The sequence below is a fragment of the Paraclostridium dentum genome, from assembly GCF_012922555.1.
In the GTDB taxonomy this organism is placed as follows: Bacteria; Bacillota; Clostridia; order Peptostreptococcales; family Peptostreptococcaceae; genus Paraclostridium; species Paraclostridium dentum.
Map to the genome: position 1 here is coordinate 288,358 of NZ_WIPK01000002.1, position 50,776 is coordinate 339,133.

A 50,776-nucleotide genomic window follows, 5' to 3' on the forward strand; every position below is an offset into this window, starting at 1 on the left:
ATAGTAAATTAATTCTATCCTTAGTGTCAGTAATAATTTTAGTTGTAATTGCTATAGCTATATCTATAAATAGTATCTTTGAGAAAAAGTTTGAAGAATATATAATTAAAAACAATGAAAGTGAAGTTTCCAAGTTAATAGATTCAATTGAGTCAGAATATGTTGATGGTAGATGGAATTTATATAGTATAGAAAAAATAGGAGAAAATGCAATAGATCAGGGGATTTTTATAGACTTATACGATACAAATGGAAATTTAATTTGGGGAGCTACAACATATAATCAAGATAGGTGTAGTGCAATGATGGGAAGTATAGAGAGTAATATGAAACATATGATGGGTAATTGGCATGGAAAATACACTGAGAAAACATTCGATTTAGAAAGTCCGACTAATGAAGTTATTGGAAATATAAAAATTGGAACATATGGATCCCTTTATTATATGGACAATGATGTTGATTTTTTAAAGGAAATAAATAAAGTAATTTCAGCTATTGGTATCTTAATGACATTAATAACAATATTTATAGCTATATTAATTGCAAATAACATATCTAAACCAATAGAGGTTGTGTCCAATATGGCAAACTTAATGGGAGACGGTGGATATGATAGTAAGATTGAGTATCAAAGCAATATATATGAAATTGATACTCTTATAAAATCTATAAATAACTTATCATCTAAATTAGAGGAACAAGAAAATCTAAGAAAAAGATTAACTACTGATATATCTCACGAACTTAGAACTCCACTTACAAATGTACAAACACATTTAGAAGCAATGATAGATGGAATCTGGGAACCGAATACAGAAAGATTAAATAGTGTAAATGAAGAGGTAATAAGGCTTACTAACCTAGTTAACCAATTAAAAAACTTAGCAAAGTTTGATAGTGAAAAAAATAAACTTAATTTAAGTGAAGTTAATATAGGGGAACTTATTAAAAATATAGTTTATAACAATCAAGGATGTGCATTAGAAAAAAATATAAATATAGTATTTAATTTAGAAAGCATAAATACCTATGTGGATAAAGATAAAATATCTCAAGTTATAGTAAATTTACTTTCTAACGCTATAAGATATACAAATAATGGTGGAAATATATATATAAATGCACATAAAGAAAAAAGCAATATAAAAATTCATTTTAAAGATGATGGTGTTGGTATTCCGAAAGATAGTTTAAATTATATATTTGAAAGATTTTATAGGGTTGATGAGTCTAGAAGTAAAGAAACTGGAGGAATTGGAGTTGGACTTACCATTGTTAAGTCAATAGTTGATTTACACAAAGGAAAAATAGAGGTTAAAAGTAAGGTAAATGAAGGTAGTGAATTTATAATTACATTACCGATTATAAAGAAGTGATATAAATTAAAGTAAGTTTTATGCTAAATTCATAATTTATTCATATTTTTAACTTATTATAAATATTAAGAGATTCTCCTCTTTAATAAATCTTTTAATTATAGTTTGAATTAAAAAAACAAACTAAGTGCTAGCTATTGGAATGATTAATTATAAGTATTTAGGTAAAACTAACACAAACTTATAATATAAAAATAATAGGAGAATAAAGATGAATAAAAAATCAATATTTTATATTACAGTACTTTTAGTTTGTGTGTTTGCAAGTTTAGGATTTAGCAAAAAAAACAGTATTGTCTACAAAGGTGATAATATTAAAAATTATTTAAGTGAACAAAAATCAGAAATGAATACAATGATGGAAGATATGAAAAATATAAAACACACAGGAGATCCAGCAATAGATTTCTTGTATGGTATGATTCCACATCACAAAGCAGCAATTGAAATGTCTGAAAGTTTACTTAAGTATGGTGGGGAAAAGGCAGAAATAAAAAAAATAGCTGAAAGTATTATAACAAATCAAAGTAAAGAAATAGAACAAATGAAAGATATGATTAAACGCATTGAATTAAATCCAAAGGTAGATGAAAAAAAAGAACAAGATTACTTCAAAAAATACAATAATTTGCTTAATAAGCATAAAAATAATGATATGAGCAATGTAAATAGTGTAGATAAAGCTTTTGCTATGGAAATGATAAAACACCATGAAATGGCTGTTTCTATGTCTGAAATTGTTTTAAAGTATACAGATAATAAAGATGTAGTTGATTTAGCTCAAAATATCATTGAGTCGCAAAAAGCTGAAATAAAACAAATGAGAGAAATTATAAATACTATGGAAAAATAAATGGAAATTACTATAAAAAGTAGCTACAAATAAGTTAAATATTATAATTACTAATGCTAAAATATTAATTATATATAAAACAAAAAAGTATATCTTATAAATCTTAATGATTTAATATAGATATACTTTTTTATTTCTTATTATTCAGTTCATATATATTATTACTCAATGAATTTATGCTAGTACTCAAATTTTCAAGCTTACCTTCTATTCTAATTAATAAATACATAGTAACAATAGCAGGAAAACCTAAGTTAGATACTAAAGCCATTAAATCTAACTCCATATAGAATATACCTCCAACTTTATAAATTATTAAAGATAGAAGTTTTAGCGACCTTTAAAGTATTTTTCAGCTTTGGAAGCAAAACTCACACTTTTCAAAATAAAATATAAAAAGATATAAGTTTTAGTGACTTTTAAAACATTTTTTCAGTTTTAGGAGCAAAACTTATATCTTTTTACTTACCCTATATAACTAAGTCATATCCAGTAATTGCAGTTTGAACTACTTTTGCTTCTAATGGAGCTTCTAACTCTTCACCAAATCTAGGAGCAAATATGTTCTTTTCAACTATTTGTTCCATAGCAGCTTTTATTTCTTCCTCAGTTAAATCTTCTATAGGATCTGAAACAAATAAGCTTACTTTTCTTCCAAGAGTTGTAGAGAAAACCATTAATAATCTAGTTTCTATATTTCTCATTTTCTAATCCCCTTTCTTTTTTTTTGAGCAACGGACAACGTCGTTGGCGACATAAAGTGGTTCGCAGACGTAGTCGCTTAAGCGAAGCGAATTTTAATTTGCTGGTGCTAATTCTGTATTGTCTATTCTTACTACAGATAGCACATCATGTTTTTGTAGAGCGTTTAATATTTCACCTACATTGTAAACATCAATAGCTTTTGCTTCAGGATTAACATTTGAAAAACTTCTAGTTTTAACTATAGTTCTTCCATTTTCACCCAAACCACAGTCATATTTAATTCTTAATGCTGACATTTGAGCAACTTCTGAAGTATTTGGAGCTAAATTCATATCTGCCATTTTGATTCCTCCTTTTAACATTTAATTTAACTTAAGTATAGTAGGATGTTATTAAAGCAATCAAAGAAAGTAATTGAAGAAAATATTTGAAAGAGATATTAAAACTGATAAATCTTTATAGTAGTTTGAAATATTTTACTAGAATAAACCTATTAAAAAAGTTATAGTTAAGCTACAGGATTTTAAAGAAAGAAAAGAAATTAATTCGTAATCATATTAAACTACGACACAAAAACTATTTATTAGGAGGAGAAATGATAAAAAAATATAAATTGCCAATTTTGATGTTTTTGGTATTTGAAATAGTTGCAATTACATTATGGTTGGTATTGGATAATTGTTTTTACTTTTTTAATTTTTCATATATTGGAATTTGTATTGCGATAGGCTTATTTCTTCATATTAAAAAGTTTAAATATGCTCGACTTGTAGTGCAATTTAGTGTTGGTTTATACATGTTAGTGTATTTAGGATTAATTTGTCAAGAAAATATGTTGATTGAGGGGTTTTGGTATTATCTGTGTTTAGGAGTATTTCAAGCAGCAGTAATACATTATGTTATTGCAAAGATATGCGGTCCTTTTATATTTGGACGGGGTTGGTGTGGATATGCATGTTGGACGGCAATGATACTTGATTTTCTTCCATACAAAATACCACAAGCCCCACGCAAGAAAAAAATTGGCTTTGCAAAATACATTTTGTTTGTATTTTCATTTGCGTTTGTAGGAACTTTGTTTATTTTGCAGATACCAAATTTAGAGAAAATTATGTTTATTAGTTTTATTATCGGTAATATATTATATTATATTGTTGGAATAGCTATTGCATTTTTGTTTAAAGACAATCGAGCATTTTGCAAATATATTTGTCCAGTAACCATTTTTTTAAAACCAGCAAGTTATTTTTCTATATTAAGAGTAAAGTGCGACAAAGAAAAATGTATCAATTGTGGAAAGTGTAAAAAAGTATGTCCTATGAATGTAGATGTTATTAATAATAATCGAAATAGAGAAAATGGAACAGAATGTATTTTATGTACTGATTGCATAAATCAATGTTCTCAAAAAGCATTACACTTTTAAACATACATTACGAGTATAATCTTTAGTTATTTAAAAAAATAAAGAAATAAAAGGACCACTAATTCATCGGTCCTTTTTAAATATATTATTTTCAATAATATTTATATAGAATTAAGTAGTTATATAAGTATCTTTAAAACCTTTAGAAATAACTTCATTTCTGAGTTTTACGGCATTATCTCTAATATTAAATGCACCTATACATACTCTGTAAAAAGGGTCTTCACTTTCTATTTTCTTATTTACAAATCCAAGCAAAGTAGAAGCTATAGTATTAGCTGCATTTCTTATATACATTTCATTAGAACAAGAAGCTTCAACAGAATTATTTGATATAAAATCAATTTCTATAATTACAGCAGGCATTTTACTATGTTTTAAAACTGAGAATTTTTTAGATACCTTAACACCACGATTTGGAGTATTAAGTTTATTAGAAAGATTTGAAGATAAATTAGTAGCTAATTTACATATTTTATTATTAGTATCATATATCCAAGTTTCAGTTCCTTTTGCAGATTTGTTTGCAGAAGAGTTCATATGAATATTTACAAAGTAATCACAGTTTTCATTATTAGCTTTAGTAGTACGATAAGATAAAGAATAAAACTTATCTTCTTCTTTTTTACCATTAGAGCCAACAGATCCAGAGTCTTTACCTCCATGACCAAAATCTAAATACCATTTCATATATGTACCTCCTAAATTTATTATCTAGGTAAGATTAGCACAGGCAGTTTTAAGTAGGAAAATAAAGTACTTGAAGAATAGAGTTGAAAGGATTCATTAAATAGGAAAAAATTTATAAGATTACTTAAGAATAAAAAATTAACTAATAGTTAAAAAAATTAAACTATCCTTTAACTATGGATCCATTGTTTAGAAATTTACATGAAGGTATAATTAAATCACTAGATAAAAAAGATAAATTAAAAGGAGAATAGTAATGGAATTACATATTGGGGAAGTTATATATAAATTAAGAAAAGAAAAAGGGATTAAACAAGAGGTACTCGCAGATGCAGTGGGGGTATCTGTAGCAGCTGTATCAAAATGGGAAAGTAAGAAGTCTTATCCAGATATAACTTTACTACCTTCTATTGCTAGATTTTTTAATACTACTACAGATAGACTTTTAAGTTATGAAATAGAAATTTCTAATGATGAAGTTATGAATCTTATGAAAAAATGTGCAGCTATATTTGAGAAAGAAAGCATTGAAAATGGAATAAGAGCTTGTGAAGGTTACATAAGACAACATCCAAATAACATGTTCTTAAAATTTAGAGCAGGTTCTTTATATATGATGTCTTTAGCTAGTGCGACAAGTGAAGACGAAGCCAAAATTATGATTAACAAGGCTATAAAATTATTAGAGATATCTTCTAATAGTGATATACAGGAAATAAGCGAATCTTCAAAATACATATTAAGTAGTTTATATACTATGAATGAACAAGAAGATAAGGCCGAAGAGGTTTTACTAAGTTTGCCTAAGGTTAATATGAATAGAGAAGATATGTTGGTTGGACTATATATTAATCAAGGTAAATATGATAAAGCAAAAAAGAGTTTAAGAGATTTAACATATAAAAAATTGAGTAATATAATAATTTCATTAGATGGATATGTTAGTTTATTTTTCAAGGAAGATGATATGATAAAAGCTAAAGAAGTTTTATATATCAAAGATAAACTTTTAGAGATATTTGACTTAGAAAATATATATTACAATAGTAGAAATTTAATGTTTTCAGATATATATGTAAAAGAGAAAGATATAGATAGAGCTTTAGATTGCATAGAAAATATTATAGATAACATAGATAAGGATTATAACTTTAAAAATCACTTGCTATTTGAAGGAATAGAATTATTTGAAGGAGTTCACTCTAAACAATATCAAATAATAAATTTAAAAAAATTATTAATGACTGACGATAGATATGAGTTTTTAAAGAATAATGCAAGATATAAAAATATAGTTAAGCAGTTAGAAAATATATAATATATCGTGCTGATTATATTTAAATAAGCTAAATAGAATTAAATGAGAGCATGAAATTAAGAAAAATAGTTTTAACATTAGTAGTATATATGACGCTAAATTAATTTTTAAGATTGCGAAGTTAAATAAGAATGCAAATAGTAGTTTATTTTTAATATATTTGTAGTATAATATAAGTATTAACATGTAAAAAAAGAAACTATAGTCTAGTGGAATAGAGTGTGGTTTCTATGTATTAAATAGAATAACTAATTCTTTCTATTGTGATCACATTTATCACAATAGCTACCACTCTTTCTATTGCCAGTAGAAGAGTGGTTTTTTAATGTATCGTATAAGTAACAAGTCAGTATACCAATTATTATGGTATCTGAATTGTGTAATAACAATTTAAAAATTTCCATACCATTCACCTCCTTTCATTAGAAAGTAGGTATTTATCTGTATAGAAATCCACCACTCTTAAACTATAGTTTCTCAGAACCTAATTATATCATATTTTAAAACTGTATTATATAAAAACATAGTATATAAATCACGATAAGAGTTAATAATCCTTATATAAGAAATAATAAGGAGTGGTAGTATGAGTTCATTTGAAGGTTTATATACATTTGCAGATGTAGCTAGTATGTATAATATAGATCAATCAACATTAAGACATAACGTTGGGAGTAGATTTGTTGATGGAGAAGATGTTAAGAAGTTAGGTAAAACTTGGATAGTTAGAGAAGAAGCTTTAGTAAGAGAATTTGGGTTTATTCCAGAAAATAATGAAGAAGCTCCTAATGTAAGAAAAAAGCCAGGAAGAAAAAGTGCATTTGATAAGTGTAAAGAAGCTTACTTAAACGGTGAGATTAAATAATAATGTTAGATATCATCTCTTGCAGACATGATATCTTTAGATTTATATAAAAAGTAAGGAACAAGGCAAGAATGCAAAGAACGCATACTTGCCTTGTTCTTTTGTAAACTAAACTGAATTTAAAATAAACCTGATATAAGGATAAAGGTTATAGATAAAGAACTGTATAATATATGTATAGAGTTAAATATAAGTTTAGATTTATGGAGGTGTATTTAATGTTAGAAGAATTGACTTTAGAGGATATACCAAAAACACATAAGGATATTGCTGAATATATAGGAATAGATGCTTTTAAGAAGCTGGTTGAGTTACTAGGAGGGAGTTCTTTATATATACCTAAAGAAGCCTCTTTGACTAGACCAATTAGAAATAGAGTTATTAGAGAAAAGTTTAATGGAGATTATAGAGTGTTGGCTAGAAAGTATGATATAAGTGAAGCTCAAGTTAGAAATATATTAGGGGAAATGCATTAAAAAATATTTATAATTCAAAAGTTAAAACAATCGATAATGTGATTTATCTTAGATGTAAAGAAAGTTAATATAATAAATTTTATTAGGGGTGAGATCTATAAATAGTTTAGTTATCGACGGAGATTATAAACATTCGTTTATTTCAACATCTAAAGAATCAGGAAGTTTAAGGATAGAGGGAAAACAATCTAGTATTGAACTTTCTAAAAGTAATATTGATAAATATGACATAGTATATATAGAGTACAAAAAAAGTATTATTGATATAGTATCAAGGGTTTTTATATGTTGCTATTTCATAGGTATATTGGGGATATTAGCTGGATTTACGGCTAATAATGCATACGAATCATATAAAATAATTGATGTTGAATTTAAAGATGGAAAGAAAAGTAGGATTAAAATTAATAAGAAACAATTCAAGCAATTGCTTGGAATAATCTAACTTTTATGCAATTAGCCAGATTATATAAATTTGATATGATAATATACAATTGTTAATATGTAATTATAAAATATAATAGTTAATAACATTGGAATCAATTTTATAACTATGGAATGAAATTCATTAACTTACATTTATTAGGGATTAGATGGATAGGAAATATGCACCAATATAAAAATAAAAAATAATAAGGGGTTAAAATATGAAGAATGAAGATAAATCAGTAAAGAATATGTGGGAGAGCTATCTAAACTCCATGGGGGAGTGTAGTAAGAGTAGTAATAAAGTTTATGATTCATGGCATTTTTGTGATAATGAAAAAAGTGCTAATAAGCTAGCAGATTTAGTATTAGATGGAGTAAAAAAAGGAACTACATCACTTTATGATTTATATAAGGTAGACAATGAACCAATACCAAAAAAAGATGAATATAGTGTTGTTACAGATTGGAATGGTATTGCAAAATGTGTTATAAGAACAAAAGAGATTTTTGTATTACCATTTACAGATGTAGATGAAAGACTTGCGAGTATAGAGGGAGAGGGAGATAAATCTTTAAGATACTGGAGAGAAGCACACATAGATTTCTTTAAAAGAGAACTAGAAGCATTAAATATGGAATTTATAGAGGATATGTTAGTTGTATTTGAGGAATTTGAAGTAGTATACAAATAAAAATCGATATGTCAAAAAGTATGATGAAAAAATAAGATATTATTAAAGAGTGCTAATAGTTTTCCTCTTTAATAATACTTTTTAGTACGAAATATATTAAGATTATAATATATTAAAAAAACAAAAGCTTACATATCGTCATCAATATATTCTAGAATATCACCAGGCTGACATTCTAGTACTTTACAAAGTTCATTTAAAGTTGAAAACCTAATTGCTTTGGCTTTGTTATTTTTTAATATAGATAAGTTCGCATTTGTAATATCAATTTTTTTTGCTAAATCTTTAAGTGTAATTTTTCTTTTAGCCATTACTATATCTAAGTTAACTATTATACCCATTGTATTTCTCTTATACAGTTAAATCATTTTCATTTTTTATTGTTGTTGCTTCATTAATAGTATCTCCAATAACAAAGCATAAAAGAGCTAATATAAAATATATAGCCATTTGTGGTGTAATAAAAATTCCTGGGAATAAATCTATTATTCTCATTCCTGTTACACCATTACATAACATACAGATATAATTTAGTGCTAAGTTTATAAATAGTAAATACCCTAATTTTCTAAATCGTTTTGTATTTTCTGTTATAAAAATGTTTGTTCCAGAGCTATCTACTATTTTTAATAATATAATAAACATAATAAAATAAGATACTCCTACTAAAAATATACTTATTGCAGATACTAACTTATTTGCATTTCCGAAGCTTCCTAAAATATATGGAATTCCCCCAAATATACTAAGTATAAGCATTATCCCCCACATAAAAATTGATACTGTTAATGCATAATATAGCGTATTCTTTGTTTTTCTTGAATTATTTAACATGAAAAATGCCCCCTTTTATTTTATTATACCACTACTATTATTCCTTAACAATAACATATTATTGTTTATCAATAAAAATATTGGGGCTAAATTTGGTAATAAGATATATACTGTCTTGCAAATTGGAGGTACCTATTCTTATTTCTTTCTATATTTTCCTTCAATTTTTATTGTATAGACAGTCATTAATATAATAACTTCTAAAATAGTACCTATCAATGTAATTATTATAAATGGAGAGTTTTGCTCTCCTAATAATGGTATTCCTAATAATATAAAGAAAAAACCATATATACACCATAGCTTTCCTAAGGATTTGTTATACGCTTTTATATTTTTCACTTCTATTGAAGGTGTTTTTCCATTTGTCCAAAAACCAATAGCGATTTCTTTTTTAGATTTAATACAGTAAATTCCTTCCCCAATAAAAAACATTCCCGACAGTGTCCATATTATAAACCCCATTGCTTTACCCCCTTTTATTTATTAGATTTATACAATATCAAAAATCTCTTTGTTTCATATTATATGTCAATCGTGTACTTGCTTTCATTATAGTTCTATCTTAATTTATTTATTACATTTAATCTTACGATACCAGAAATTGATAAATGATAGAATCATATCTTACAGACAAGATTCTTAAATTATATAAAAAATATAAGGGCAAGAATACACACGATAAAGAATGTGCGTATACTTGCCTTTGTTTATTTAAGAGTAGATTTAAAATTGAAAGTCCACGTAAGGGCATAAAAGCATTGCTTCGCTATGCCCTTACATTCATATCAAAAGACCAGTTGGAAATTGATAAAAATTTGTGGGCCTTGAATAAGTTATATATTAAATGAGAGTTAGTAGGTATTCGCCCTTAAGCTTATAAGGGGGAAGTTGTACATTAGGATATTAGTTTTTATACCCCAGGATATTTTTGGTCCTGGGGATTTTATTTTATGCAAGTACAGATCTTTTTTCAATGCTTTCCTGGAGTGTTTTTGATAGTATGTTTTTAACTTTTGACTCATTCATACCATTTATTATGTATTTAACTTTTCCTTCTGGATGCTTGGTATCTTCTAAAACTCTCGTTACTAAAGTTCCTTCTTTTCTTATTATTTTTAAAGATTTATCAATTTCTGAATATAGTTCCTTTGCTTGTTCTCTTTTTGTTATTATAACGCAAGCTTCTTTATTTATTTTTTCTACTCTCATTTTGGACCTCCATAGCTCTACTTTGTATATAGTTAGTTTCCCCTATATAGTGTTTTTTATGTATGAAATTTATATATATTTTTCACTGTATATTACATATTGCAACTGATACAGGGAAAAATAAGTGTAAGGAAATTATATGGAGGAATTAAAAATGGTTAAGGTATTTGATAGAGAAGAATTTGTATAGGAAGTATTTGAAATGGAAGCTGAATACTTGGAGCGGTTTGGATTGAAAGATATTTGTTAGGATATAGAAGATATTAAATTAGATATAGGGTTTGGCTCTGTTATATAATTTAGTAATAATTATAGGATAAAAATAACCAAATATTAGTATTCGTAATATCTTGAATGCTAATATTTGGTTATTTATGTAATGTACTATGAAATTGTTCGTAATATATTAATATTGATCACTTAATCAGATTTACAAATTAGAAGTTGTATTTAATTAGATTTGCACAATATTAACTTTATTTCCATGTTCTTTTATAATATTAATTAAATCTTCTGTTTTTAACCACACTGTTGCTGTATTATCATTTGGATGAATTCCAATAAGACCTGGTGATTCGATAAAATCTTCGTCAATGAATACCTCTACTTTTATTTCTTTATCATTTAATATACCTAACGGTGTTACTGAACCTGGTATCAAATTCATTACTCTCATTAAATCATTTTCTGATGCAAAACTCAACGAGCGAGTATTGTTCTTTTGTCTAAATTCTTTTAAATTTACTCTTTTATATCCTTTTACCGTTATAATATAGTAATTTCTTTTTTTATCATCACGAAGAAAAAGATTTTTTGCATCACCTTCTGGATAAGGAATATCAATTTGAGAAAGTTCTTTCATATTATAAACAGCTTCGTGTTCTGTAATTTCATGCCAAATATTTTTTTCTTTTAAATAATCATAAATTTCTTGCTTATTCATAATTTCATCTCACTTTCAAATTTCTATATCATTAATTCACAATATTTAAGCCATTTGTCCAATGTCAATTTAGTATTTGAGAAAGGTGAAGAAGTGAACTCCTCGAATTTGCAAAGACATCTCTTTCATAGGTATCTTCGTCTACCATTAGATTTGCCATTTTTATTAATATCCTTGCACTGGCATTTATATTTACATTAGGCCTAATATTAGGTATCCTTTCTACAATATCGTAACGTATAGTTATTATCTATATTATAATCTACTTTTAGTATTATTAATAACGAAATTGTATAAGATACCCTAGGGGTTAAAGATTTTAATAGTAATGAACAGAGAGAGAATTCTATGGAAAATAAAGAAATTCATTTTTAAAGGAATAAATCAGTTGGAGGTATTTGAAACTCATATAGTGATTTATACAATTAAGTCTTAAGCATAATCTATTTAATAAAAATATGGTAAAATAAGGATACAAAAACTTTGCGGAGGTAATGAAAATGAAATCATATATGTTTCCATGTAATTTAGAGAAATACGATATTTTAGGAAGCTTTTTAAAAAATGGATTCGTTGATTATGGTACTAATTTAAACTTAGAGATAGGAGATATTGTTTATTTATACAATGGAGCTCCGTATAGTGCAATATTTCTAAAATGCCAAGTGAGATCAATCTTAGACAGAAAAGATACGATTGATGATGATGAGTTCAGCAAAAGTGAAGTTAAGGCAAAATCCAAGTATGTTAGACTTATGCCTATAAAAAATTATTTAAGTAAAAAAGATTTAGTTTCTAGTGATGAACTATCTAAACGTGGAGTTAAGGGGTATAATATACAAATTCAATTAAAAGATGAAACTGTTGGATACATTGAAAGTATTTAATTAAGTTTATTATAGAAACAATATTAAAAAAGCTTATAGCTTAGAGTTAGCTATGAGCTTTTCATTGCTCAAAAACATATATTTAAGTAAAAAAATTGATTAAGAGAAAAAGATAGATATACATTTATAGCCTAATTAAAAAAGAGAATAGTATACATACTATGAGGATTATTTAAAATTGAAGTAGTAAAAAAGAATAATAAAACTTTATTATGTATTAAGCAAATAATTTGGAATTAGGTAGAACATTAGATTTAATATCTGATGCTTATTATAGAAAAAATCGGAAGAGGTTACTAATACAAATTATAAGAAGGTAAATTTTCTAAATTAGCATGTACTGAATTTATAAAATAATTTTAAATTAAGTGTAAATAGATATATAATACAACTAGAAGAAAAATCAAAGGTACACAGGCCATTAAAAGAAGAAATAAAGAAATTATAAAAAAGCTAAAGAATATACAAATAGAAATAAATAATTACATTTAAAGTATACGAGATAATTTTAGGCAAAGATAATAATTTATTTATACATTTTAAATATAGATGTGTACGTAAATTCAAATATTAATATATATAGGAGAAACAGCAAATGAGTGAATTTAGCACAAATGTAAACATAACTGAACAAGTTAATTTTATATGGAAAATAGCAAATAAATTAAGAGGACCATATAAACCAGAAAAATATAAAGATGTAATAATACCAATGTGTATAATAAGAAGATTTGAATGCGTTCTGGAAGATACTAAAGAATCAGTATTAGAACAGGCTAAAAAAATTGATATAGAAGCAGTTTTAAACTCAAAATCAGGGTATAAATTCCACAACAAAAGTGAATTTAATTTAAATAAATTATTAGATGATCCAGACTCCATAAAACTGAACTTTAAATCATACTTACAAGGATTTTCATCAGAAGTAAGAGATATAATAGAAAAATTACACTTTGATAAAGAAATAGACTATATGGATGAAAAAGATCGTCTATACAACGTAATAAAAGAATTTTCACAAATAGATTTACATCCACAAACTGTATCAAACTCAGAAATGGGATATATATTCGAAGAACTTATAAGAAAGTTTTCAGAAAATGCAGAAGCTGGGGATCACTATACACCAAGAGAAGTTATAAAGCTTATGGTAAATATACTTCTTAATGAAGATAGCCAAGATTTATCACAAGATGGAAAAATAGTAACTGTATATGATGGAACAACTGGAACAGGTGGGATGTTAGCTGTTGCAAGTGAATATATAAAATCTTTAAATAGTGATACAAAAATAGAAGTATTTGGACAAGAAATAAATGATGAATCTTATGCAATATGTAAAGCAGATATGCTTATAAAAGGACAAGATTCTAAAAATATAGTGCTTGGAAATACACTTACAGATGATGGACTAAAAGGAATAAAAGTAAAATATGCTCTTATGAATCCACCTTTTGGAGTTACTTGGAATGACGACTTTACTAAAATAAATGAAGAACATAAAACACTTGGATTTAGTGGAAGGTTTGGAGCAGGACTTCCAGGTAAAAGTGACGGAGCATTACTATTTACACAACATATGATATCAAAATTAGAAGACGATGGAAGAGGAGCTATAATACACAATGGTTCACCATTATTTAGTGGAAAAGCAGAAAGTGGAGAAAGTAACATACGTAAATGGTTATTAGAAGAAGATTTACTAGAAGCAATAGTAGCACTACCTACTCAAATGTTTTACAACACAGGAATAGCAACATATATATTTATAATTGCTAAAGAAAAAGAACAAAAAAGAAAAGGAAAAGTTCAATTAATAGATGCAACAAACTTTGGGAAAAGACTAAGAAAGGGTCTAGGAGATAAGAGAAATGAAATAACTCCTGAAGACATAGTAACATTAACAGAAATTTATGATGAGTTTAAAGATAGTGATGTATGTAAGATACTAGATAATGAAGATTTCTTATACAGACAAATAACTATTGATAGACCATTTGCTCGTAACTTTGCTATAAATGAATCAAGAATTGAGAACATGACTGCTCAGAGTGCATTTAGCAAGCTTTATGATGAAGACACTTATAATGAATTAACAGAAAAATTGAAAAAAACTGCAAAAGATAAAAAGACTATAGAAGAATTTGAAAAAGGAAAAGTTCTTCAAGATACTATTTTAAGTATTTTAAAGGAAAATATAAGTGATGAAGTTTATAAAAATAGAGATGAGTTTGTAGAGGTAATCAAAGATTTATTTAAAGAAGTACCAGAGGTTAAGGTAGGGCTTTTAAAAGCTATATGGATGGGACTTTCTGAAAAAGATGAAACTGCTGATAAATATTACAATAAAAAAGGCGAAGTAGAAGTAGATTCAGAGCTTAGAGACACTGAAATAGTACCTTTTAAAGAAGATATTTATGAGTATTTTGAAAGAGAAGTAAATCCACATGTGCCAGATGCAATAATTGATGAGAGTAAGACAAAGATAGGAGCAGAGATTCCTTTTACTAGATTATTTTATAAGTATGAAGATGAAGGAAGCTATGAAGAGTATATAAATAAGGCTAAAGAGCTTGAGGCTGAGATAGCTAAAATGCTTGAGGAGGTCTTTGAGTAGGATGAAAGGATATAAAGAGTATAAAGATAGTGGAGTTGAATGGATTGGGAAGATACCAAGTCATTGGGAAAAGATAGAACTAAAACATATAATAAAGGAAAAAATAACAGATGGACCTCATGAAACACCAGAGTTTATAGACGAGGGAGTTCCTTTTTTATCAGTTGATGGAATTGTAGATGGAGATTTAGTATTTGATGGATGTAGATATATATCAACTAAATCTCACAATGAATATATAAAGAAATGTAAGCCAGAATATAATGATATATTATTTGGTAAATCTGCATCAGTAGGAAAAGTTGCTCGAGTTAAGGAAAATATAGAGTTTTCTGTATGGTCACCACTTGCACTGATAAAACCAGATGAAAATATAGTTAACCCAGTATTTTTAGAGTATTATTTAAAATCAAATGTAGTCAAATATGAAATTGACATGGCATCAACATTTAATACGCAACAAAATGTAAGTATGGATAGGATAAAGAGAATTAAAGTTATATTACCAAGATTAGAAGAACAGTATACAATTGCCAGATATTTAGATAAAAAAACTGTACAAATAGATACCCTTATAAGTAAAAAGGAAGAGCTTATAGAAAATCTTAAAGCTTCTAGAACTAAGATTATATCAGAAACTGTTACTAAAGGGCTTGATAAAGATGTTCCTATGAAAGATAGTGGAGTTGAGTGGATTGGGGAGATACCAAAACATTGGAGTATATGTAAGATAAAACACATGCTTGAAGAAGGAAAAGATGGGATAAGAATGGGACCATTTGGGAGTAATTTAAAACTTGATGAGATGAATCTAGAATATGAATATAAAGTATATGGTCAAGAAAATCTTATATATCAAGATTTTGAATTAGGTGATAGATTTATAAATTATCAAAAATTTAGTACAATGAAGCAGTATGAAGTATTTGATGGAGATATTCTTATATCAACAATGGGAACAGTTGGAAAAATAGATATATTTAATGATAAATATAAAAAGGGAATTATAGATTCACATTTAATTAGAGTTAGGGTGAATTCAAAGCTTATATCTCCGGAGTATATTAAATTATTAATAAATGAAAGTAAATATATTAAAGATAACTTAAATATGCAGTCAAAGGGGAGTATAATGGAAGGATTAAACTCAACGATAATTAAAAATATTGTAGTAGCAAGACCTCCTGTTTCAGAACAGATAAGCATTACAGAATATATAACTAATAATGTATCTAAAATAGATAAATTGATATCCAAAACAGAAGAACAAATAGAGCTTCTTAAAAAAGCTAAACAAAAGCTAATAACAGAAGTAGTAACAGGAAAAATAGACGTAACAAACTTATAAGGGGGAAATATCTTGATAAGATTAGATGACTTAAGGGAGAGAAATTATCAAAATATAATAAAAGAATATTTAATAAAAGAAAATGGATATGTAGAGGGTTTTAACAAGAACTATAATAAAACTCATGCATTAGATACAAAGATGTTATTTGAGTTTTTATACGATACTCAAAGTGTCCAAATGAACAAGTTAAAAGAAACATACAAAGATAAACTTGAAGAAAAAATAATTGAACGATTAAACAAAGAAATTAGTGATTATGGAATTCTTGAAGTTCTAAAAAAAGGATTTAAAGATAGAGGCCAAACTTTATATTTAATGTTTAGAAAGCCTGCTACAACTTACAATAAAGAAGCATTAGAATTATATAACAAAAATATATTCTCAGTAACAGAAGAGCTAGTATATAACGAAAATGATTATGAGTCAGATGTTAAGAAGAAAAAAGGTAGAGTTGATTTAGTACTATTCTTAAATGGTATTCCAATAATCACTTTTGAGCTTAAAAATAATTTATCTGGTCAAAGTGTTAAAAATGCTAAGACTCAATATATGAACGATAGAAATCCAAAGGAAAAGTTATTTACATTCAATGAAAGATGTATAGTACATTTTGCAATGGATACAGAAGAAATATATATGACTACAAAGTTAAATAAGCAAAACACTTTCTTCTTACCATTTAACAAAGGAAACAACGGTGGTAAAGGAAACCCAGATGCAGGTGATAAGATAAGAGTACACTATATGTGGGAGGATATTTTAACTAAGGATACGTTACTTTATTTAATAGATAAGTTTGTATATCTTCAAATAAAAGAAGAAAAAGATGAAAATGGTAAAAAGAAAAAGCCAAAGAAAAATATAATATTCCCTAGATATCACCAAATAGATGTTGTTAGAAATTTACTACAAGATGTTTATGTAAATAAGACAAGTTCTAATTACCTTATACAACACAGTGCAGGTAGTGGAAAGACTAATAGTATAGCTTGGCTTAGCCATAGACTTATGAGTATACATGATGAGTGTAATAACAATATATTTGATGTTGTAATAGTTATGACTGATAGAAAAGTAGTTGATAAACAGTTAAGAGATGCGGTACTTGGTCTTGATCATAAGAATGGAACTATAAGGATTATGGATAAAGATAGCGATCAGTTAGCAGATGCTTTAACTGATGGTACAAAGATACTTGTAACTACTATTCAAAAGTTTAGATATATACTTGATAAGATAGAGGCAATAAAGAATAAAAACTTTGCAATTATAATAGACGAAGCCCATTCTTCAACTTCGGGTAAGAATATGGAAGCAGTAACAAAGGCGCTTACAAGTGATGAAGCTTTAGAAGCAGAAAATGAAGATAAACTAGATGATATTATAGTAGATGAGATAAAAAGAAATGGTAAACAAGCTAATATATCAATGTTTGCATTTACTGCTACACCAAAGCCATCTACTTTAGATATGTTTGGACACCATGTACCTGGTACAGATAGAAAAGAGCCATTTCATTTATACTCTATGAGACAAGCTATTGAAGAAGGTTTTATATTAGATGTATTAAGAAACTATGTTACTTATAAAACTTACTTTGAGGTTAGACAATTAGTTGAAAAAGATGAAAATGTTCCAAAGTCTAAGACTAAAAGAAAAATAGCTAAGAGTAGGGATCTTCATCCAACTAATATATCTCAAAAGGTAGCAATTATTATAGAGCATTTCAAAGATAATGTAATGCACAAAATAGGAGGCCGTGCTAAGGCTATGGTTATTACATCATCAAGAGAAAGTGCTGTAAAGTATAAGTTAGCTTTTGAAAAGTATGTAAAAGAAAATGGATATGAAAACATTAATGCACTTGTAGCATTTTCAGGTAAGGTTAATTTAGATGAATTCGATGAAGATATTACAGAAGAGAAAATGAATGGATTTAAGGAAGAAGAATTACCAGATAGATTCGCAGGTGATGATTATCAAGTGTTACTAGTTGCAGATAAGTATCAAACTGGATTTGACCAACCTTTACTTCATACTATGTATATAGATAAAAAACTAAGAGGAGTTAAGGCAGTTCAGACTTTGAGTAGATTAAATAGAACTTGTGCAGGTAAAGATGATACCTTTATATTAGATTTTAAGAATGATTTACAAGATATTAAAAAGGCATTTTCAACATTCTATGAGTGTACTGAATTAGTTGAAACTCTAGACCCTAACTTAGTTTATGATTTAGAAAGAAAGATAGAAAATTATAATATTATAAATAGAGATGAAGTTGATAAATTCATTAAAAAGGCTTATAAGGATAAGAAAACAAGCAAGGATAGACAACAGCAGATAAGCTATGTTTCAAAAGCTCTTGAAAGAGTAAACAGATACAATAATGAGGATATTCTTGAAATAAGAGCAGTTTTAAGAAAATTTACTAATTTCTATTCTCTTATGATACAAATTGCAGATTTCGAGGATGTAGAACTTCATAAGTTATACATATTTTCTAAGTTTTTAGTTAAAGCGATAGAGGTTGAAAGTGAAGATGAGATTGATATAAGTGATAAGGTTAGCTTAGAAAACTTTAGGCAAATTAAAGTTGGAGAAGAAAAGCAAACTACACTGGAGTCAGCTGGAGAAGTTAAGCATAATTCAAGTATTACAGTTGGTGGAGTTCAAGATGAGTTTGATGCATTATCTAAGATTATAAAAGAGATAAATGAATTGTTTAATTTTGAATTTGGGGAGACTGAAATACTTGCAGCTATGCAGATCGAAAAAATATTAAAGCAAAATGAAGATTTACTAAGAAGAGCTCAAAATAATGATTTTGATAAATTCAAGTATCCATTTAATGATGCTTTTAAAAATTCTATAATTGATGGATTAGAGAAAAATCAATCTTTCTTTGAAACTTTATTAACTAATGAAAAGTTAAGTGGATTATTAATGGAGTTTATGGCATTTAGGGTTTATTCTGAACTTAGAAAAAGTGCCAATGCAACAATCTAAAATAGACTTAATACGTATATCAAAGCGATTGATAAAATATGTATATTGAGAAGTTAGATAATAGTATGTAAACAATTGAGATGTTTTATAAAAAAAGAGTATAAATAAGACTGTTCTAAATTGAAACTATCTTATTTATACTCTAAATATTAAAGTTCTATTTAACTAACTTAAGCTTTGAAATTGAACGTATAAAATCAGGGGTTGCATTTTTACCATAGATTACATTAGCTATATGAGACACACTAAAACCAGTCATATTAGAAATATCTTTCAAAGTTAAATTATTATTCTTTTTAAACTTAACAATAAACTCACCAATAGAATCACTCTCTAAATACTCTTCAAATAAAAAATCCTCAGAATATAATATTACCGTCTTATACAAAGGAACATAGGGTGGAAACAACCTTTCTTTAGCTTCTTTATAAGTTGCAATACTAACAACCGAGGTCATGCAAAATTAATGGCACCATTTTACCCACTTGAAAAATTAAGAAAAATTCCAGGATTTGAAGGAGCTATAATAGTAGATCCATACTCAGGCGGAAAGGGAAACTCAGTAAGATATTTTTCAGTTGCTCCAATAGATAACTATATGAGAGTAACAGGACTTGAAAACCTATTTGTAGGTGGAGAAAAAAGTGGATTCTTTGTAGGTCATACAGAAGCTATATGCACGGGATCTTTAGCTGGGCATAATGCAGCTAGAAATGCTATAGGCATGTATTTACTTCAACTACCAACTAGTATTGCAATTGGAGACTTTATATCTTATGCTAACCAAGAATTAAAAGAAGAACATGCGGATAGATTAAAATTTACTTTTGCGGGAAGTATTTACTTTAATAGAATGAAGGATTTAGGTTTTTATACAATAGATAAAAAAGAAATAGAAACTAGAGTTAAAAAGGCAGGATTAGAAGGTATTTTCAATAAAAAAATAATGAAACAAATAAAAGGAGATAACTTTTGTTATCTCCTTTTACTTGTGATAAAGGTTGAGGTTTAAAGCATAGAAAAAATATATGATATATAAATAGTAAAACTCGCTACTGTATTAAATAAATCATAAAAATGTATTGAACTATAAAACTTATAACTATGTATTACATCATATAAATTAATTCATCCAATAATTAATAAACCTATAATACTTAAAATAATAATATTAGTAAATATATAAATAAAAATTAAAGCAATAATTGATAACATAGAAGATAAAGAAAAATGTTTTGATAAACTACTAGTACTTGTTGTACTTTTCAATATAAATCACATTTATATACTTATATGAAAATATATAAGATTTAAAACTAAGTAATATATTAAAAATGACAAAAATTAGATTTAAGAAACAAAAAATAAGACGACATAAAAGTCAGTATTTTACTAAAATTTACGTCATCTTATTTTCAATTATTAAATCTCGAAATCTAAAGAAAAAATTTATGAAAAGAAAATTAATGAGAAACCTATAAGCAAGCTCATAACAGCAAAAATTGTAGATAAGAAGTTTAAGGTATTAAAAGTTTTATAGTGGATATATGAATCATAGGAATTTATCAATCCTGCAATAAAAATACCTAGACCACCTGAAATGGAAGAACTATGTATTACAGAGAAATAAATAAACACAAAAAATAATACATATAAGAAACTTCTTAATGGATTTAATTTAGTAGTAGTATTCAAATAATCACCTCCTTATGGATTTCAAGTTAATACTAGCTAAGTTTACTTTAAATAGCAATGAAATAAGTATATACAAACAAAGTAGTATTTAAACATAAAAAAGGCATTGGGCGGAAAGAATTTTCTTATGAAATAGTGAAGTAGTGAATAAATTCATAGATGAAATGTTAAGGATCAAGTTCTTTAGGGGTTTACAGTGAAGAATTAAAAATAATAAATCAGTGGGTTATAAATTAAAAAGGGTGCCAGAACTTAAAAGTTATGACACCTTTTTGTATGTACATAAAAATATTAATCTAATTTAGATTTCAATTTAATATGTACTATATAATTTTTAAAATTCTACCAACAATCTAGCTGGAAGAGCATCTAGTCCTTCTATCTTTATAGGAAGGCAGTATACTTTAAAATTTTCTTCTGGTATGCTATTTAGATTAGCTAAATTTTCTATACCATAAATTTTATTTTTAGCTAAGTATTCATCTATAGTACCATGATTTCTTCTTAATCCTAGACCTAAAGTATCTATACCTATCATATTAACTTTTTTACCTACTAGATACTCTATTACCTCCATAGAAATTTCAGGATGGGTACTATATTTTTCATCATCATTTAAATACTTATCCCAGTTGGTCTGAAATAATACATAGACTCCTTCTTTAATACGAGAAAGTTCTAAATCATCTAATTCAATAGCTCTATCTGTTATATTAGAAACATCAAACTTCACTCCCTCTGATATTAATCTATCGTTTTCTATTATTACATCCGTGCTCATTACATCTATGTGCGTACCCATGTTATGAACATCGCAAGAAAAACAAGTTGTCGTATATTCGCTTCCACTTCTAGAATAACGTTTTACACTTTTTACCTCTAATGGTTTTGAACCAGCTCTATATACTCGTCCAAGTTGAGTTGTTTGTGTTATGTCTACTAGCATATAATTTCTACCTTTCTAATATAGATTAATTACAAAAACTGTTGATTTATTATAACATAATACATGACTTAATAAAATAATGAGGCATTAATATTCAGTATTGACACCTTTTTAATACTTATCCTTACAAAGACATTAAAAGGTATCATATCTTGGTTCCAAAAGTTAACTAGACACATGGGCATAAATCTTCTAATTAACTTGAAAATGTTTATTGATATCAACACTAGAATAAGGAGTGATTTGTATTAGTAAAAATAAATTAATAGCATATAGTTGAATAAAGGATAATAGTTTAATCCACCATTAATAAGCTTCAAATATAAAAAAGATATAATTGATTAAGGTAGATGTTAAATAAAATTAGGAATATCGAAAATAAAAAAATAATCAAATAAATATAAAGGAGATAACTTTTATTATCGCCTTTTTTATAATAAACTCTAAATTTTAAAACATAGAGAAAACATCCGATATAGCAATAATAAAGCCAATGAAAGCAAATATCCAATATAAATAATCTATTGACCTATCAAGCTTGTAACTATTAATTGCGTCATATAAATTAATGAAACCTATAATAAAGAAACCTAAAGCACTTAAAATAGGAACATTAGTAAAAAAATCAATTAAAATTAAGATTAAAGCAACAATTGATAAAATCGAAGATAAATATTTAGATACACTAGAAGTATTTGTTGAATCCTTCAATATAAATCACCTCCTTATACTTTGCAAGTTAATTCTAGCTAAGTTTATTTAAAATAACAACGAAAGCACATTATGGAGTTTAGGTGTCAGACTACAAATAGCAACTATGATATAATATGAAATATATTTACTACGTAATTGTTAAACAATACGAAAGCAAATATATTTTATATATAAGATACATATAAATATAAGTTTGGGGGAGGAGCTTCGTATGAACACATCAACATTTTTAGAAATATTATCAGTAGCAGAAAAATTAAAATGCAACACTAGGCATTCATGGACATCAAGTGGACGCCATGAGAGTGTGGCGGAACATAGTTGGCGTATTGCATTAATGGCATTATTAATGAGAGATGAATTTCCAAATATTGATATGGATAAGGTAATTCGTATGTGCTTAATTCATGATTTAGGGGAAGCCTTTACTGGAGATATACCTGCTTTTGATAAGAAGGAAGAAGATAGTAAAAAAGAGGATGAAATCTTTTTGCAATGGATTGAAACTTTCCCTGCTCATTATAAAGAGGAATTTATAGAACTTTTAGCTGAAATGAATGAACGTAAAACAGAGGAAGCAAAGCTTTACAAAGCCTTAGATAACTTAGAAGCAGTGATTCAACATAACGAGGCTGATATCAGTACGTGGATTCCGTTAGAATACGATTTACAGTTCACTTACGGTTCGGACAAGGTGGAATTCTCACCTTACTTAAAAGAATTAAAGAAAGAAATAGACAAAAGAACGACAGAAAAAATAGCTCAAAATAGTGAAGAGCTTACAAATAAGTAAAGGATCATTAATAATTAATGATCCTTTACTTATTTGTAACATTAAAGGTCGATTAATTATTAATGATTAAATTTAGTAAATTTTACTAGCTCATAGATAAGGTAAGTTTGTTGATTTCAAAAAACTTGCAGTGTAATATATGAAAAGCTGAAAATTATAAAATAAATTTAAAATAGGTTTTATGATAAAGGTTTTTGAAAAACAACTTAAATGGGTAAAAACGTAAGAAATTAGTTAAAAAATGGTATAAAATGGGAGATGACACAAAAAATTAACTGGAATTTATATAAAAAAAAGAATATAATGACAAAGTGTGACATTTGATTACAATATTGTTATTGAATATATTTAGGCAAAGTACTAATATATTTATAGATTATGAACATTTTAGAGGAGAGTAAGTATGAAAAAATTAATTTATTTCATTATACCATTAGTAGTGGGCGGTATATTTTTATTCGGACTAAATAAATTCCTTGATTCTAAAATTGACTACATGCTTGAAGAAAAAGATTTAAAACCAATAATGAACAATTCTTTAAGTAATATAAAAGATAAAGGCGTTATTGCTAATAACTATTTTTTACAGAAAAAAGATATAATGATGCTAGGATCATCAGAGTTAGGGCATTCAACAAAGCAACACCCTACTTATTATTTTAATACTAATAGAAGTAAAAATGAAGTTATTACGATCGGGAGAGCATATACTCAGAGCTTACAAGACACTACTATTCTAGGTAGTTTTGATCCAAGTATAAAGGATAAAAAGGTTGTTTTATTAGTTTCAATGCAGTGGTTTATGGATAAAGAAGGGGTTACTTATCATCATTATCAGACGAGATTTTCGCCAACTCAATTTTATGCATTTTTAAACAACCCAGATATTTCTAAGGAAAATAAGGTTAAATTTGCAAATAGAGCAAGTAAATTATTAATTGGATCAGAAGAATACAAGTCTGAGGCTGTATATGCTAAGTTATATAGTTCTGATACATTTGTGTCAAAAGTTGAAAAAGTGCTGTTAGCACCTTATTTCGAGTTTAGAGAAGATACAGTGAAACTTAAAGAAAAAGGTATGTTATATGAGAGATTAGTGAATTTACCTGATAAAAAAGCCTTAGCACCTGGAAATCCTATTAATTGGGACAAAGAAATGGACCAAGCTATAGTAGATGCTAGAAAGAGAGTAGGTAAAAATAATCTATGTATAGATAAAATATACTATAAAAAGAATTTTGGAAAGAACTTAGATAAAGTAAGAGGTAAATATAAGGATGTGAACCTTGTAGAGTCAAAAGAGTTTGATGATTACCAACTTACTCTAGACGTGTGCAACGATTTAGGGATAAAGCCTGTAATTGTACTTATACCTGGAATGGATAAGTTTTACAATGTAACGGGTATATCAAAAGATGAAAGATATGAATTTTATGATAAAGCAGGGAATCTTGCAAAACAACATGGTTTCGATGTTATTGATTTAAGATCAAAAGAAAATGAAAAGTATTATTTGCGTGATGTAATGCATCTTGGAACGAAAGGTTGGGTAGATGTTTGTGAAAAGTTATTTAAAGAATTTAACCAGCAATAAGTACTTAATGATGAGTATTTGTTTTACGATAATAATAATTGCAGCAATATTAATATTAACATTTACTCCATTTAAAGAATTGCCATTCATATACAATGAGTTTTAATGAGGAGGATTAGACATGAAAATTATTGAAGGTATAAAAAAGTATTCAAATACAGATAGAATAGCATTAAAATGCAATGACGAAAATCTTTCATACAAAGATTTAGATAAGTACTCAGAAGCTATTGCTTTATACTTAAAAGACATTTATGGAGATGAGGATACTCCTATAGTTATATATGGAAATAAAGAAAATAAGATAATGGCATGTATGATAGGGGCTTTAAAATCAGGAAGAGCTTATGTACCGTTAGACATAAGCTTCCCAATAGATAGAGTATTTGAAGTAACAAAAGAAGTTAAACCAAAGGTAGTTTTCAATTTTAGTGAAGAAACTAACTTTGGAGATTTAAATATTGTAAATGAAGAAAAACTTAATGAGATAATAAAAACTTATGAAGGTAAGTCAATATCTAAAGAAAACTGGGTAAAAGATGATGAAAATGCATACATTTTATTTACATCAGGAAGTACAGGAAAGCCAAAAGGGGTACAAATAAGTTCAAATAACTTAGACAGCTTTGTTGATTGGATAAGTCCATACTTAAAAATTGATGGAAGTGAGAAAGTTATAATGAACCAAGCTGCATACTCATTTGATCTTTCAGTAACATCTATATATCCAGGATTAGTTCATGGTGCTACATTATTTTCTTTATCAAAGAAAGTTTTAGCAGATTATAAAGAATTATTTAATCAATTTGGTAAGTCAGATATGGCTATTTGGGTTTCTACCCCATCATTTGCAGGTGTTTGTGTAACAGAAAATAGTTTTAATAGTGAAATGTTACCAAAATTAGAGTCTATGATATTCATAGGTGAAGCTCTTCCAAAACCTTTAACTAAAGAGTTATTAGAGAGATTCCCAAATACTAGAGTTATAAATGGATATGGACCAACAGAAGCAACAGTAGGTGTCAGTGTAAATGATATGTCAGAAGAACTTATAAATGATGAAAAAAGTTTACCAGTTGGGTATCCTATGGAAAACTGTAAAATAAAAATATTAGATGAAAATGGAAATGAAGTTAAAGAAGGCGAAAAAGGTGAAATTATAATAATTGGACCTTCTGTTTCAAAAGGTTATTTTAATAATAAGGAAAAAACTGATGAAGTATTCTTCTATGATGAAATCGATGGAGTTAAATATAGAGCTTACAGAACAGGGGACATGGGATACCTATTAGATGGAAATATTTACTACTGTGGAAGAAGAGATTTCCAAATAAAATTAAATGGATTTAGAATAGAAATTGAAGATATAGAGAGCAACTTAAGAAAAGTTGAAAATGTTAAAAATGCAATAGTTTTACCAGTTTATAAAAATGAAAAAATTGCTTACTTAAAGGGAATTGTAGAATTAAAAGAAAGTAATTCATTAAGTGATATAAAAAATGGAGTGGTAATAAAAAAAGAATTAGGTAAATATATCCCTTCATATATGATACCTAGAACTATAAAAATTATAGATGAGTTCCCTACAAATATTAATGGGAAAATAGATAGAAAGAAACTTATGGAGGAAAATTAATGACTTTTTCACAATATGGAGATTATTTTTATCTTTATATATTACTATTAACAGCAATACCAGCAGTGATTTTAGGTTTAAGAGAAAAAAATATAAAGTATTATGGTATGATAGCAACTGCATTCATGATACTTTTAATAGTTGGTGTAAATGTTAGACTTTCATTTTTAATAGCATTTATGGTGCTAGAAATAATAGTAGTTAAAGGATATGAATATGTAAGAAAAAAAACGGATAGCAAATTGGTTTATAGACTATTTTTGCTAGCTTCTATGTCTCCTATTATAATAAATAAAATTTCACCGCTTACATCATTTGGAGCAATAGGGTTTATAGGTATATCATACCTAAACTTTAGAACTATACAAATGGTAATTGAAATTTATGATGGAGCAATTAAAGAAGTTAAAATTTCAACAATGCTTTATTTTGTATTGTTTTTCCCAACATTAAGTTCTGGGCCGATCGATAGATCAAGAAGATTTGAAAAAGACTTAGAAAAGAAGATACCTAAAGAGGAATATATAGATGATTATTTAATACCAGGTATTAAAAAGATATTCATGGGTGTTGGATATAAATTTGTAATAGCATTTTTAGTAAACACATATTGGATGTCAAAAATACCTTCAGAAATAAACTTTGTAAATGCTATGAGTTATATGTATGCATATAGCTTATATTTATTCTTTGACTTTGGAGGATATAGTTTATTTGCTGTAGGAACAAGTTATATATTTGGTATAAAAGCACCAGATAACTTCGATAAGCCATTCTTAAGTAAGGATATGAAAGAATTCTGGACAAGATGGCATATAAGTCTTTCAAGATGGTTTGGAGATTATATTTTCTCTAGATTTGTAATTGCATCTATGAGAAAGAAAAGATTTAAGAAAAGAGCTACAGCATCGCATGTTGCACAAATGATTACAATGATAACTATGGGATTTTGGCATGGCTTAACATGGTTTTACATTGTGTACGGGATATACCAAGGGGTAGTGCTTGTACTTACAGATATGTATCAAAAGAAATCAAAGTTTTACAAACAACATAAAAAAGATAAGTGGTTTGAGATTGTACAAATTGTTATAACATTCCATATAGCATGTTTTGGATTGTTAATTTTCTCAGGTTACTTTGCTTAATTTAAGGAGGATATAAAATGCAAGAGACAGTTATAGGAATTTTTGAAGATGTTTTAGGATGTGACGAAATAAGAGAGGATTTAAATTTAAATTTATTTGAAGCAGAACTTTTAGATTCATTAGCTATAATAGAAGTTTTACTTGAAATTGAAGAAAGATTAGGAATAACACTTCAACCAACAGACTTAGAAAGAAGTGACATGGCAACAGTAAATAACTTAGTTAAGTTCTTAGAAGGTAGAAAATAATAAAATTTAATAATAAATAAAATTAAGGAGGAAATTTATTTCCTCCTTGGTTTATTTATAAAACATCGATATAATCCATATATTCAACTATATCATTATAAATTTCAAATACAGGACTGATATTTTTCATAGTATTATCAAAGTATAATTTTATAACATCGTCAGTTTTATAAAGAACTAAATCTTTATTATCTTGATTTGTAAAAGATATAGTTTTTTCACTGTTATACTCATCAACATCAATAGTTTTTACAACACAATTATGTTTGCTTATTTTTGTAGCAATGTTGAAAAGTAAGTCATCAGTGCAGTTTTCTAGTCTTAAAACTAGACAATGATATGTAGTTTTAAAATTCATGGGAACCTCCTTGAATAAAGTCAAAATTTGGCATATTATAATGCCATATAAAAATTTTAACACATTTATATAAAAAAACAAATTTGCAAAATATAAAAATAAATATATAATATATAAAATAGACTAGTTAAGGAAATAATTAAATTAAACTTAAGATTCAGAGGAGACGAAGTTTTATGTCAAAAGTAGCAAAAGCAGCTGTCGGGTTAATGGCTGCAACATTAATAGCCAAGATACTAGGATTTGGTCGTGAACTAGCACTAGCATCAGCGTATGGAGCATCAGGTACTAGTGATGCATTCTTAGTAGCTATGAATATACCTGCAGTTATATTCTCGGCAATAGGAACATCTTTAGGAACTGCATTTATACCTCTATACTGTGACTTAGAGGCTAAACAAGGAAAAAAAGCTTCCCTTAGATTTTCGAATAACGTACTTAATATAGTTGTTTTGTTATGTTTAATAACTTCTTTAGTAGGAGTTGTTTTTACAGAACCAATTGTTAAGTTGTTTGCGGTTGGATTTAAAGGAGAAACATTAACTCAAGCTATATATTTTACAAGAGTACTAATTCTTGGAATGGCATTTTTAGGAATGAGTTACATAATGATGGCATTTTTACAAGTTAAAGAAAACTTTGTAATACCAGGGCTTATGTCTGTACCATATAATATGCTTATTATAATTTCTATATTTTTAAGTGTAACAATTAATCCAAACTTATTACCTTGGGGTACTTTAATTGGATTATCTTTACAATTTATATTCCAATATCCATTTGCTCGTAAAAAAGGATTTAAGTACAGACCATATATAAATTTAAAAGATGAATACTTAAAGAGAATGTTATGGCTAATAGGACCTGTTTTAATAGGTGTAGCGGTAACTCAAGTTAATAGTATAGTAGATAGAACAATAGCTTCTACATTGGTAGAAGGAAGTATTTCTGCGCTTAATTATGCAACAAAATTAAATCAGTTTGTAATGGGTATGTTTATAGTTTCTATATCTTCGGTTATATACCCAATGCTTTCTAAATTATCTACAGAGAATAATAAGAAGAAATTTAAAGAATCAATAGTAACAGCTATAAACGTAGTTACATTAATAATAATACCTATTTCTGTAGGGGCTATAATACTTGCTGAGCCTATAGTTAAATTATTATTCCAAAGAGGAGAGTTTGATGCTAGAGCTACGCAAATGACAGCTATAGCACTTATATTCTATTCAATTGGTATGTTAGGATTTGGACTAAGAGATATTTTAGGAAAAATATTCTATTCATTACAAGATACTAAAACACCAATGATAAATGGTATTATTGCAATGGTATTAAATATTGTATTAAACTTAGCTTTTGTAAAATATACTAATATGGGATTAGGTGGACTTGCATTTGCTACAAGTATTTCTTCTTTAGTAACTATAGCATTATTATCTGTAAGTCTAAGAAGAAAAATAGGTGCTTTCGGTGGTAAGAAAATTATCTCAGTTCTTATAAAGTCGATAATAGCTGCACTTTTAATGGCACTTGTAACTAAATTTACGTATAATGCTATAGATGCATTTTTAAGTGCTGGATTTATACAAGATGCAATTAAGTTAGCTATATCTGTAGGCTTAGGTGCTATAGTATATGCAGTTTCAATAATTGTATTAAGAGTAGATGAAGTTAAATTAATATTTAAAATGATAAATAAAAAAGTAAAACGTAAATAAATAAGTAAGTAAAATATAGAGAAAAAAAGCTACAGATTAATCTGTAGCTTTTTTGTTTTAAAATTATTAATATATATAATAATTAGAAAATAAAGTTTATTTAACAATAAAAAGGAAATATATGTTAACTTGTAGAAATATAATATTAAAGTAAGAAAAAATAAAATAAATAGGTGATGTAATGAGCAATAAATTAAATGAAGGTAATTATGAGCTTGTTTTAAAACATACAATAAAAAACTTTCAACAATCCAATATTGATCAAATATTACAAATGTCAAATTCTACATACAATCATGATGAAAAATACTTCAAAATTAAATTCCTAAACACATTTTTAAAAGCACAATATCCATCTGGAAAAATCTTAACAGAATCTAATGAAATTATAACTGACATAGCTACAAATATATTGATATTAAGGTTTTTAACTAATGCAAAGGGAATAAAAGAAACTAAAAAATACTTAACTTACAAAGAAATTGAAGGTGGATATGTTTATTATCCAAATTTTAAATCAAGAACTATTAAGAAATTAATTGATAGTTATGGTAAGGAAATAGAAAAATTTAAATTACATATGGAAAACATAGGGGCTGAAAAATTAGAAATAGGGGATATTTCATATAAGGTAAGATTTATAAATGATACTTATGTAGTGTTTGTGTTATGGGAAGGTGATGAGGAGTTAGATCCATCTGGAAATATACTATTTGACTCTAATATAAGCTATTATTTTAATGCTGAGGATTTAGCGGTTGTTCCAGAGATAATATTACTAAATTTAAAATAAATATTGAATTAGAATGTCATAAATTGTTAATTATCATAATATATACTATTAATAGATTAGAGGGGGTACCTAATTATGAATATATCTGGAAGTATAAGAAGTGTGAAGAAAAAACAAAGTAAATTATACACATTGCTTGCAATAGCTGATGTATTAGTACTAGCTGCTTCATTTGGAATTATAATGATAAATTATTAGAATTAAAAGGCTGTTTCATTTGAGACAGCCTTTTTACGCTTAAATAAATTATGATTGCTAAAAATCTTCAAATAACCCATTAAACTTATGTATATCAAAATTATATGTTTTGAGCGTAAAAAAGCCTTTGAGCAACGGACGAAGTCGTTGGCGAAATGAGTGGAGCGAATTTTTTTCATTTATATTATAATGGTATATATAATAAAAACTTGGGAGGATACGATGGAATATATAGAGCAAATAAAAAACTATAAACCTATAAATGAACAGGAAAAAAATGATAGAGAATTAATATTAGAGTGTATAGAAAAGTACGACGATATATTAACTAGAGATAATAAGATTTGTCATATAACGAGTTCAGGGTTTATTGTTAATAAAAATAGAGATAAAGTACTTATGATACATCACAATATATACAACTCATGGGGATGGACAGGTGGTCATGCAGATGGGGATAGTGATTTATTAAATGTAGCTATAAAAGAAGCCAAAGAAGAAACTGGAATTAAAAGTGTTAAACCGATAACTGATGAAATTTGTTCGATAGAAATTTTAACAGTTAATTCTCATATAAAGAGAGGAAATTTTGTATCAGCACATTTGCATTTATCCGTAGCTTATATTTTAGAAGCTGATGAAAATGAAGAGCTTTTTATTAAGGAAGATGAAAATAGTGGAGTAAGATGGATACCAATAGATGAAATTGAGGACAATGTAAATGAGGAGCATATGATAAGTATTTACAATAAACTTATACAAAAAGCTAAAAATATTTAAAAAATTAAGCTATGCTAGAACGTAGCTATTTGAATATAAGTTCTAGCATAGCTTTTTTATCTTAAGACTTAAGACGTAAGTCTATAGTTATTTTTACATGATTCTAACATTTTTTCTAATTTAATTTTTGGATCTTTATTATTATGACGAGGATTTGAAGCTTGCTTTAAATAATTCTTATATTCTTTAGATTCTTTTTTGAAAAATTTGTATATAGAAAGATTAAATAGATTTTCATTTTCTTTGAAATTAATATAGTTTAGATAAGAGTTTTTGATATCATGATTAGAGTTTAATAAATTATATATTTTAGATTTTATTATATCTAAATTGTTTATTAGATTTTCTGTATTTATATCGAGTTCATTGTTAACAAATGAACAGTTTTTAGAGCTATTAGTGAGAACAGATAATACATCATACTGAGCTAATTTTATTTCTTTTACAAAATAATTATATAAGAAGAATAAATCTCCGAGTTCTTTTTCAGGTTTAAATTCTCCTTGCGAAATTAATTTAATTGACTTTAATTCTTTATATGATGATACAGTAAGCTGCGTTCCATTATTAAAAACTATGGTATTGGGAAATGAAATATCTTTAAAATCAATGGGACCAAGTAAAATTTTATCTTTAACTTTAAAAAAACTTTCTCCTTGATATATTATAAAATCATTACCATAATTGTAATAAATGGTCTTGGTTGGAACTATATCACCAAATTTAAACTCATTTAACTTATCATAAGATTTTATTAAATTACCACTATTACCTAGTATTGGATAATAGAAACATTCAAATAACATATAAATCCTCCTATTTTTATATTATAATTTGTTAAAAAATTATTTATCTTATACTTTAAATATAGCTAAAGCTCCTATATATATCAACTATAATATTAAAAGAAAATAAGATTAAAAACATCAATCATTGACATTTATATTTATTATAGATATTTAAAGGAACTAAACCTATAATATTAGTATATGAATAAAATAAAATTTGGGGGTATTTTAAGTGAAATTTATAGATTTACATTGCGATACGATAGATTTATTAATGTTAGGAAAAGGTGGAAGTAATTTAAGTCAAAATGAACACTGCATAGATATAAAAAAACTAAAAGAAGGTAACTGTTTAGCCCAGACATTTGCATTATATGTTGATATTGCTGAACATAAAAATGCATATAAGCACTGCATGAATATGGCAAATAAATTCCATGAAGAGATAAAATTAAATAATGAATTTATAGGCTTAGCTACTAACTATACAGAAATACTAAAAAATGAAAAAGAAGGTAAAATGAGTGCACTTTTAGCAATAGAGGAAGGTGCTGTTTTAGAGGGCAATATAGAAAATTTGAAAAAATTCTATGATCTTGGAGTTAGAATGATTACATTAACATGGAACCATGAAAATGAAATTGGGTATCCACATATAAAGCCAGAAAATGCAACTAAGGGACTAAAACCATTTGGAATTGACGTTGTTGAAAATATGAATGATTTAGGTATGATTGTAGATGTATCACATTTATCTGATGCAGGCTTTTATGATGTAGCAAAGGTATCTACAAAACCATTTATTGCAACTCATTCAAATTCAAGAGAAATGACTAAACATAGTAGAAACTTAACTGATGAAATGATTAAGATATTAGCAAATGCAGGAGGTGTAACTGGAATAAACTTCTGTAGTGCATTTATAGGTGAAACTCCTATGACTATGATAAGTGATATGGTAAGACATATAAAACATATGAGAAATATAGGAGGAATAGATGTAATAGCACTTGGTTCAGATTTTGATGGAATAGAGTCTCCTGTTGAAATTAAAAATTCAAGTGAAATGAATAAGCTTGCAATACAGTTAGAAAAAGAAGGTTTTAAAGTTGATGAGATAGAAAAGATTTTTTATAAAAATGCACTTAGAGTAATTAAAGATGTAATGTAAGAAACAGGCTCATTCTATTTAATAGAATGAGCCTGTTTTTGAGTGTCTATTTTATTAACTCTAAATATCCACTTGGGTGGAAATAGTAAATATGACTAGTCTCTTGGTCAACGAAATATCCCATATCAGTTTCAACGTCTGGTAAGAATACGTATCCTTTTAAACCTTTGTCTTGTAAAGCTTTAAAATTATCTGAAGTTCCTTGGAATATGTAGTTTACTTTGTCATTATTATTTATTAAAAGCTGTTGTGCATCAGCTTGAGTTAATGTATGTTGTTTTTGAACAGTTGCTTGATTATTATTTTCTTGAGCAAAAGTTATTTCATGAGTAGGATTTACTAAAAATAGTCCTCCAACTAATATTGATAAAACTAAGATTGATTTTTTCATATGTAAAACCCCTTTTCTTTATATAATATTTATTTAAGTATAATTGCTTATGTCTTTCTATATTTAAATATTACCATAGAAAAAATATAGATAACAGTTACACCGTTGTTACTTACGGTTACGAAATTGTAATTAAAAATGTGTTTAAAATATAAGTTAATAAATGTGAATATATACTCTTTTTAATTCCTATTATATAATTAGTATGTATGAAATTTTATTGAGAGAGGTTTTTATGGCAGGAGAAGGAATCGTACTTAATTTACTAGAAAAAACTAGTTTTCTAATAGTGATTTTAATTTTAATGAGTAAAATTAAAATCTTAAAGAATATATTAAAAAGTGAGCAAAATAATAAAAGAAATTTAATTATAATTTCAGGTGTATTTAGCTTTCTTGCTATTGTAGGAACGTATCTTGGAATAGATGTGGATGGCTCTATGGCAAATGTGCGAAATATTGCGATAGTTTCAGGAGGAATGTTGTTTGGACCTATAGTAGGGGTTACAGCAGGCATTATTGCAGGAGTTCATAGATTTTTAATTGATATAAATGGGATAACAGCAATACCTTGCTTTTTAACGAGTGTGTTGGCGGGTGTTTTATCAGGATATTTATGCAATAGAGTAAATAGTGATAAAAAATGGGTGGTTGGAATAATATGCGGAATGTTTGTTGAAAGCATGAGTATGGAAATTATTTTAATATTATCAAGACCTTATGATATAGCAGTGTCTATTGTAAGGCACATATATATACCTATGATGATAGGGCAAGTTGGAATAGGTTTTTTAATATCTATTTTGCAGAGTTTAAGAAGAGAAAAAGAAGAAATTGCAGCGCAACAAGCAAAGTTATCACTTGATATAGCAAACAAAACACTTCCATATTTTAGGAATATGAATAAAAACTCATTAAATAAAGTTTGTGAAATAATAAAAAATGATATAGATGCTGATGCTGTATCGATTACAGATAGGAAGGTCGTATTGTCTTATGTTGGAATAGGAGAAGATTATTTTAAAAATAACAATAAGACTTTAAGCAATATAACTAAAGAATGTATTATTAAAGGTGAAATTATATATATAAAAGAAGAACAAGAAGAATATTTAGTTGATAAAAAAACTCCTTTAAAAACAGCTATGATAATTCCCTTGAAAGAAAATGATGAAACTGTAGGAACATTAAAAATATACTACTCAAAGCAACGTGAAATAACAGAATCTAGACAAGCATTAGCTATTGGATTATCTCAAATGATATCTACATTGATGGAAATATCTAAGGTTGAGCAAATGAAAGAGGCAGCAAATAAAGCTGAAATAAAGGCATTACAAACTCAAATAAATCCACATTTTTTATTTAATGCATTAAACACAATAACTTCATTTATACGAATAAATCCAGATATAGCTAGAAATTTAATTATAAATTTAGCTACTTTTCTAAGATATAATTTAGAGTTTAGTGACACGACTATAGATATAAAAAAAGAATTAGAGCAAGTGAAAGCATATGTTGAAATCGAAAAAGCAAGATTTGGAGATAAGTTAAATGTAATTTATGATATAGATGAAGATGTTAATATAAAAATACCGAGTTTAATAATTCAACCATTAGTTGAAAATGCAATTATACATGGAATAAGAGCTAATGGAGGTCATGGAACTGTTAAAATTAGTGTTAAAAATAAAACTAATAAAATATATATAAGTGTAGAAAATGATGGAGTAACTATAGATGAAGATATAATAAAAAAAGTTAAACATGGAAATATGCCAGAAAATAAAATTGGACTTTATAATGTACATTTAAGAATGAAACTTATGTATGGTAAAGGCTTAAGTATAAAAAGACTAAATCCAGGTACAAAAATAGAATTTTCAATATAGGAGGATTTACTAATGAAGTGTATTATCGTAGAAGATGAATTTCCAGCAAGAGAAGAACTAAAATATTTTATTAAAAATCATAGTAATATTGAAATTGTAAGTGAATTTGATAATGGAATAGATGTTTTAAAGTTTATACAAGAAAATAGCATAGATGTTATATTTTTAGATATAAACATACCTATGTTAGATGGTATATTGCTAGCTAAAACTATAAATAAATTTAAGTACAAGCCTAAAATTGTATTTATAACAGCTTATAAAGAGCATGCAGTGGAGGCATTTGAATTAGAAGCTTTTGATTATGTATTAAAGCCTTATTCGGATCAGAGAATAATAAATACATTAAATAAACTAAAAGACTGTGAAGAAAATGAAAAGGTTTTAAAAAGAGAACAAAATTTAGAAGAAAAAAGTGATATGCAAGATACAATAACGATGTGGAAAAATGATAAAATTATAGTTTTAAAATTTGAGGATATATATTACTGCGAAGCAAACGAAAGAGAAACAATAGTTTATACAAAAGAAAATGAATATATAGTTAAAAGCTCTATTTCTGAGTTTTTCAAAAGTTTACCGAGTAATCAATTTTTTAAAACACATAGATCTTATATTGTTAATATAAATAAAATAAAAGAAATTATACCGTGGTTTAATAGTACATATATACTGAAGCTAAATGATATAAAAAAAGAAATTCCAGTTAGTAGAAGCAATATAAAAGAATTTAGAAATACTATGCATATATAATAGGTACTAAAGAAATTTAGTATCTTTTTTATGTATAAAATTATATCTGAAATTCATGGAAAATATTCCAAAAAAAGAAATGTACAATTAGAAAAAATTCCAGTAAAATAAGCTTAAAGAAAACGTTAACAAAATTCGACAGGAGGATATAACATGGAAAAAGTAACACAATTTATAGAAGAAAAAATGGTGCCAAAGGTAGCTAAATTTTCAAATTTACGTTATATAAAAGCATTACGTTCAGGATTCTTTGCTATAATGCCTCTTACAATAATAGGATCTATATTTTTATTAATAGCAGATTTTCCTGTAAGTGGATATGCAGAATTTATGACTAATATATTTGGAGCAAACTGGGGAGCTTATTTAGAGCCAGGTTATAGAGCTACATTTGATTTGATGGGAGTAATGTTAGCTGGAACGTTATCATATAAACTGGCTGAAGATTATAAGTTAGATAGTTTATCTGTAATGATAATATCTTTAGTAGCTTATATGATAGTAACTCCTAAATCCATGACAACAGATGGTGGAGAATTTGTGAATAAAGTTATTCCTATGGTTTGGTTAGGTGCTAGAGGAGTTATAACTGCAATTATAATGAGTATATTATCTACAGAAATTTATAGATTTGCAATTGATAAGAAAATAGTGATTAAGCTTCCAAGTAATGTCCCAGAAATGGTAAGTAAGTCATTTACAGCTTTAGTGCCAGGGACTATAGTAGTTTTAATTTCACTAATATTAAATGGAATATTCTTATTTATGGGAACTACAATGCATGACTTTATATACACTGTATTACAAGTTCCATTACAAGGGTTAACTTCATCAGTAGAGGCTATAACTGTAGTCGCAGGATTAAATGGATTATTATGGTGGTTTGGAATACATCCTACGGTAGTTAACTCAATAGTTAACCCTTTATTAAATGCTAATGCTATAGAGAATTTAGAACTATTTAAAGCTGGACATCTTACATTTGAAAATGCAAATGTAGGAACAATACAAATGATAGATCAATTTGCTACAATAGGCGGAGCAGGTATGACTATAGGATTAGTAGTTGCTATGCTTATAGTTGCAAGATCTCAAAGATTAAAGATGATGTCAAAATTAGGGGCGGTTCCATCTTTATTTAATATAAATGAGCCACTTATATTTGGTACTCCGATTATATTAAATCCATTAATGTTAGTACCAGTTACTTTAGCACCTATAGTATCAGTATTGATAGCTTACTTAGCTATGAAATTACAATTCATGCTACCGTTTAATGGAGTTATAGCACCTTGGACGACACCACCTATAATAAGTGGGTTATTAGTTAGTGGATGGCAAGGAGCATTGATTCAATTGATAGCTATAGTTGCATCTACTTTAATATACTTACCATTTGTAAAAGCACTAGATAATCAATATAGAAAAGAAGAACTAGAAGTTGAAGAAAATAATTCAGAATCAGATTCTGAAGATGATGAATGGGCGTTATAATATGAATTTAAATAAAAAGATTTCACTAAATGCTAGAAATTTAAGCAAATTAGAAAAAGACTTATTACATGATTTATTAGAAAACAAAAGTAAATTTACTTATAAAAAATTTACTATAGCGAACATTGCAAATGAATTTTCAGTAAGCAATACAAGTGTCCATAGACTATCAGAAAAATTAGGATATGATAGTTTTATCCAATTTAAAGATGATTATTTTAAAAGAAATGAAAAACGTTCAAATGAAAATACTGTTTTAAATAATGATTTTGTAAACCTTATGATAGATACATATAGTTTAGTATCAGAATCTATAAGTGATGAGATAATTGACAAAATGAATAGCTGCAAAAAAATTAATATTTACGGTATGGGAATGAGTAATTATCTAGGAAAAATCTTTCAAATAAAGTTACAGCTTTTAGGCATTCCAGCTGAACAGCATGATGACTCAAGATTTATGAGACTATCAAGCCGCATATTAAAAAAGGAAGAAGATTTAGTTATAATACTTTCAAGAAGTGGCGAAACACCTGAGTTACTTGAAGTTTTGGTCGAAGCTAATTTGAAAGAAATAGATGTTGTACTGATAACGGAAACAAGAGGTTCTACTTTTGAAAGAATGTGTAAATATAAAATTTACACAGGGTGCACTCAAGATTCTGACACAGACATTGATACAAGACTTAACTTTCATATAGCTATGGATATGCTTATAAAAAGGTTTATAGAAAAATACAAGAAGAAGGTATAGCCATGTATGATTTTGAAGATATATTATGTAGAAAAGAAAATGGATCTAAAAAGTGGAATGAGGATTATATAAATAGAAGGTTTCCAGGATTTAAAACTCCATTTTATCCACTATTTATAGCTGATATGGACTATAAATTGCCAATTGAAATAACTAATAATTTTATGGAATTTATACAAAAAGGTGATTTTGGATATTTTGATATTTTAGAAAAATTTAATGAATCTATAGTTAATTGGTATAAAAAAATAAATGATATAGAGATTGATAAAAATATAATATTACCTGGAATAGGAACTTTGGCATCTATGAATTTAGTAGCTAAAACTTTACTAAATAAAAATGATAGTGTTTTGATTTTTACTCCAGTGTATGGACCGTTTAGAGATATAGTGGAAAACAATGAACTAAATCTTATTAAACAACCATTAAAAAATATAAAAAACAGATACTATATTGACTTTGATGAACTTGAATCCAATATAATTAAGAATGATATAAAGTGTGTATTGATGTGTAATCCACATAATCCATCTGGAAGGGTATGGGATTATGATGAACTAAATAAGTTAGTATATATATGCAAAAAATATAATGTTTTTTTATTATCAGATGAAGTTCATAGCGACTTGATATTAAATGATAAAAAATTTATTTCTTTAATAAATTTTGAAAAAGATTATGAAAATATAATAATAAGTTCATCTCCAAACAAGACTTTTAATTTAGCTGGAGTATGTGGTTCATATTTACTAATAAAAAATAAAATACTTCATGATAAAATAAAAAATACATTTCTTAAAAATAAATTAGAAATAAACAGAGTGGGATATGAATTTTTAGTAGCTTGTTATGAAAATGGACATAATTGGGTAGATTCATTAAGAGAAAATATAAAAGAAAATTTAAAAATTGTAGAGCTTTTATTAGACAACGAAGGAATAGAAGTAATGACTCCAGAGTCTGGATATTTAGTTTGGGTTAGATTGAATAAAGTTAATGATAGTTTAGAGTTTGTTGAAAAGCTTGCTAGAGAAAATGGAGTATTACTAGAAAGTGGAACAAGGTTTGTTGATAGCGAAAATGGATATATACGTATAAATATAGCCACTAGTAAAGCTATAATTGAAAAATCAATGAGAGAACTTAATAAATTTTATGATGAGTTTATAAAAAAAGAAGCTGTAACTTAGTTATGGCTTCTTTTTTTATGTGAAATTACTAAATGAATTTTAAAAAAATTTAAAATTATACATAAATTTAAAAAATAATATTGACAGTGATAACTATTATCAGTAAAATATAAAACAAGTAATGAAAACTATTATCAATAATTAACTAGTTTCAGAAAGAGAGAGTAAACTAATGAAAAAAAGATACTTATTAATTGTATTAATATTATTGTCAATAACATCTTTGTTTATAGGAGTTAACGATATAACTTTAATGGATATTGTAAGTTACAATAAAGAAAAAGTAGATATATTTTTTATAAGCAGAGTTCCTAGACTTGTGAGTATACTGTTGGCAGGATTAGGGATGAGTATATGCGGATTAATAATGCAACAGATAAGTCGAAATAAATTTGTTTCACCTACAACGGGTGCAACAATTGATTCAGCTCAATTGGGATTGGTATTTGCAATGTTGATTATACCAAGCACAGGATTAGCTGGAAAAATGATAGCATCATTTGCTTTTGCACTTGCAGGAACTTTTATTTTTATGAAGATTTTAAAAAGTTTAAAGTTTAAAAATGCTGTATTTGTTCCATTGATAGGTATAATGTTTGGAAACATTATAGGTTCTGCAACTACTTTTATAGCGTATAAATACAATCTTATGCAAGATATAACTGCTTGGATGCAAGGTAACTTTTCTATGATAATAAAAGGGAATTATGAAATGCTATACATAACAATACCATGCATAATAATTGCTTACATATATGCAAATAAATTTACAATAGCAGGAATGGGTGAAGACTTTGCTACTAATTTAGGTCTTAATTATAATAAAGTTGTTAACTTAGGTCTTATGATAGTTGCAATTGTAACAGTTTGTGTAGTTATAACAGCGGGAAGTATACCTTTTATAGGATTGATAGTACCAAATATAGTATCTATGTACAAAGGTGATAACTTAAAGGATAGCATATGGCATACTGGATTATTTGGAGCAATATTTGTTTTAGTATGTGATATATTTTCAAGGACTGTCATATATCCATATGAAATCCCGATAGGGCTTACGGTTGGAGCTATTGGAAGTATAATATTCCTTTTTATGATTTTAAGGAGGGGAAATCATGCAACAGCTTAGTACTTTAGAAAAAGAGATAAATATCAAAGTAAACTTAAAAAGTAAACTATACATATTAGGGGCTCTAATCGTAATTTTTTCAGCATTATTTTTAACTGTAGGGGTTAATTTTGATCACATAGATTATGCTATGAGTCAAAGGATACCTAAACTTATAGCAATTGTTATAACTGGGGGATGTATAGCTTTTTCATCAATCATATTTCAAACTATAACAAATAATAATATACTAACGCCAAGTGTACTAGGATTAGATTCATTATATGTTTTAATTCAAACGGTAATAGTATTTTTATTAGGAGTGGAAAGCTCATTTATAACTAACAAAAGTTCTAACTTTTTACTATCATCATCATTAATGATTTTAGCATCTTTTGTTCTTTACAAAAAACTGTTTGAAAGATCTAATAATAATGTGTTTTTCTTACTACTTGTTGGTATGATATTTGGAACCTTATTTAAAAGCATGTCTACATTTATGCAAGTAGTGATAGATCCAAATGAATATGCTGCACTTCAAAATAGTTTATATGCTAGTTTTAGTAATGTAAATACAGAAATCTTGATGATGTCAGTAATAATGATTATAGCTATTATACCATTTATATATGATGAACTTAAAATGTTAGATGTAATATCTTTGGGAAAAGATCATGCAATAAATTTAGGTGTAAATTATGATAAAGCTGTAAAAAAATTAATAATAGTTGTGGCTATGTTAGTTTCAATATCAACTGCTTTAGTTGGACCTATAACATTTTTAGGACTTTTGGTTGTAAATGTAGCAAAGCAGTTATTTAAAACATACAAGCACACATACTTAATAAGTGCATCAATTTTAATAAGTATATTAACTTTAGTATTAGGTCAGTTTTTAGTAGAAAGAGTATTCACATTTACAACTACTATAAGTGTAATTATAAACTTTATAGGTGGATTATACTTTATATACTTATTATTAAAGGAGAGTAAAAATCAATGATACAGGTAGAGAACTTAATAAAAAAATATTCAAATAAAAATGTTGTTGATAAAGTATCTATAAATATAGAAAAAGGCAAGATAACTTCATTTATAGGGCCAAATGGAGCTGGAAAGAGTACCGTTTTATCGATGATAACTAGGCTAATGAAAAAGGATAACGGAGAAGTTCTAATAGATGGCAAGAGATTAGAAGAGTGGGATAACAAAGAGTTGTCTAAAAAAATAGCTATATTAAAACAATCAAATAATATAAATTTAAAACTTACAATTAGAGAGCTAGTTAGCTTTGGAAGATATCCTCATAGCGAAGGAAGATTAACAAAAGAAGATGAAAAATATATAGATGAAGCTATAGATTTTATGAAATTAAAAGATATTCAAAACAAATATTTAGATGAATTAAGTGGAGGTCAAAGACAAAGGGCCTACATAGCGATGGTAATAGCACAAAACACTGAATATGTATTTCTAGATGAACCACTTAATAACTTAGATATGAAACATTCTGTTGAAATGATGAAAGTTCTTAGGAACTTATGTGATGAACTAGGAAAAACTGTTGTATTAGTTATGCATGACATAAATTACACATCTTGTTATTCTGACTATATAGTAGCATTGAAAGATGGTAAAATTGCTAATCACGGGAAAACACAAGATATAATCAATAAAGAAGTTTTAGAAGGTATATATGATATGGAATTTGATATTAGAGAAATAAACGGAGATAAGATTTGTGTTTATTTCTAAAAAAATTTAAATATTAACTGATAAAGATAATCATTATAAAAAAAGGAGAAAAGAAAAATGAACAAAAAAGTGGCGTTAATATCAGGAATTGTTATAGTTGGTTTAATAGGAGGAACATTATTGTTTGGATCTAAGAAAAATGATAAAACTAGCGAACAAAACAATCATGTTATAAAAATTGAACATGCACTTGGAACAACAGAGGTAAAAGAAAACCCTAAAAAGGTAGTAGTATTTGACTATGCAGCATTAGATGCTATAAAAACTTTAGGAGTAGAAGGTGTAGTAGGAACGGCTCAAAGTTCATCTATGCCACCTTACTTAAGTCAATATGAATCTAGTGAATATGCAAATGTAGGAGGTCTTAAAGAACCAGATTTAGAAAAAATAAATGAACTTAAGCCAGACTTAATAATAATAAATGGAAGACAACATAGTTTCTATGATAAGCTAAGTGAAATAGCTCCAACGATATCTTTAGCTAAAGAAGATGGAAAATATATGGAATCTTTTACACATAACATGAAAGTATTAGGAGACATATTTAATAAAGAGGACCAAGTAGATTCAGAATTAAAGAAAATAAATGAAAAAATGGAAGATATAAATAAAGAAGTTACTAAAAACGGATACAAAGCAACAACATTAATGGTAAGTGATGGAAATTTAAGCGCTTTTGGATCTGATTCAAGATTTGGGATGATATATAATAATCTTGGATTTAAAAATACGGATAGTAATTTAAAATCTGCAGACCACGGTCAAGATATATCATTTGAGTACGTATCAAGTCAAGATGCTGATTACATGTTTGTTATAGATAAGTCAGTTATAGCAAGTGATAAAAATCAAAAGCCAGCTAAAGAGATATTAAATAATGATTTAGTAAATAAAACTAATGCTGCTAAAAATGGCAACATAGTATACTTAGATACTCATTCTTGGTACTTAAGTGATGGTGGATTTATATCTACAAATACTATGTTAGATGAAGTAGATAAAGCGATAGATAATAAATAATATAAAAAAGTTGTATGTAAACTATGCAGTTTTCATACAACTTTTAAATTTCTATTAATATTACTTTTTTTAATTACATATACTCAAATTGGGTATATAATAGTATAGACAAGGAGGGATGGTATGTTAAAAGAATTTATAAAATATTACAAGCCATATAAAAAATTATTCATACTTGATTTAATAGCTGCATTTGCCGTAGCTTTATGTGACCTAGTTTATCCGATGATAACTAGAAATATAATGAATGAAGTTGTACCAAATAAGGATTCAAGGATGTTAATTGTATTTGCAGTTACATTACTATTAATATTTATAGTAAAAGCAGGATTAAATTATTTTATGCAGTACTGGGGACACGTTGTAGGTGTTAGAATGCAAGCTGATATGAGAAGTTATGTATTTACTCATTTACAAAAGCTTCCTAATTCATATTTCAATGATAATAAATCTGGGGTTATAATGTCTAGAATCATAAATGACCTTATGGAAGTTTCAGAATTAGCACATCATGGACCAGAAGATTTATTTGTGTCATTAGTTATGTTAATAGGTTCATTCTTAATATTATTAGGAATAAATGTACCTCTTACATTAATTATTTTTGCGATATTGCCATTTATAATTTTGTATGCTGTAACTCAAAGAAAAAGAATGTCAAAAGCATTTATGGACACAAGAGTTAAAACAGGAGATGTAAATGCTACATTAGAAAATAGCATAGCAGGTATGAGAGTTACTAAATCATTCTGTACAGAAAAAGAGGAGTTAGAAAAGTTTAATGAGTCTAATGATATATTTAGACATGCTAGAGAAGGCGCATACAAAGTTATGGCAGAGTACTTCTCAGGAATGTTCTTATTTATAGATATATTAAACCTAGTTGTTTTAATAGTGGCTGGATACTTTACTTATATGAATTATATAAACTTAGGAGATTTTGCAGCGTATCTTCTTTATGTGAATTTATTTATACAACCAATTAGAAAATTAATAAACTTTACAGAGCAATACCAAAATGGTATGACAGGATTTGAAAGATTTTCAGAAATTATAAATGAAGAAACTGAAAAAGAAGCTAAAAACCCTATAGAACTTAAAGATGTTAAAGGAAATATAGAAATAGAAAATGTTTCATTTACTTATGAAGATGACAATGAAGTATTTAAAAACTTAAGTTTATCAGTAGAAGCTGGTAAGACTGTAGCATTAGTTGGTCCATCTGGTGGAGGGAAAACTACTTTATGTAATCTTATACCTAGATTCTTTGATTTTGAAGAAGGAGATATAAAAATTGATGGAATTAGTGTAAAAGATGTTAGCTTAAATTCATTAAGAACAAATATAGGTGTAGTAGCTCAAGATGTATTTTTATTTACAGGTACAATAAAAGAAAATATAATAATCGGAAAGTCAGGTGCAACTGACAAAGAAGTTATAGATGCATGTAAAAAAGCTAGAATACATGACTTTATAATGACACTTCCAAACGGATATGATACTTACGTAGGGGAGAGAGGAATTAAGCTTTCAGGAGGTCAAAAGCAAAGAATATCTATAGCTAGAATATTCCTTAAAAATCCACCTATAATGATATTAGATGAAGCTACATCAGCTCTTGATAATGTAACAGAACAAGAAATACAAAAATCTTTAGAAGAATTAGGAAAAGATAGAACGAATTTAGTTGTAGCTCATAGGTTATCAACTATACAAAGTGCAGATGAAATAATAGTCTTAACTCAAAATGGAATAGAAGAAAGAGGAACTCATAAAGAATTAATTGAAAAAGGCGGAGTATACTCAAAACTTCATAGAAAATAAAAAATACTTAAGCATAAGGTAAATATAGTTTATCTTATGCTTTTTTGCGTTTAAAGAGCGTGAAATTTTATGAATAGATTAACATCTAAAAACATATATGCATATAAAAGAGTATTAATTATTTTAAGGAGGGAACTATTAATGAAAGATTCTATATATCCTCAAATGAAAATAATAGAAACTGATAAATATATATTAAGACCTATATGTGTAGAAGATGCAATAAGTATGTTTGAGTATTACAGCCAGGATAAAGTAGTTAAATATTTACCTATAAAAACTCATAAATCAATAGTTGAGACAAAAAGATTTATAAGAAATTATTTTATAAATAGTTATAAAAAAGGAAATGTAAATCACTGGGCTATAATAGATAAAAAAAATAATAAATTAATTGGTAATATAGGTCTTAACAATGTGTCTAATAAAGATAAAGAGGCTGAGATTGGTATATGTATAAACCCTATTTACTGGGGAAATGATATATCTACAGATTTGACTAAGTATTCATTAATGTATGGATTTAAGGTTTTAAATTTAGAAAAGATAACAGCAACTACATATGAAGAAAATCCTAGAACTAGAAAATCTTTAGAAAGTTTAGGTTTCAAATATGTAAAAACTTATGATAAAAAAATGAAAATTTCAAATTCCATAAAAATGATAAAATGTGACAAGTATGAATTATATAGGAAAAATTATATATTATCTAGATATTTAGATTAAGTAAAATTAAAAATAGACATAAAAAAAGTATGAATTAAATTCATACTTTTTTTAAGGGCATTTTAATAATTAAAATATAAACGGGGATTTATATTAATCATTTAATTACAATAAATATTCTGAATATTATTATAGTTTAAAAAATAAAAAATGTAAATATAATTTTAAAAAAAATTATATTTAATATTAAGAAAATTTGTCTATAATACAATATGAATTGGAAAATCATGGTCATTCATATGGAATTCACATTTATACTATAAAATATAGTTGAAGATAAATTTTAGGAGGTACATAAAAAAATATGGATAAAGAAAAAAAACATATAAGTAAAAAAGTATGGATAATTACAGGCGTTTTAGCAGTTGGCATAGGGATAGCAGGATTTTATCTTGGAAAAGAAAAAGGAAGAGATTTACCAGCAACTAGTAGGCATTACAGTGAAAATAAAGTAATAGCAACTATTGGAGATACAAAAATAAAGGAAAAAGAATTGAAAAATGTAATGGAACCTTTATTTTATATGAATGGCAAGACTAAAATGACTGATGAAGAGATAGATTATTATGAACAAAATATGATAGACCACATAGTGACGACAGAAACGCTGTATAAAGATGCAGTTAAAAATAAATTTAAGTTAGACAAAAAGACAATTGATGAACAATACAGTAATTATATGGCTACTATATCTAAAACATTTGGTTTGGATGAGGAAGCTTATCTAAAGCAGTTTGGAATAACTAAAGATGAAATGAGAAAGTCTATAGAAAAAGAAGCTGTAGCTGCTAAATATATAGAAGAAAAAAGCCAGGTAACAGATAAACAGGTTGAAGATTATTACAACAAGAATAAAAAAGATTTTAATCAAATAAGTGCATCTCATATATTAATAAAGAATACTGATGAAAATGGAAAAAAATTAGATGATGCTAAATTAAAAGAAAATAAAAAGTTAGCTGAAGATATATTAAAACAAGCTTTAGAGGGAGGAGACTTTGCTCAATTAGCTAAGAAGTACTCTGAAGATGGAAGTGCTCAAAGTGGAGGGGACTTAGGTTACTTTGGAAAAGGTGATATGGTAGCTGAATTTGAAAAAGCTGCATTTACTTTAAATAATGGTGAAATATATCCGAAGATTGTTGAAACTCAATATGGATATCACATAATAAAGAAAACTGGAGAAAAAGAAATGTCTTTTGACGATGTTAAAGAAAATCTTAAAGAACAACTAGTAGTAGAGAAACAAAATTCTTTAATTGATAAGTTAACAAAAGAATATAAAGTAGATGTTAAAAAATAAAATTTATTAAAAATGTATCTTCCTATATGACTATGATTTATAAATGTGATAAAATTATAGTAAGCATATACGGGGGGGCGATTTTAAATGATAAAAAGACCACAGGAACTAACTGAAAAAAAAGTTAAAAACCTAAGGGATGGTAGAGGAACTACTACTATGTATCATTTGATTGAAGGAAAAGAATTAAAAAATAAGGCTAAGTTAATTTCAAGATTAGTTTTAGCACCAGGTTCATCTATAGGCGTTCATGATCATACAGATGATTTTGAAGTATATTATATAATTAAAGGTGAAGGTAGAGTATTAGATGATGGATTTATGCAGCCAATTGGATCTGGAGATGTTGTTTACACAGCAGATGGAGAGTCACATTATCTAGAAAATACTGGTGATGAAGAATTAGAATTAATAGCAATAGTTATAAATGATTAAAAAAGATGGGATAACCCATCTTTTTTTATGCTTAAAAAATATATTTATTAGAAATTACTGATATTATATTAAACTTAGTTATATAAATTAAATCTATTTTGAACATGAAAAATTTTTTATTAAAGTAAAAATTTAACATATTTTAAATATTAAATGTTAGAAAACTGATTTTTTGTTGTATATATAATTTGTAAAGAAAAATTTGAAAATCACCAAAAATGGTTTTTTTTCGTATACAATAAAAAATAATAGGAAAAGTTACAGGATTTTAACTATTTATGTTTAATATACAATTAAACTGTCGTATATAAAACGTAAGTATAAAATCAACTTAAAACAGGGGGGATATTTATTGAATAAAAAAATAGCAATAGCTACGCTTGCATTCATGCCACTGACAGCTACAAATGTATTTGCATCTGGGCAGGAAGGTATTGTAACAGCTCCATCATTAAATGTAAGAAGTGAACCTTCAACAGGAAGTTCTTTTCTTTTTTCTATTAAGCAAAATGAAAAAGTAACTATATTAGAAAGCCAAGATGGATGGTATAAAATAAAAGCAGGAAATGGAAATTCTGGATGGGCTTCTAGTGAGTATATAAAAACAGATATTAATCAAAATAACCAATCAGAATCCAAAAGAACAGTTACAGCAGATGTGCTTAATATGAGAAGCGGAGCATCTACAAGCTATAGAACAATAGCGAAAATAAAAAAAGGAACACAAGTCGAATTAATATCAGAGAGTAATGGCTGGTCAAAGATTAAGTATGAGGGAAGAATCGGATATGCATCAAGTGAGTTTCTATCAAATGAGAATGATATAAAACCAAGTGAAAAACCAAGTACTAATCAAAATACAGATGCAAATTCTAATAATAATACAAATGAAACTAAAACAATAGGAAAAACAAAAGTAGTAACAGCAACATCACTAAATGTAAGAAGTGGACCATCAACAAGTAATGGTGTAATAGGATCATTAAAGCAAAATGATAAAGTAGAAGTAATATCAGAAAGTAATGGCTGGTCGAAAGTTAAGTTCAGCGGAAAAGAAGGATATGTATCAAGTACATATTTAAAAGACTCTAATGGAGGAAATACTGGCGGAGGAAGTGAAAATCCAAATCCAACACCAGGAAAAACAAAAGTAGTAACAGCAACATCACTAAATGTGAGAAGTGGACCATCAACGAGTAATAGTGTAATAGGATCATTAAAACAAAATGATAAAGTAGAAGTAATATCAGAAAGTAATGGCTGGTCGAAAGTTAAGTTCAGCGGAAAAGAAGGATATGTATCAAGTACATATTTAAAAGACTCTGATGGTGGAAATACTGGCGGAGGAAGTGAAAATCCAAATCCAACACCAGGAAAAACAAAAGTAGTAACAGCAACATCACTAAATGTGAGAAGTGGACCATCAACAAGTAATGGTGTAATAGGATCATTAAAACAAAATGATAAAGTAGAAGTAATATCAGAAAGTAATGGATGGTCAAAGATTAAATTCAATGGAAAAGAAGGATATGTATCAAGTACATATTTAAAAGACTCTGATGGTGGAAATACTGGTGGAGGAAGTGAAAATCCAAATCCAAGTAATAATAAAATAGTAACAGCAACATCGTTAAATGTAAGAAGTGGACCATCAACAAGTAATGGTGTAATAGGATCATTAAAACAAAATGATAAAGTAGAAGTAATATCAGAAAGTAATGGATGGTCAAAGATTAAATTCAATGGAAAAGAAGGATATGTATCAAGTACATATTTAAAAGACTCTGATGGTGGAAATACTGGTGGAGGAAGTGAAAATCCAAATCCAAGTAATAATAAAATAGTAACAGCAAC

General features: G+C 27.0%; 54 protein-coding genes and 1 pseudogene (1 of these 55 cut by a window edge). 38 read left to right on the forward strand and 17 right to left on the reverse strand.

Annotated features, from left to right (window positions below; genetic code table 11):
* Positions 1–1,379: the 3' portion of a sensor histidine kinase gene (locus GFJ41_RS07340; RefSeq protein ID WP_170074994.1), read on the forward strand. 31 nt of this gene lie to the left of the window's left edge; 1,379 of the gene's 1,410 nt are visible here — the last part of the coding sequence; its start codon lies beyond the left edge, outside the window; its stop codon occupies positions 1,377–1,379.
* A 211-nt stretch (positions 1,380–1,590) separates the two neighbouring features.
* Positions 1,591–2,232 (forward strand): DUF305 domain-containing protein, encoded by a 642-nt coding sequence (locus tag GFJ41_RS07345; RefSeq protein ID WP_170074995.1) that lies wholly within the window; start codon positions 1,591–1,593, stop codon positions 2,230–2,232.
* 130 nt (positions 2,233–2,362) lie between these two features.
* Here GFJ41_RS07345 and GFJ41_RS07350 read toward each other — a convergent pair whose 3' ends face one another.
* The 3 genes from GFJ41_RS07350 to GFJ41_RS07360 form a co-directional block, all read right to left on the reverse strand.
* Positions 2,363–2,518: a YvrJ family protein gene (locus GFJ41_RS07350; protein WP_021428807.1), complete on the reverse strand. Its 156-nt coding sequence runs from the start codon at positions 2,516–2,518 to the stop codon at positions 2,363–2,365.
* A 184-nt stretch (positions 2,519–2,702) separates the two neighbouring features.
* The gene (locus GFJ41_RS07355; RefSeq protein ID WP_035114240.1) at positions 2,703–2,936 is read right to left on the reverse strand and encodes a DUF2922 domain-containing protein; all 234 of its coding nucleotides are present in this window, start codon (positions 2,934–2,936) and stop codon (positions 2,703–2,705) included.
* A 93-nt stretch (positions 2,937–3,029) separates the two neighbouring features.
* Positions 3,030–3,278, reverse strand: coding sequence for a DUF1659 domain-containing protein (locus GFJ41_RS07360; protein ID WP_035114238.1), 249 nt, complete (start codon positions 3,276–3,278; stop codon positions 3,030–3,032).
* A 254-nt stretch (positions 3,279–3,532) separates the two neighbouring features.
* On the opposite strand from GFJ41_RS07360, the gene GFJ41_RS07365 reads away from it, so the two are divergent.
* Positions 3,533–4,363, forward strand: coding sequence for a 4Fe-4S binding protein (locus tag GFJ41_RS07365; protein WP_035114236.1), 831 nt, complete (start codon positions 3,533–3,535; stop codon positions 4,361–4,363).
* Positions 4,364–4,474: 111 nt separating this feature from the next.
* Here the strand turns inward: GFJ41_RS07365 and GFJ41_RS07370 are convergent, their stop codons facing one another.
* Positions 4,475–5,053: an N-acetylmuramoyl-L-alanine amidase family protein gene (locus GFJ41_RS07370; RefSeq protein WP_170074996.1), complete on the reverse strand. Its 579-nt coding sequence runs from the start codon at positions 5,051–5,053 to the stop codon at positions 4,475–4,477.
* A gap of 256 nt (positions 5,054–5,309) precedes the next feature.
* Here GFJ41_RS07370 and GFJ41_RS07375 point away from each other — a divergent pair, with 256 nt between their 5' ends.
* Entirely contained in the window at positions 5,310–6,371 is a 1,062-nt protein-coding gene (locus GFJ41_RS07375; RefSeq protein ID WP_170074997.1) for a helix-turn-helix domain-containing protein, read from the forward strand.
* Positions 6,372–6,619: 248 nt separating this feature from the next.
* Here the strand turns inward: GFJ41_RS07375 and GFJ41_RS07380 are convergent, their stop codons facing one another.
* Positions 6,620–6,775: a hypothetical protein gene (locus GFJ41_RS07380; protein ID WP_167403015.1), complete on the reverse strand. Its 156-nt coding sequence runs from the start codon at positions 6,773–6,775 to the stop codon at positions 6,620–6,622.
* Positions 6,776–6,957: 182 nt separating this feature from the next.
* Between GFJ41_RS07380 and GFJ41_RS07385 the strand changes: the two genes are divergently transcribed.
* From GFJ41_RS07385 to GFJ41_RS07400, 4 genes are all read left to right on the forward strand, one after another.
* Positions 6,958–7,236 carry a hypothetical protein gene (locus GFJ41_RS07385; protein WP_170074998.1) on the forward strand — a complete coding sequence of 93 codons (279 nt, stop codon included), beginning with the start codon at positions 6,958–6,960 and terminating at the stop codon, positions 7,234–7,236.
* 218 nt (positions 7,237–7,454) lie between these two features.
* A complete protein-coding gene (locus GFJ41_RS07390) occupies positions 7,455–7,712 on the forward strand; it encodes a Mor transcription activator family protein (protein WP_035780711.1) in 258 nt (85 codons plus the stop codon).
* 88 nt (positions 7,713–7,800) lie between these two features.
* A complete protein-coding gene (locus tag GFJ41_RS07395; protein ID WP_170074999.1) occupies positions 7,801–8,157 on the forward strand; it encodes a hypothetical protein in 357 nt (118 codons plus the stop codon).
* A gap of 202 nt (positions 8,158–8,359) precedes the next feature.
* The gene (locus tag GFJ41_RS07400; protein WP_170075000.1) at positions 8,360–8,833 is read left to right on the forward strand and encodes an ASCH domain-containing protein; all 474 of its coding nucleotides are present in this window, start codon (positions 8,360–8,362) and stop codon (positions 8,831–8,833) included.
* A gap of 128 nt (positions 8,834–8,961) precedes the next feature.
* Here the strand turns inward: GFJ41_RS07400 and GFJ41_RS07405 are convergent, their stop codons facing one another.
* The 6 genes and pseudogenes from GFJ41_RS07405 to GFJ41_RS07430 form a co-directional block, all read right to left on the reverse strand.
* Positions 8,962–9,174: a helix-turn-helix domain-containing protein gene (locus tag GFJ41_RS07405; RefSeq protein ID WP_035114228.1), complete on the reverse strand. Its 213-nt coding sequence runs from the start codon at positions 9,172–9,174 to the stop codon at positions 8,962–8,964.
* Between the two features lie 10 nt (positions 9,175–9,184).
* Complete coding sequence (locus tag GFJ41_RS07410; protein WP_170075001.1) at positions 9,185–9,667, reverse strand: DUF2975 domain-containing protein; 483 nt, start codon at positions 9,665–9,667, stop codon at positions 9,185–9,187.
* A 138-nt stretch (positions 9,668–9,805) separates the two neighbouring features.
* A complete protein-coding gene (locus GFJ41_RS07415; protein ID WP_170075002.1) occupies positions 9,806–10,132 on the reverse strand; it encodes a hypothetical protein in 327 nt (108 codons plus the stop codon).
* 486 nt (positions 10,133–10,618) lie between these two features.
* The gene (locus GFJ41_RS07420; protein ID WP_170075003.1) at positions 10,619–10,879 is read right to left on the reverse strand and encodes a hypothetical protein; all 261 of its coding nucleotides are present in this window, start codon (positions 10,877–10,879) and stop codon (positions 10,619–10,621) included.
* A gap of 454 nt (positions 10,880–11,333) precedes the next feature.
* The gene (locus GFJ41_RS07425; protein ID WP_170075004.1) at positions 11,334–11,822 is read right to left on the reverse strand and encodes a prolyl-tRNA synthetase associated domain-containing protein; all 489 of its coding nucleotides are present in this window, start codon (positions 11,820–11,822) and stop codon (positions 11,334–11,336) included.
* A 26-nt stretch (positions 11,823–11,848) separates the two neighbouring features.
* Positions 11,849–12,010: pseudogene (locus tag GFJ41_RS07430) on the reverse strand (IS1595 family transposase); the annotation flags it as partial.
* 312 nt (positions 12,011–12,322) lie between these two features.
* Here GFJ41_RS07430 and GFJ41_RS07435 point away from each other — a divergent pair.
* The 4 genes from GFJ41_RS07435 (at position 12,323) to GFJ41_RS07450 (ending at position 19,686) form a co-directional block, all read left to right on the forward strand.
* Positions 12,323–12,709, forward strand: coding sequence for a hypothetical protein (locus GFJ41_RS07435; protein ID WP_170075005.1), 387 nt, complete (start codon positions 12,323–12,325; stop codon positions 12,707–12,709).
* Between the two features lie 595 nt (positions 12,710–13,304).
* The gene (locus GFJ41_RS07440; RefSeq protein WP_170075006.1) at positions 13,305–15,326 is read left to right on the forward strand and encodes a type I restriction-modification system subunit M; all 2,022 of its coding nucleotides are present in this window, start codon (positions 13,305–13,307) and stop codon (positions 15,324–15,326) included.
* Position 15,327: 1 nt separating this feature from the next.
* Positions 15,328–16,674 (forward strand): restriction endonuclease subunit S, encoded by a 1,347-nt coding sequence (locus GFJ41_RS07445; protein WP_170075007.1) that lies wholly within the window; start codon positions 15,328–15,330, stop codon positions 16,672–16,674.
* A 12-nt stretch (positions 16,675–16,686) separates the two neighbouring features.
* Positions 16,687–19,686: a type I restriction endonuclease subunit R gene (locus GFJ41_RS07450; RefSeq protein ID WP_170075008.1), complete on the forward strand. Its 3,000-nt coding sequence runs from the start codon at positions 16,687–16,689 to the stop codon at positions 19,684–19,686.
* A 157-nt stretch (positions 19,687–19,843) separates the two neighbouring features.
* On the opposite strand, the gene GFJ41_RS07455 is transcribed toward GFJ41_RS07450, so the two are convergent.
* Positions 19,844–20,143: a helix-turn-helix domain-containing protein gene (locus tag GFJ41_RS07455; RefSeq protein WP_170075009.1), complete on the reverse strand. Its 300-nt coding sequence runs from the start codon at positions 20,141–20,143 to the stop codon at positions 19,844–19,846.
* Positions 20,144–20,152: 9 nt separating this feature from the next.
* Here GFJ41_RS07455 and GFJ41_RS07460 point away from each other — a divergent pair, with 9 nt between their 5' ends.
* Positions 20,153–20,698 carry an FAD-dependent oxidoreductase gene (locus tag GFJ41_RS07460; RefSeq protein ID WP_170075010.1) on the forward strand — a complete coding sequence of 182 codons (546 nt, stop codon included), beginning with the start codon at positions 20,153–20,155 and terminating at the stop codon, positions 20,696–20,698.
* 437 nt (positions 20,699–21,135) lie between these two features.
* Here GFJ41_RS07460 and GFJ41_RS07465 read toward each other — a convergent pair whose 3' ends face one another.
* A complete protein-coding gene (locus tag GFJ41_RS07465; protein WP_152333235.1) occupies positions 21,136–21,381 on the reverse strand; it encodes a hypothetical protein in 246 nt (81 codons plus the stop codon).
* A 334-nt stretch (positions 21,382–21,715) separates the two neighbouring features.
* On the reverse strand, positions 21,716–22,327 hold the full coding sequence (locus GFJ41_RS07470) for a cyclase family protein (protein ID WP_035114213.1): 612 nt from the start codon (positions 22,325–22,327) through the stop codon (positions 21,716–21,718).
* Between the two features lie 568 nt (positions 22,328–22,895).
* Here GFJ41_RS07470 and GFJ41_RS07475 point away from each other — a divergent pair.
* The 6 genes from GFJ41_RS07475 to dltC all read left to right on the forward strand — a co-directional run bounded on the left by GFJ41_RS07475 (position 22,896) and on the right by dltC (position 28,460).
* Positions 22,896–23,090, forward strand: coding sequence for a hypothetical protein (locus tag GFJ41_RS07475; protein ID WP_170075011.1), 195 nt, complete (start codon positions 22,896–22,898; stop codon positions 23,088–23,090).
* Between the two features lie 162 nt (positions 23,091–23,252).
* Positions 23,253–23,834, forward strand: coding sequence for an HD domain-containing protein (locus GFJ41_RS07480; RefSeq protein WP_035114206.1), 582 nt, complete (start codon positions 23,253–23,255; stop codon positions 23,832–23,834).
* A gap of 403 nt (positions 23,835–24,237) precedes the next feature.
* A complete protein-coding gene (dltD, locus tag GFJ41_RS07485; RefSeq protein ID WP_170075012.1) occupies positions 24,238–25,428 on the forward strand; it encodes a D-alanyl-lipoteichoic acid biosynthesis protein DltD in 1,191 nt (396 codons plus the stop codon).
* Between the two features lie 121 nt (positions 25,429–25,549).
* A complete protein-coding gene (locus GFJ41_RS07490; protein WP_170075013.1) occupies positions 25,550–27,064 on the forward strand; it encodes a D-alanine--poly(phosphoribitol) ligase in 1,515 nt (504 codons plus the stop codon).
* On the forward strand, positions 27,064–28,212 hold the full coding sequence (gene dltB, locus GFJ41_RS07495; RefSeq protein WP_021428780.1) for a D-alanyl-lipoteichoic acid biosynthesis protein DltB: 1,149 nt from the start codon (positions 27,064–27,066) through the stop codon (positions 28,210–28,212). The genes GFJ41_RS07490 and dltB overlap by 1 nt, the downstream gene beginning before the upstream one ends.
* A gap of 17 nt (positions 28,213–28,229) precedes the next feature.
* Positions 28,230–28,460 carry a D-alanine--poly(phosphoribitol) ligase subunit 2 gene (gene dltC, locus GFJ41_RS07500; RefSeq protein WP_021428708.1) on the forward strand — a complete coding sequence of 77 codons (231 nt, stop codon included), beginning with the start codon at positions 28,230–28,232 and terminating at the stop codon, positions 28,458–28,460.
* A 55-nt stretch (positions 28,461–28,515) separates the two neighbouring features.
* Here dltC and GFJ41_RS07505 read toward each other — a convergent pair whose 3' ends face one another.
* Positions 28,516–28,818 (reverse strand): hypothetical protein, encoded by a 303-nt coding sequence (locus GFJ41_RS07505; protein WP_021428865.1) that lies wholly within the window; start codon positions 28,816–28,818, stop codon positions 28,516–28,518.
* Positions 28,819–28,994: 176 nt separating this feature from the next.
* Here GFJ41_RS07505 and murJ point away from each other — a divergent pair, with 176 nt between their 5' ends.
* The 4 genes from murJ (at position 28,995) to GFJ41_RS07520 (ending at position 32,313) form a co-directional block, all read left to right on the forward strand.
* Complete coding sequence (gene murJ / locus GFJ41_RS07510; protein WP_035114198.1) at positions 28,995–30,542, forward strand: murein biosynthesis integral membrane protein MurJ; 1,548 nt, start codon at positions 28,995–28,997, stop codon at positions 30,540–30,542.
* A gap of 181 nt (positions 30,543–30,723) precedes the next feature.
* A complete protein-coding gene (locus GFJ41_RS07515) occupies positions 30,724–31,335 on the forward strand; it encodes a DUF3786 domain-containing protein (protein WP_170075014.1) in 612 nt (203 codons plus the stop codon).
* Between the two features lie 75 nt (positions 31,336–31,410).
* Entirely contained in the window at positions 31,411–31,533 is a 123-nt protein-coding gene (locus GFJ41_RS18860; RefSeq protein WP_257438867.1) for a hypothetical protein, read from the forward strand.
* 222 nt (positions 31,534–31,755) lie between these two features.
* Positions 31,756–32,313, forward strand: coding sequence for an NUDIX hydrolase (locus GFJ41_RS07520; RefSeq protein WP_035114191.1), 558 nt, complete (start codon positions 31,756–31,758; stop codon positions 32,311–32,313).
* A gap of 68 nt (positions 32,314–32,381) precedes the next feature.
* Here GFJ41_RS07520 and GFJ41_RS07525 read toward each other — a convergent pair whose 3' ends face one another.
* A complete protein-coding gene (locus GFJ41_RS07525; protein WP_170075015.1) occupies positions 32,382–33,119 on the reverse strand; it encodes a hypothetical protein in 738 nt (245 codons plus the stop codon).
* A gap of 214 nt (positions 33,120–33,333) precedes the next feature.
* On the opposite strand from GFJ41_RS07525, the gene GFJ41_RS07530 reads away from it, so the two are divergent.
* Positions 33,334–34,272, forward strand: coding sequence for a dipeptidase (locus GFJ41_RS07530; protein WP_170075016.1), 939 nt, complete (start codon positions 33,334–33,336; stop codon positions 34,270–34,272).
* 46 nt (positions 34,273–34,318) lie between these two features.
* Here the strand turns inward: GFJ41_RS07530 and GFJ41_RS07535 are convergent, their stop codons facing one another.
* A complete protein-coding gene (locus GFJ41_RS07535; RefSeq protein WP_035114185.1) occupies positions 34,319–34,663 on the reverse strand; it encodes a hypothetical protein in 345 nt (114 codons plus the stop codon).
* A 235-nt stretch (positions 34,664–34,898) separates the two neighbouring features.
* Here GFJ41_RS07535 and GFJ41_RS07540 point away from each other — a divergent pair, with 235 nt between their 5' ends.
* The 14 genes from GFJ41_RS07540 to GFJ41_RS07605 all read left to right on the forward strand — a co-directional run.
* Positions 34,899–36,557: a sensor histidine kinase gene (locus GFJ41_RS07540; RefSeq protein ID WP_035114181.1), complete on the forward strand. Its 1,659-nt coding sequence runs from the start codon at positions 34,899–34,901 to the stop codon at positions 36,555–36,557.
* Positions 36,558–36,569: 12 nt separating this feature from the next.
* The gene (locus GFJ41_RS07545; RefSeq protein ID WP_035114178.1) at positions 36,570–37,310 is read left to right on the forward strand and encodes a LytR/AlgR family response regulator transcription factor; all 741 of its coding nucleotides are present in this window, start codon (positions 36,570–36,572) and stop codon (positions 37,308–37,310) included.
* Between the two features lie 153 nt (positions 37,311–37,463).
* Positions 37,464–38,804, forward strand: coding sequence for a PTS sugar transporter subunit IIC (locus GFJ41_RS07550; protein ID WP_170075017.1), 1,341 nt, complete (start codon positions 37,464–37,466; stop codon positions 38,802–38,804).
* 1 nt (position 38,805) lies between these two features.
* Positions 38,806–39,558: a MurR/RpiR family transcriptional regulator gene (locus GFJ41_RS07555; protein WP_035114175.1), complete on the forward strand. Its 753-nt coding sequence runs from the start codon at positions 38,806–38,808 to the stop codon at positions 39,556–39,558.
* Between the two features lie 2 nt (positions 39,559–39,560).
* Positions 39,561–40,751 (forward strand): MalY/PatB family protein, encoded by a 1,191-nt coding sequence (locus GFJ41_RS07560; protein WP_170075018.1) that lies wholly within the window; start codon positions 39,561–39,563, stop codon positions 40,749–40,751.
* Between the two features lie 172 nt (positions 40,752–40,923).
* Entirely contained in the window at positions 40,924–41,880 is a 957-nt protein-coding gene (locus GFJ41_RS07565) for an ABC transporter permease (RefSeq protein WP_148551117.1), read from the forward strand.
* On the forward strand, positions 41,867–42,862 hold the full coding sequence (locus GFJ41_RS07570; RefSeq protein WP_052169049.1) for an iron chelate uptake ABC transporter family permease subunit: 996 nt from the start codon (positions 41,867–41,869) through the stop codon (positions 42,860–42,862). Before GFJ41_RS07565 ends, GFJ41_RS07570 begins: the two co-directional genes overlap by 14 nt.
* A complete protein-coding gene (locus GFJ41_RS07575) occupies positions 42,859–43,614 on the forward strand; it encodes an iron ABC transporter ATP-binding protein (RefSeq protein WP_021428691.1) in 756 nt (251 codons plus the stop codon). Before GFJ41_RS07570 ends, GFJ41_RS07575 begins: the two co-directional genes overlap by 4 nt.
* A 57-nt stretch (positions 43,615–43,671) precedes the next feature.
* Entirely contained in the window at positions 43,672–44,634 is a 963-nt protein-coding gene (locus tag GFJ41_RS07580; RefSeq protein ID WP_170075019.1) for a siderophore ABC transporter substrate-binding protein, read from the forward strand.
* Between the two features lie 123 nt (positions 44,635–44,757).
* Complete coding sequence (locus GFJ41_RS07585) at positions 44,758–46,458, forward strand: ABC transporter ATP-binding protein (RefSeq protein WP_021428775.1); 1,701 nt, start codon at positions 44,758–44,760, stop codon at positions 46,456–46,458.
* 141 nt (positions 46,459–46,599) lie between these two features.
* Complete coding sequence (locus GFJ41_RS07590) at positions 46,600–47,184, forward strand: GNAT family N-acetyltransferase (RefSeq protein WP_035114164.1); 585 nt, start codon at positions 46,600–46,602, stop codon at positions 47,182–47,184.
* A 304-nt stretch (positions 47,185–47,488) separates the two neighbouring features.
* Complete coding sequence (locus GFJ41_RS07595; protein WP_052169048.1) at positions 47,489–48,487, forward strand: peptidylprolyl isomerase; 999 nt, start codon at positions 47,489–47,491, stop codon at positions 48,485–48,487.
* Between the two features lie 87 nt (positions 48,488–48,574).
* On the forward strand, positions 48,575–48,922 hold the full coding sequence (locus tag GFJ41_RS07600; RefSeq protein WP_021428853.1) for a cupin domain-containing protein: 348 nt from the start codon (positions 48,575–48,577) through the stop codon (positions 48,920–48,922).
* A 352-nt stretch (positions 48,923–49,274) separates the two neighbouring features.
* Positions 49,275–50,776: SH3 domain-containing protein (locus GFJ41_RS07605; RefSeq protein ID WP_170075020.1), on the forward strand; the 1,502-nt coding region annotated here is incomplete at its 3' end.

Bases quoted from the DNA above. Each gene is read 5' to 3' on its own strand.
- murJ (WP_035114198.1), top strand. From the start codon at position 28,995: ATGTCAAAAGTAGCAAAAGCAGCTGTCGGGTTAATGGCTGCAACATTA.
- GFJ41_RS07435 (WP_170075005.1), top strand. From the start codon at position 12,323: ATGAAATCATATATGTTTCCATGTAATTTAGAGAAATACGATATTTTA.
- GFJ41_RS07585 (WP_021428775.1), top strand. From the start codon at position 44,758: ATGTTAAAAGAATTTATAAAATATTACAAGCCATATAAAAAATTATTC.
- GFJ41_RS07570 (WP_052169049.1), top strand. From the start codon at position 41,867: ATGCAACAGCTTAGTACTTTAGAAAAAGAGATAAATATCAAAGTAAAC.
- GFJ41_RS07565 (WP_148551117.1), top strand. From the start codon at position 40,924: ATGAAAAAAAGATACTTATTAATTGTATTAATATTATTGTCAATAACA.
- GFJ41_RS07375 (WP_170074997.1), top strand. From the start codon at position 5,310: ATGGAATTACATATTGGGGAAGTTATATATAAATTAAGAAAAGAAAAA.
- GFJ41_RS07545 (WP_035114178.1), top strand. From the start codon at position 36,570: ATGAAGTGTATTATCGTAGAAGATGAATTTCCAGCAAGAGAAGAACTA.
- GFJ41_RS07360 (WP_035114238.1), bottom strand. From the start codon at position 3,278: ATGGCAGATATGAATTTAGCTCCAAATACTTCAGAAGTTGCTCAAATG.
- GFJ41_RS07380 (WP_167403015.1), bottom strand. From the start codon at position 6,775: ATGGAAATTTTTAAATTGTTATTACACAATTCAGATACCATAATAATT.
- GFJ41_RS07555 (WP_035114175.1), top strand. From the start codon at position 38,806: ATGAATTTAAATAAAAAGATTTCACTAAATGCTAGAAATTTAAGCAAA.
- GFJ41_RS07370 (WP_170074996.1), bottom strand. From the start codon at position 5,053: ATGAAATGGTATTTAGATTTTGGTCATGGAGGTAAAGACTCTGGATCT.
- GFJ41_RS07560 (WP_170075018.1), top strand. From the start codon at position 39,561: ATGTATGATTTTGAAGATATATTATGTAGAAAAGAAAATGGATCTAAA.
- GFJ41_RS07515 (WP_170075014.1), top strand. From the start codon at position 30,724: ATGAGCAATAAATTAAATGAAGGTAATTATGAGCTTGTTTTAAAACAT.
- GFJ41_RS07550 (WP_170075017.1), top strand. From the start codon at position 37,464: ATGGAAAAAGTAACACAATTTATAGAAGAAAAAATGGTGCCAAAGGTA.
- GFJ41_RS07480 (WP_035114206.1), top strand. From the start codon at position 23,253: ATGAACACATCAACATTTTTAGAAATATTATCAGTAGCAGAAAAATTA.
- dltC (WP_021428708.1), top strand. From the start codon at position 28,230: ATGCAAGAGACAGTTATAGGAATTTTTGAAGATGTTTTAGGATGTGAC.
- GFJ41_RS07415 (WP_170075002.1), bottom strand. From the start codon at position 10,132: ATGGGGTTTATAATATGGACACTGTCGGGAATGTTTTTTATTGGGGAA.
- GFJ41_RS07525 (WP_170075015.1), bottom strand. From the start codon at position 33,119: ATGTTATTTGAATGTTTCTATTATCCAATACTAGGTAATAGTGGTAAT.
- GFJ41_RS07410 (WP_170075001.1), bottom strand. From the start codon at position 9,667: ATGTTAAATAATTCAAGAAAAACAAAGAATACGCTATATTATGCATTA.
- GFJ41_RS07475 (WP_170075011.1), top strand. From the start codon at position 22,896: ATGAAACCTATAATAAAGAAACCTAAAGCACTTAAAATAGGAACATTA.
- GFJ41_RS07540 (WP_035114181.1), top strand. From the start codon at position 34,899: ATGGCAGGAGAAGGAATCGTACTTAATTTACTAGAAAAAACTAGTTTT.
- GFJ41_RS07440 (WP_170075006.1), top strand. From the start codon at position 13,305: ATGAGTGAATTTAGCACAAATGTAAACATAACTGAACAAGTTAATTTT.
- GFJ41_RS07355 (WP_035114240.1), bottom strand. From the start codon at position 2,936: ATGAGAAATATAGAAACTAGATTATTAATGGTTTTCTCTACAACTCTT.
- GFJ41_RS07385 (WP_170074998.1), top strand. From the start codon at position 6,958: ATGAGTTCATTTGAAGGTTTATATACATTTGCAGATGTAGCTAGTATG.
- GFJ41_RS07345 (WP_170074995.1), top strand. From the start codon at position 1,591: ATGAATAAAAAATCAATATTTTATATTACAGTACTTTTAGTTTGTGTG.
- GFJ41_RS07390 (WP_035780711.1), top strand. From the start codon at position 7,455: ATGTTAGAAGAATTGACTTTAGAGGATATACCAAAAACACATAAGGAT.
- dltD (WP_170075012.1), top strand. From the start codon at position 24,238: ATGAAAAAATTAATTTATTTCATTATACCATTAGTAGTGGGCGGTATA.
- GFJ41_RS07460 (WP_170075010.1), top strand. From the start codon at position 20,153: ATGGCACCATTTTACCCACTTGAAAAATTAAGAAAAATTCCAGGATTT.
- GFJ41_RS07455 (WP_170075009.1), bottom strand. From the start codon at position 20,143: ATGACCTCGGTTGTTAGTATTGCAACTTATAAAGAAGCTAAAGAAAGG.
- GFJ41_RS07470 (WP_035114213.1), bottom strand. From the start codon at position 22,327: ATGCTAGTAGACATAACACAAACAACTCAACTTGGACGAGTATATAGA.
- GFJ41_RS07575 (WP_021428691.1), top strand. From the start codon at position 42,859: ATGATACAGGTAGAGAACTTAATAAAAAAATATTCAAATAAAAATGTT.
- GFJ41_RS07425 (WP_170075004.1), bottom strand. From the start codon at position 11,822: ATGAATAAGCAAGAAATTTATGATTATTTAAAAGAAAAAAATATTTGG.
- GFJ41_RS18860 (WP_257438867.1), top strand. From the start codon at position 31,411: ATGAATATATCTGGAAGTATAAGAAGTGTGAAGAAAAAACAAAGTAAA.
- GFJ41_RS07600 (WP_021428853.1), top strand. From the start codon at position 48,575: ATGATAAAAAGACCACAGGAACTAACTGAAAAAAAAGTTAAAAACCTA.
- GFJ41_RS07365 (WP_035114236.1), top strand. From the start codon at position 3,533: ATGATAAAAAAATATAAATTGCCAATTTTGATGTTTTTGGTATTTGAA.
- GFJ41_RS07505 (WP_021428865.1), bottom strand. From the start codon at position 28,818: ATGAATTTTAAAACTACATATCATTGTCTAGTTTTAAGACTAGAAAAC.
- GFJ41_RS07445 (WP_170075007.1), top strand. From the start codon at position 15,328: ATGAAAGGATATAAAGAGTATAAAGATAGTGGAGTTGAATGGATTGGG.
- GFJ41_RS07520 (WP_035114191.1), top strand. From the start codon at position 31,756: ATGGAATATATAGAGCAAATAAAAAACTATAAACCTATAAATGAACAG.
- GFJ41_RS07400 (WP_170075000.1), top strand. From the start codon at position 8,360: ATGAAGAATGAAGATAAATCAGTAAAGAATATGTGGGAGAGCTATCTA.
- GFJ41_RS07535 (WP_035114185.1), bottom strand. From the start codon at position 34,663: ATGAAAAAATCAATCTTAGTTTTATCAATATTAGTTGGAGGACTATTT.
- GFJ41_RS07580 (WP_170075019.1), top strand. From the start codon at position 43,672: ATGAACAAAAAAGTGGCGTTAATATCAGGAATTGTTATAGTTGGTTTA.
- GFJ41_RS07420 (WP_170075003.1), bottom strand. From the start codon at position 10,879: ATGAGAGTAGAAAAAATAAATAAAGAAGCTTGCGTTATAATAACAAAA.
- GFJ41_RS07590 (WP_035114164.1), top strand. From the start codon at position 46,600: ATGAAAGATTCTATATATCCTCAAATGAAAATAATAGAAACTGATAAA.
- dltB (WP_021428780.1), top strand. From the start codon at position 27,064: ATGACTTTTTCACAATATGGAGATTATTTTTATCTTTATATATTACTA.
- GFJ41_RS07405 (WP_035114228.1), bottom strand. From the start codon at position 9,174: ATGGGTATAATAGTTAACTTAGATATAGTAATGGCTAAAAGAAAAATT.
- GFJ41_RS07490 (WP_170075013.1), top strand. From the start codon at position 25,550: ATGAAAATTATTGAAGGTATAAAAAAGTATTCAAATACAGATAGAATA.
- GFJ41_RS07595 (WP_052169048.1), top strand. From the start codon at position 47,489: ATGGATAAAGAAAAAAAACATATAAGTAAAAAAGTATGGATAATTACA.
- GFJ41_RS07350 (WP_021428807.1), bottom strand. From the start codon at position 2,518: ATGGAGTTAGATTTAATGGCTTTAGTATCTAACTTAGGTTTTCCTGCT.